General features: G+C 62.2%; 52 protein-coding genes and 1 riboswitch (2 of these 53 running past the window's edge). Of the genes, 25 read left to right on the top strand and 27 right to left on the bottom strand.

The genetic code is table 11. The features are described from left to right. Positions 1–771, top strand: partial view of a class I SAM-dependent methyltransferase gene (locus ACFWYE_RS18655; RefSeq protein WP_379065986.1) — the 3' portion only. 12 nt of this gene lie to the left of the window's left edge; the window shows 771 of its 783 coding nt (coding positions 13–783); its start codon lies off the left edge, out of view; its stop codon occupies positions 769–771. Then, positions 771–2,645: an ABC transporter ATP-binding protein/permease gene (locus ACFWYE_RS18650; protein WP_379113381.1), complete on the top strand. Its 1,875-nt coding sequence runs from the start codon at positions 771–773 to the stop codon at positions 2,643–2,645. Before ACFWYE_RS18655 ends, ACFWYE_RS18650 begins: the two co-directional genes overlap by 1 nt. A gap of 52 nt (positions 2,646–2,697) precedes the next feature. Here ACFWYE_RS18650 and ACFWYE_RS18645 read toward each other — a convergent pair whose 3' ends face one another. Continuing rightward, entirely contained in the window at positions 2,698–4,254 is a 1,557-nt protein-coding gene (locus tag ACFWYE_RS18645) for an MFS transporter (protein WP_379113379.1), read from the bottom strand. A 146-nt stretch (positions 4,255–4,400) separates the two neighbouring features. On the opposite strand from ACFWYE_RS18645, the gene ACFWYE_RS18640 reads away from it, so the two are divergent. Then, positions 4,401–5,258 (top strand): LysR family transcriptional regulator, encoded by an 858-nt coding sequence (locus ACFWYE_RS18640; RefSeq protein ID WP_379113377.1) that lies wholly within the window; start codon positions 4,401–4,403, stop codon positions 5,256–5,258. Positions 5,259–5,296: 38 nt separating this feature from the next. On the opposite strand, the gene metA is transcribed toward ACFWYE_RS18640, so the two are convergent. Further along, on the bottom strand, positions 5,297–6,220 hold the full coding sequence (gene metA, locus ACFWYE_RS18635) for a homoserine O-succinyltransferase (protein ID WP_379065994.1): 924 nt from the start codon (positions 6,218–6,220) through the stop codon (positions 5,297–5,299). 49 nt (positions 6,221–6,269) lie between these two features. Further along, a riboswitch (SAM riboswitch) is annotated at positions 6,270–6,347 on the bottom strand. Positions 6,348–6,599: 252 nt separating this feature from the next. Between metA and hisC the strand changes: the two genes are divergently transcribed. Together hisC and ACFWYE_RS18625 are read left to right on the top strand one after the other, a co-directional pair. Further along, on the top strand, positions 6,600–7,709 hold the full coding sequence (gene hisC / locus ACFWYE_RS18630) for a histidinol-phosphate transaminase (RefSeq protein ID WP_379065996.1): 1,110 nt from the start codon (positions 6,600–6,602) through the stop codon (positions 7,707–7,709). A gap of 4 nt (positions 7,710–7,713) precedes the next feature. Next, positions 7,714–8,646, top strand: a complete 933-nt coding sequence (locus ACFWYE_RS18625) for a prephenate/arogenate dehydrogenase family protein (protein WP_379113375.1) — start codon at positions 7,714–7,716, stop codon at positions 8,644–8,646. Between the two features lie 81 nt (positions 8,647–8,727). Here ACFWYE_RS18625 and ACFWYE_RS18620 read toward each other — a convergent pair whose 3' ends face one another. Continuing rightward, entirely contained in the window at positions 8,728–9,726 is a 999-nt protein-coding gene (locus tag ACFWYE_RS18620; protein WP_379113373.1) for a DUF2125 domain-containing protein, read from the bottom strand. Between the two features lie 195 nt (positions 9,727–9,921). Here ACFWYE_RS18620 and ACFWYE_RS18615 point away from each other — a divergent pair, with 195 nt between their 5' ends. Both ACFWYE_RS18615 and ACFWYE_RS18610 read left to right on the top strand, forming a co-directional pair. Then, on the top strand, positions 9,922–10,476 hold the full coding sequence (locus ACFWYE_RS18615) for a gamma-glutamylcyclotransferase (RefSeq protein ID WP_379113372.1): 555 nt from the start codon (positions 9,922–9,924) through the stop codon (positions 10,474–10,476). Between the two features lie 152 nt (positions 10,477–10,628). Then, positions 10,629–11,579, top strand: coding sequence for an aldo/keto reductase (locus ACFWYE_RS18610; protein ID WP_379113371.1), 951 nt, complete (start codon positions 10,629–10,631; stop codon positions 11,577–11,579). A gap of 136 nt (positions 11,580–11,715) precedes the next feature. On the opposite strand, the gene ACFWYE_RS18605 is transcribed toward ACFWYE_RS18610, so the two are convergent. The 3 genes from ACFWYE_RS18605 to ACFWYE_RS18595 all read right to left on the bottom strand — a co-directional run bounded on the left by ACFWYE_RS18605 (position 11,716) and on the right by ACFWYE_RS18595 (position 13,399). Continuing rightward, entirely contained in the window at positions 11,716–12,081 is a 366-nt protein-coding gene (locus ACFWYE_RS18605) for a response regulator (RefSeq protein ID WP_379066005.1), read from the bottom strand. 84 nt (positions 12,082–12,165) lie between these two features. Further along, complete coding sequence (hpt, locus tag ACFWYE_RS18600) at positions 12,166–12,708, bottom strand: hypoxanthine phosphoribosyltransferase (protein ID WP_129412831.1); 543 nt, start codon at positions 12,706–12,708, stop codon at positions 12,166–12,168. Positions 12,709–12,751: 43 nt separating this feature from the next. Next, positions 12,752–13,399 (bottom strand): hypothetical protein, encoded by a 648-nt coding sequence (locus ACFWYE_RS18595; RefSeq protein WP_379113370.1) that lies wholly within the window; start codon positions 13,397–13,399, stop codon positions 12,752–12,754. 190 nt (positions 13,400–13,589) lie between these two features. Here ACFWYE_RS18595 and ftsE point away from each other — a divergent pair, with 190 nt between their 5' ends. The 3 genes from ftsE to ACFWYE_RS18580 all read left to right on the top strand — a co-directional run bounded on the left by ftsE (position 13,590) and on the right by ACFWYE_RS18580 (position 16,023). Continuing rightward, positions 13,590–14,249 (top strand): cell division ATP-binding protein FtsE, encoded by a 660-nt coding sequence (ftsE, locus tag ACFWYE_RS18590; RefSeq protein ID WP_379066007.1) that lies wholly within the window; start codon positions 13,590–13,592, stop codon positions 14,247–14,249. Next, positions 14,242–15,234 (top strand): cell division protein FtsX, encoded by a 993-nt coding sequence (locus ACFWYE_RS18585; protein ID WP_379066008.1) that lies wholly within the window; start codon positions 14,242–14,244, stop codon positions 15,232–15,234. Before ftsE ends, ACFWYE_RS18585 begins: the two co-directional genes overlap by 8 nt. A 120-nt stretch (positions 15,235–15,354) precedes the next feature. Continuing rightward, on the top strand, positions 15,355–16,023 hold the full coding sequence (locus ACFWYE_RS18580; RefSeq protein ID WP_379073267.1) for a YdcF family protein: 669 nt from the start codon (positions 15,355–15,357) through the stop codon (positions 16,021–16,023). A gap of 22 nt (positions 16,024–16,045) precedes the next feature. Here ACFWYE_RS18580 and ACFWYE_RS18575 read toward each other — a convergent pair whose 3' ends face one another. Next, the gene (locus tag ACFWYE_RS18575) at positions 16,046–16,666 is read right to left on the bottom strand and encodes a pyridoxamine 5'-phosphate oxidase family protein (RefSeq protein WP_379113369.1); all 621 of its coding nucleotides are present in this window, start codon (positions 16,664–16,666) and stop codon (positions 16,046–16,048) included. Positions 16,667–16,817: 151 nt separating this feature from the next. Between ACFWYE_RS18575 and ACFWYE_RS18570 the strand changes: the two genes are divergently transcribed. Together ACFWYE_RS18570 and ACFWYE_RS18565 are read left to right on the top strand one after the other, a co-directional pair. Beyond that, positions 16,818–17,723: a LysR substrate-binding domain-containing protein gene (locus tag ACFWYE_RS18570; RefSeq protein ID WP_379113602.1), complete on the top strand. Its 906-nt coding sequence runs from the start codon at positions 16,818–16,820 to the stop codon at positions 17,721–17,723. 165 nt (positions 17,724–17,888) lie between these two features. Next, positions 17,889–18,683, top strand: coding sequence for a lysophospholipid acyltransferase family protein (locus tag ACFWYE_RS18565; RefSeq protein WP_379113368.1), 795 nt, complete (start codon positions 17,889–17,891; stop codon positions 18,681–18,683). 27 nt (positions 18,684–18,710) lie between these two features. On the opposite strand, the gene ACFWYE_RS18560 is transcribed toward ACFWYE_RS18565, so the two are convergent. Continuing rightward, the gene (locus ACFWYE_RS18560; RefSeq protein WP_379113367.1) at positions 18,711–21,287 is read right to left on the bottom strand and encodes a TIGR02302 family protein; all 2,577 of its coding nucleotides are present in this window, start codon (positions 21,285–21,287) and stop codon (positions 18,711–18,713) included. Positions 21,288–21,523: 236 nt separating this feature from the next. On the opposite strand from ACFWYE_RS18560, the gene ACFWYE_RS18555 reads away from it, so the two are divergent. Together ACFWYE_RS18555 and ACFWYE_RS18550 are read left to right on the top strand one after the other, a co-directional pair. Next, positions 21,524–23,638 (top strand): TonB-dependent siderophore receptor, encoded by a 2,115-nt coding sequence (locus ACFWYE_RS18555; RefSeq protein ID WP_379113366.1) that lies wholly within the window; start codon positions 21,524–21,526, stop codon positions 23,636–23,638. Further along, a complete protein-coding gene (locus ACFWYE_RS18550; protein WP_379113364.1) occupies positions 23,638–24,852 on the top strand; it encodes an MFS transporter in 1,215 nt (404 codons plus the stop codon). The genes ACFWYE_RS18555 and ACFWYE_RS18550 overlap by 1 nt, the downstream gene beginning before the upstream one ends. Positions 24,853–24,950: 98 nt before the next feature. Here the strand turns inward: ACFWYE_RS18550 and ACFWYE_RS18545 are convergent, their stop codons facing one another. Further along, complete coding sequence (locus tag ACFWYE_RS18545) at positions 24,951–26,033, bottom strand: siderophore-interacting protein (RefSeq protein ID WP_379113362.1); 1,083 nt, start codon at positions 26,031–26,033, stop codon at positions 24,951–24,953. 166 nt (positions 26,034–26,199) lie between these two features. Then, complete coding sequence (locus ACFWYE_RS18540; protein ID WP_379113360.1) at positions 26,200–27,141, bottom strand: threonine/serine dehydratase; 942 nt, start codon at positions 27,139–27,141, stop codon at positions 26,200–26,202. A 56-nt stretch (positions 27,142–27,197) separates the two neighbouring features. Here ACFWYE_RS18540 and ACFWYE_RS18535 point away from each other — a divergent pair, with 56 nt between their 5' ends. Continuing rightward, complete coding sequence (locus ACFWYE_RS18535) at positions 27,198–27,500, top strand: ArsR/SmtB family transcription factor (RefSeq protein ID WP_379113358.1); 303 nt, start codon at positions 27,198–27,200, stop codon at positions 27,498–27,500. A 150-nt stretch (positions 27,501–27,650) separates the two neighbouring features. On the opposite strand, the gene ACFWYE_RS18530 is transcribed toward ACFWYE_RS18535, so the two are convergent. The 4 genes from ACFWYE_RS18530 to argH all read right to left on the bottom strand — a co-directional run bounded on the left by ACFWYE_RS18530 (position 27,651) and on the right by argH (position 32,008). Continuing rightward, positions 27,651–28,802, bottom strand: a complete 1,152-nt coding sequence (locus tag ACFWYE_RS18530) for an epoxide hydrolase family protein (RefSeq protein WP_379113356.1) — start codon at positions 28,800–28,802, stop codon at positions 27,651–27,653. 239 nt (positions 28,803–29,041) lie between these two features. After that, positions 29,042–30,310 (bottom strand): diaminopimelate decarboxylase, encoded by a 1,269-nt coding sequence (gene lysA / locus ACFWYE_RS18525; protein ID WP_379113354.1) that lies wholly within the window; start codon positions 30,308–30,310, stop codon positions 29,042–29,044. 19 nt (positions 30,311–30,329) lie between these two features. Further along, entirely contained in the window at positions 30,330–30,539 is a 210-nt protein-coding gene (locus ACFWYE_RS18520; RefSeq protein ID WP_054313747.1) for a hypothetical protein, read from the bottom strand. Between the two features lie 68 nt (positions 30,540–30,607). After that, on the bottom strand, positions 30,608–32,008 hold the full coding sequence (gene argH / locus ACFWYE_RS18515) for an argininosuccinate lyase (protein WP_379113352.1): 1,401 nt from the start codon (positions 32,006–32,008) through the stop codon (positions 30,608–30,610). A 34-nt stretch (positions 32,009–32,042) separates the two neighbouring features. Here argH and ACFWYE_RS18510 point away from each other — a divergent pair, with 34 nt between their 5' ends. From ACFWYE_RS18510 to ugpC, 5 genes are all read left to right on the top strand, one after another. Beyond that, positions 32,043–32,726 carry a TlpA disulfide reductase family protein gene (locus ACFWYE_RS18510; protein WP_379113350.1) on the top strand — a complete coding sequence of 228 codons (684 nt, stop codon included), beginning with the start codon at positions 32,043–32,045 and terminating at the stop codon, positions 32,724–32,726. A gap of 166 nt (positions 32,727–32,892) precedes the next feature. Further along, positions 32,893–34,203, top strand: a complete 1,311-nt coding sequence (gene ugpB / locus ACFWYE_RS18505; protein WP_379113348.1) for a sn-glycerol-3-phosphate ABC transporter substrate-binding protein UgpB — start codon at positions 32,893–32,895, stop codon at positions 34,201–34,203. Positions 34,204–34,312: 109 nt separating this feature from the next. Next, entirely contained in the window at positions 34,313–35,197 is an 885-nt protein-coding gene (gene ugpA / locus ACFWYE_RS18500) for a sn-glycerol-3-phosphate ABC transporter permease UgpA (protein WP_379066035.1), read from the top strand. A gap of 34 nt (positions 35,198–35,231) precedes the next feature. Beyond that, the gene (ugpE, locus tag ACFWYE_RS18495; protein ID WP_379073269.1) at positions 35,232–36,080 is read left to right on the top strand and encodes a sn-glycerol-3-phosphate ABC transporter permease UgpE; all 849 of its coding nucleotides are present in this window, start codon (positions 35,232–35,234) and stop codon (positions 36,078–36,080) included. Between the two features lie 6 nt (positions 36,081–36,086). Next, positions 36,087–37,166 (top strand): sn-glycerol-3-phosphate ABC transporter ATP-binding protein UgpC, encoded by a 1,080-nt coding sequence (gene ugpC, locus ACFWYE_RS18490; protein WP_379113346.1) that lies wholly within the window; start codon positions 36,087–36,089, stop codon positions 37,164–37,166. 40 nt (positions 37,167–37,206) lie between these two features. On the opposite strand, the gene ACFWYE_RS18485 is transcribed toward ugpC, so the two are convergent. The 4 genes from ACFWYE_RS18485 to ACFWYE_RS18470 all read right to left on the bottom strand — a co-directional run bounded on the left by ACFWYE_RS18485 (position 37,207) and on the right by ACFWYE_RS18470 (position 41,553). After that, positions 37,207–38,292, bottom strand: coding sequence for an ABC transporter ATP-binding protein (locus ACFWYE_RS18485; protein ID WP_379066039.1), 1,086 nt, complete (start codon positions 38,290–38,292; stop codon positions 37,207–37,209). Continuing rightward, entirely contained in the window at positions 38,289–39,869 is a 1,581-nt protein-coding gene (locus ACFWYE_RS18480; RefSeq protein WP_379066041.1) for an ABC transporter permease, read from the bottom strand. The genes ACFWYE_RS18485 and ACFWYE_RS18480 overlap by 4 nt, the downstream gene beginning before the upstream one ends. Positions 39,870–40,024: 155 nt before the next feature. Further along, positions 40,025–41,035 carry an iron ABC transporter substrate-binding protein gene (locus ACFWYE_RS18475; RefSeq protein ID WP_379113345.1) on the bottom strand — a complete coding sequence of 337 codons (1,011 nt, stop codon included), beginning with the start codon at positions 41,033–41,035 and terminating at the stop codon, positions 40,025–40,027. 122 nt (positions 41,036–41,157) lie between these two features. Next, complete coding sequence (locus tag ACFWYE_RS18470; protein ID WP_379113343.1) at positions 41,158–41,553, bottom strand: hypothetical protein; 396 nt, start codon at positions 41,551–41,553, stop codon at positions 41,158–41,160. 245 nt (positions 41,554–41,798) lie between these two features. Between ACFWYE_RS18470 and ACFWYE_RS18465 the strand changes: the two genes are divergently transcribed. Both ACFWYE_RS18465 and ACFWYE_RS18460 read left to right on the top strand, forming a co-directional pair. Beyond that, positions 41,799–42,941 carry an efflux RND transporter periplasmic adaptor subunit gene (locus ACFWYE_RS18465; RefSeq protein ID WP_379066047.1) on the top strand — a complete coding sequence of 381 codons (1,143 nt, stop codon included), beginning with the start codon at positions 41,799–41,801 and terminating at the stop codon, positions 42,939–42,941. Positions 42,942–43,037: 96 nt separating this feature from the next. Then, positions 43,038–46,202 (top strand): efflux RND transporter permease subunit, encoded by a 3,165-nt coding sequence (locus ACFWYE_RS18460; protein WP_379113341.1) that lies wholly within the window; start codon positions 43,038–43,040, stop codon positions 46,200–46,202. Positions 46,203–46,272: 70 nt separating this feature from the next. Here ACFWYE_RS18460 and ACFWYE_RS18455 read toward each other — a convergent pair whose 3' ends face one another. After that, on the bottom strand, positions 46,273–47,238 hold the full coding sequence (locus ACFWYE_RS18455) for an NAD-dependent epimerase/dehydratase family protein (protein WP_379113339.1): 966 nt from the start codon (positions 47,236–47,238) through the stop codon (positions 46,273–46,275). Positions 47,239–47,334: 96 nt separating this feature from the next. Between ACFWYE_RS18455 and ACFWYE_RS18450 the strand changes: the two genes are divergently transcribed. Then, entirely contained in the window at positions 47,335–48,222 is an 888-nt protein-coding gene (locus ACFWYE_RS18450) for a LysR family transcriptional regulator (protein WP_379113338.1), read from the top strand. Here ACFWYE_RS18450 and ACFWYE_RS18445 read toward each other — a convergent pair. The 3 genes from ACFWYE_RS18445 to ACFWYE_RS18435 all read right to left on the bottom strand — a co-directional run bounded on the left by ACFWYE_RS18445 (position 48,207) and on the right by ACFWYE_RS18435 (position 50,652). Continuing rightward, a complete protein-coding gene (locus ACFWYE_RS18445) occupies positions 48,207–49,385 on the bottom strand; it encodes an MFS transporter (protein WP_379113336.1) in 1,179 nt (392 codons plus the stop codon). The two genes, ACFWYE_RS18450 and ACFWYE_RS18445, sit on opposite strands and share 16 nt — an antisense overlap. Before the next feature lie 137 nt (positions 49,386–49,522). Then, positions 49,523–49,831, bottom strand: a complete 309-nt coding sequence (locus ACFWYE_RS18440; RefSeq protein ID WP_379113334.1) for a DUF1244 domain-containing protein — start codon at positions 49,829–49,831, stop codon at positions 49,523–49,525. A 23-nt stretch (positions 49,832–49,854) separates the two neighbouring features. After that, positions 49,855–50,652: an N-formylglutamate amidohydrolase gene (locus ACFWYE_RS18435; protein WP_379113332.1), complete on the bottom strand. Its 798-nt coding sequence runs from the start codon at positions 50,650–50,652 to the stop codon at positions 49,855–49,857. Positions 50,653–50,898: 246 nt separating this feature from the next. On the opposite strand from ACFWYE_RS18435, the gene ACFWYE_RS18430 reads away from it, so the two are divergent. Continuing rightward, positions 50,899–51,396 carry a DUF1036 domain-containing protein gene (locus ACFWYE_RS18430; protein WP_129412860.1) on the top strand — a complete coding sequence of 166 codons (498 nt, stop codon included), beginning with the start codon at positions 50,899–50,901 and terminating at the stop codon, positions 51,394–51,396. Beyond that, positions 51,393–52,823 (top strand): pyruvate kinase, encoded by a 1,431-nt coding sequence (gene pyk, locus ACFWYE_RS18425; protein WP_379113330.1) that lies wholly within the window; start codon positions 51,393–51,395, stop codon positions 52,821–52,823. The genes ACFWYE_RS18430 and pyk overlap by 4 nt, the downstream gene beginning before the upstream one ends. A 77-nt stretch (positions 52,824–52,900) precedes the next feature. On the opposite strand, the gene ACFWYE_RS18420 is transcribed toward pyk, so the two are convergent. The 5 genes from ACFWYE_RS18420 to ACFWYE_RS18400 form a co-directional block, all read right to left on the bottom strand. Further along, a complete protein-coding gene (locus tag ACFWYE_RS18420) occupies positions 52,901–53,482 on the bottom strand; it encodes a tetratricopeptide repeat protein (RefSeq protein ID WP_379113328.1) in 582 nt (193 codons plus the stop codon). An 89-nt stretch (positions 53,483–53,571) separates the two neighbouring features. Continuing rightward, positions 53,572–53,697, bottom strand: a complete 126-nt coding sequence (gene ykgO, locus ACFWYE_RS18415; protein ID WP_040974291.1) for a type B 50S ribosomal protein L36 — start codon at positions 53,695–53,697, stop codon at positions 53,572–53,574. Positions 53,698–53,829: 132 nt separating this feature from the next. Beyond that, entirely contained in the window at positions 53,830–54,909 is a 1,080-nt protein-coding gene (locus tag ACFWYE_RS18410; protein ID WP_379113326.1) for a 5-(carboxyamino)imidazole ribonucleotide synthase, read from the bottom strand. After that, positions 54,906–55,370, bottom strand: a complete 465-nt coding sequence (gene purE / locus ACFWYE_RS18405) for a 5-(carboxyamino)imidazole ribonucleotide mutase (RefSeq protein ID WP_379113600.1) — start codon at positions 55,368–55,370, stop codon at positions 54,906–54,908. Before purE ends, ACFWYE_RS18410 begins: the two co-directional genes overlap by 4 nt. A gap of 112 nt (positions 55,371–55,482) precedes the next feature. Then, a protein-coding gene (locus ACFWYE_RS18400; protein ID WP_024922779.1) for a YdcH family protein crosses the window boundary here: on the bottom strand, positions 55,483–55,521 show its end. It continues 165 nt past the right edge of the window; only the last 39 of its 204 coding nucleotides appear in the window; its start codon lies beyond the right edge, outside the window — the gene reads right to left on this strand; it ends in the stop codon at positions 55,483–55,485.

The following is a 55,521-nucleotide window of genomic DNA, read 5'->3' as shown; positions in this document are numbered from 1 at the left end:
ATTGTCGACCTGCGCTCCTTCTATGCCTCGCCGCTCGGACAATTGGCCGAGCGTTCGATCACCATGGCACTCTCGTCGATCTGGGCCTCCGTTCCCAATGAAAGGCTGGTCGGATTGGGCTATGCGTTGCCCTGGCTGGAGCGTTTCGGCACCGATGCGGAGCGGGCGCTTGCCTTCATGCCGGCCACGCAAGGTGCGGTAATCTGGCCACCTGCCGGCCCGTCGGCAACCGCCCTGGTCTTCGACGAGGAACTGCCGCTGGTCGATTCTTCCATCGACCGCATGCTGCTGATCCATTCCCTGGAGCATACGGAAAATCCACGCGAGACACTGAATGAGGTCTGGCGCGTGCTGGCGCCGGCCGGTCACGTCGTCATTGTCGTGCCGAACCGGCGCGGTGTGTGGGCGCGTTTCGAACACACACCGTTCGGCACCGGAAGGCCCTATTCGCGTGGGCAGATCGCGGAGTTGCTGCGCGAGGCGAACTTCACTCCGGCCGCCTGGTCGGACGGACTTTATTTCCCCCCTTCGCAACGCCGTTTCATGATGCGCTTCCAGTCGCTTTTTGAAAGCGCCGGACGGCGGATGTGGCCGATCTTCTCCGGCGTCATCGCGGTGTCGGCGCAGAAGCGGCTCTACCAGGGCGTGCCGGTGGTGCAACGCGCATCGCGCCGCGTCTTCGTGCCGGTGTTCTCCCCGCAAGGTGCGACACGGCTCGGTCGACAGGTCAACGAGGCCGATGGGTTGGGAGCTCGCGGAGCGCAACGGTGATGAGCGAGATATCCGGCACCACCGTCCAGGCTGAAATGAGCAGCCTTCGCGATCAGCTGGCCACGGTCCGGCAGGGGTTGAGCCTGTCGCCAGGGCGCCGTGCGCTGCTGATCTTCGGCGCTGGCATTCTCGCGATCATCCTCGCCACGGCCTACGGCCAGATCCTGCTCAATCGCTGGAACCAGCCGTTCTACGATTCGCTGCAACGGCGCGACTTGACCGCCTTTCTCGATCAGCTTGGCGTTTTCGCGATGATTGCCGGTGGGCTGCTCGTGCTCAACATCGGCCAGCAATGGCTCAATCAGCGCTTCCGCCTGAAGCTGCGTGAAGCGCTGACCATCGACCTGATCGAGGAATGGCTGAAACCGAACCGTGCGTTCCGCGTCGCCAATGCGGGAGCCATCGGTGTCAACCCTGATCAGCGCATGCAACAGGATGCCGGACACCTGTCCGATCTTTCGACCGATCTCGGAGTCGGTCTGGTGCAATCCTTCATCCTGCTGGTGTCGTTCGTCGGCGTGCTCTGGGCACTGTCCTCGGGGTTTGTCTTCAACATAGGCGGACATGCCATCGCCATTCCAGGCTACATGGTCTGGGCCGCGTTCCTCTATGCCGGGATCGCGTCCTGGCTGAGCTGGCTGGTCGGGCGACCGTTGATCGGGCTGAACAGCGACCGCTATGCACGCGAGGCGGACCTGCGTTTTTCAATGGTTCGCGTGAACGAGAACATCGATGCCATCGCGCTTTCGCACGGTGAAACAAGCGAGAAACGGCGGCTGGCGACGGATCTCGGCGCGCTGATCGCTTCGATCATGCGGATCTTCCGCGCTCAGATCAATCTCGGCTGGGTAACGGACACCTATGGCTGGATCACCGTGGTTGCGCCGATCCTGGTGGCGGCGCCGGTCTATTTCGCCGGCGACATCACGTTCGGTGGGCTGATGATGGCGGTTGGCGCCTTCAACCAGGTCCATTCCTCCCTGCGCTGGTTCGTCAACAACATCGGTGCCATTGCCGACTGGCGTGCCACGCTGATGCGGGTCGCCGACTTCCGCATGGCGCTGAAGGAGACCGATCAGTTGCATGGCAACGAGCAGCATATCGAGGTGTTCGAAACCGAGGACGGCACCATGGTGTTCGAGGACCTGATCGTCGGGGCGACCTCGGGCTGCTCGAGACTGGCGCAGAAGTCGGTGACGATCAAACCGGGCGAGCATGTGCTGATCACCGGCGACCCGAGTGCCGGCAAGACGCTGTTCTTCCGGGCAGTGGCCGGGCTGTGGCCCTGGGGAGCAGGGCGCATCGGCATGCCGGCAGGTGCCAATCTCGCCTTTGTCCCGCGCACGCCGTATTTTGCGCCCGGCACGCTGCGCGAGGTGCTGGTCGACGGCGTCACGACTATCGACGATGCGAGCACCAGGCGTGTTCTGGCCGAGGCCGGTCTCGATCACCTCGCGCCGTCGCTTGACCGCCACGCCCGCTGGGACAGGGAACTCAGCGAGGAAGAACAGCGGCTGGTTGCTTTTGCCAGGCTCGCCCTGCAGAAGCCGGACTGGGTGGTGATCGACGAAGCGATGGACACGTTCAGCGGCACGATCGCCAAGCGCATCTTCGCCATGCTGGGCAAGCATCTGCCCAAGGCAGGCATCGTCAACATCGGCCGTGGCCAGCACAACTACAACTTCTTCCCGCGCGCGCTCGAGATCATCAAATGCGCCGACCTGCCGGCGCTGCGACCGCCGCGGATAAGAGCGGGCGCGCTGGAGCCGCCACCGGTGATCCGCGTGCGCAAGCGCAACGGAAATGGCGTCAAGCGCAATGGCAATGGAGCCAGGCATGATCGCGATGACGAGAAGGTCGAGCACGTGAACTAGACGTAAACCGTCCCGTTGTCGGCGGGACGGTTTACGAGCGGATCTTGCACGCTCAGAGGATATGCGATTCCGCGCGTGCTTCGGATGCCGAAATCGGCCCGGCCTTGCTGGAACCGAAGATGGCGAAGGACAGCGCGGCCAGGACCCATACGCCGAGGCCGCCATAAAGCATCACCCAGCCGAAACCTTCGACCAGAGCCGAGTGGACCACATCCGCCGGCACCGCCAGACCCGGCTGGCTGCCATCGTGCAATGCACTGGTGTTGCCGGCGGCAATCCTTTCGGCAATCGCACGCAGGTCAACCCCTTCGGTCGCGTTCGGCAGGCCCTTCTTCAGGCCGTGCAGGATGCCTTCGACAAGGACAAACCCCATTACCGCAATGTTGATGGCGAGCGCGATCAGGCGGGCGCTGGTGTCGATGCCCGAGGCCATGCCGGCACGGCTCGCCGGCACCGAACCGGTCGTCATGTTGGTGGCCGGCGTCGTGGTGAGGCCGAGGCCGATGCCCGCGACGAGCGCACCGGGCAGCACCGTGAGGCCGCTTGCCGCCTCGGAAGCGGAACCCAGCCACATCAGGATGAAGCCGAGGCCGATGGTGAACAGGCCGAGCGGGATGACGATGCGCGCGTTGAAGCGCGCCAGCAGATACTGGGCGATCGGCGGCATCACCAGGAAAGGCACCGTATAGGCCAGTACCGCGAGACCTGTCCTGGTGCTGTCATAACCCAGCCCGACCGAAAAATAGATCGGCAGGTAAATCATGAACGGCCAGTAGCTGAAGTTCATGCCGACGCAACCGACGATCGCGCCGGAGAAGTCACGGATCCTGAAGACCGAGAAGTCGAACATCGGGTGAGTGTGGTAGCGTTCCACCAGCACGAATGCGATGAAGCCGACGATCGTGGCCGCGGCAATACCGAGCGAGGCCGGGCTCAGGAAGCCACCGAAGTCTGGGGCCTGGGTGATGTAGTAGGCGAGGCCGAAGACGGCAGCGCTGAGGGTGACAATGCCAAAGACATCGAGCTTCTTGGCCTGCGGATCGCGCGATTCAGTGACGCCGGCATAGGTGAGGACCAGGCAAAGAACCGCCAGCGGTGCGTGTACGAGGAAAACCCATTGCCAGGTGGACAAGGCGACGATTCCGCCGCCGATGATCGGTCCGAAACCGAGACCGATGCCTGCAATCACGCCCCAGATGGCGAAGGCCTTGCCGCGTTCCCTGCCATCCTGGAACTGATGCGAGAGAATGGCGATGGAGCAGATGAACATGGCGCCGCCGGCCATACCCTGCAGGAAGCGCGCGACGATCAGCAGCGAAGTGTTGGGCGCCAGCCCGCACATCAGCGAGGTCAGGCCGAAGGCCGCGACCGTAATGGCGAAGACAAATTTCCTGCCGAAGCGATCGGCGAAAGTTCCGGTCGCCATCAACACGGTGGTGCAGGCGATGGTGTAGGCGTTCATGATCCATTGCATGGCCTTGAAATCGGCCTGCAGCACACGCTCCAGCGTCGGCAGGATGACCGGTACGCTCGAAATCTCCAGGCCGAACATCAAGGCGGACAGGCACACGGCCGCCAGCACGAGACCGTTTGTATTGGGGGTAGCCATCAAAAACCTCCGGCGCCGGCGGAGGCGATGTCCACGCCCACGCCGCTCAATTGCGTTGTGAAATCCGAATTCCAGATAGTTGCAGCTTGAACATAAGAAAATGCGATGTAAATCTATTTCAGAGATAACAAATTGGTATGCTGACAATGTTGTCACTAGACGTCGAGGCCGTGCAGGCCTTTGTCATGGTTGCCGACCTTCAGAGTTTCACCCGAGCCGCCGATGCGTTGGGTACGACCCAGGCGGCGATCAGCGTGAAACTCAAGCGCCTCGAGGAGAAGGTTGGCCGCAAGCTGATCGAGCGCACGCCGCGTCACGTGCGGCTTTCAGCGGAAGGAGCGGTGTTCATCCAGCCTGCGCGTGATTTTCTCGTTGCGCATGACCGTGCCGTTGCCGGGCTCTTCTCCTGTGCCCGCCGTTTCGCGCTGGGCATCGCAGCCCACGTCGCCGCCCCGGAGGTGACGACCCTGCTGGCGCGGCTCAACGAACATGATCCCGCGCTGACCATCGAGGTACAGGTCGACAATTCGCGCAATCTGCTCGATGCGTTCGATCGCGGCGAGCTGGATGCTGCCATCGTGCGGCGCGAGGACGATCGTCGCGACGGCGAGGTCCTTGGGCCTGAGCATTTCGGCTGGTTCGCCGCTCCCAGTTTCCGTTGCCGGCCGGACGAGCCGATACGGCTTGCCGCCCTGTCTCCGGCATGTGGCGTGCGCGACATCGGCACCCATGCACTAGACGATGCCGGCATCGCCTGGACGGAGGTGTTCCTGGGCGGCGGCTCGTCGGTGGTGATGGCAGCTGTGTCGGCGGGACTCGCCATGGCCGTATTCTCCGAGCGGCTTGCACCGGTCGGTACTGTCGAAGTCACCCGCAGGTTCAATCTGCCGCCGTTGCCGTCCTCGGAAATCGTGCTGCATTCGACGCTGACCGATCAGCGTTCGCGCGATGCGCTGCGCACCATCGCCTGCGCCTTCCGCGAGCATCGCGCCGCAGCGGCATAGGCGGAAGCGCGCCTGTCAGGCGCGCTCCAGGCTACCGGTCAGCGCTTCCTGCCGATATTTTCCAGGTCGTAGGCGGTGGTCTGATAGACGCTGTTGATCCAGTTGCCGAACAGGAGATGGGCGTGCGAGCGCCAGCGGTTGAGCGGCGGGCGCCTGGGGTCGTCGTCCGGGTAATATTCGTGCGGCACCGCGATCGATACGCCGGCATTGACGTCGCGGTCGTATTCTTCCTTGAGCGACGTCGAGTCGTATTCGATGTGGTTGAACATGTAGAGCCGGTTGCCAGCCTGCTCGGCAAGCAGGCTTGGACCTGTCTCTTCCGAATCCATCAGCAATTCCAGGCCGGAACCCGCTGGAATGTCGGCGGTCCGCACCTCGGTCCAGCGCGAGACCGGAATCGCGAAATCATCCGAGAAGCCGGAGAGATAGGGAGAGGCGGGCGCGTTGTTGCGATGGCGGAAGACGCCGAACGCCTTCTCCTCCAGCGTGTGTTTCGGGACTTGATGGAAATGCCAGGCAGCGGCCATTGCCCCCCAGCAGATGAAGAACGACGAATGCACGTTGGTCTTCGTCCAGTCGAGGATGCGCTGCAGTTCGTTCCAGTAGGTCACATCCTCGAAAGGCAGCAACTCCACCGGCGCGCCGGTGATGATGAAGCCGTCGAACCTGCGATCCTTAACTTCCTCCCAGGTCTGGTAGAAGGTGATGAGATGTTCCTCGGAGGTGTTCTTGGCCTTATGGTTGCCGACGCGGACCAGGGTCAGTTCGACCTGCAGCGGCGTGGCGCCGATCAGCCGGGCAAACTGCGTCTCCGTCCTGATCTTGTTGGGCATCAGGTTGAGCAGGCCGATCTGGAGGGGACGGATGTCCTGGCGCAGGGCGGTCTGCTCGTCCATGATGGACACGCCCTCCTTGACCAGAACTTCACGAGCGGGGAGCTGATCGGGGATCTTGATCGGCACTTTGCGAACTCCAAAAAACAAAACCGGCATTGCTGTCGCAAAGCCGGTTTACGGATCGCAAACGGCCCTTTAGCGACTTATTTAACGTGGCTGCAAGCCGACCGGCCAAATCACCACGGATCGATGTCCTGCTAATACGCCGACCAAGCGATGGCGTCAATCGATGGTGAGGCGGGTCGCTCAAACGCTGGGCCAGGCGGTTCGGTTTTCCTCGACAAGCGGCGGTGCGGGCGGTATTTCCGCCACTGGAGCATTTTTGTAGCCAGGTGGAATCACGTGGCGTCACAAAAATACCTCGAAAACAAAAACTTAAAGCGTTTCCGCGAAAACGGAAACGCTCTGGCCTCCGGCCGGAGGCATCAATCACGGACCTTTCGACATGACCAAGGCAACCGACCTGCTTCGCCCGCAACCCCGCGCCGGTATCATGGATATCGAGGCGTATGTGCCGGGCAAGGGCGTCGCGCATGGTGTCGCCAAAGTCCATAAACTCTCGGCCAATGAAAATCCGCTCGGACCCTCTCCGAAAGCAGTCGAGGCCGCGCAGGAGGCTGCAGCCGGATTGGAACGTTATCCGGACGGCCAGGCGACCAGACTGCGCCAGGCAATCGCCGATGCGCACGGGCTCAACATTGCCAACATCCAGTGTTTCAACGGTTCCGATGAGGCGCTCGGCCTGCTGGCGCGCATCTATCTCGGCGCGGGCGACGAGGCGATCTACACCGAGCACGGCTTCCTGGCCTACCGGATCTTTATCCTCGCAGCTGGTGCAACGCCGGTGGTGGCAAAGGAGGCCGACGAGCGCGTCGACGTCGACGCCATCCTTGCTGCCGTGACGCCGCGCACCAGGATGGTATTCCTGGCCAATCCGAACAATCCGACCGGCACCTATATTCCCTTCGGAGAGGTGCGACGCCTGCATGCCGGTCTGCCGAAGAACGTGCTTCTGGTGCTGGATGCGGCTTATGCCGAGTTCGTGCGCCGCAATGACTACGAAGCGGGCGTCGAACTGGTCGCGGGCAACGAGAATGTCGTGATGACACGCACCTTTTCCAAGGTGCATGGGCTCGGCGGCGCGCGTATCGGCTGGTCCTATGCACCAGCGCATGTGGTCGATGCGCTCGAGCGTGTCCGCGATCCCTTCAACGTCAGTGCCACCGCCATTGCGGCAGGCGAAGCCGCGATACGCGACCGCGGCCATGTCGAGCGCTCGGTGCACCATGTCGAGACGTGGGTGGCGTGGCTGACTGAAGAACTGACCCGGCTCGGCCTGCGGGTGACACCGAGCGTCGGCAACTTCATCCTGATCCATTTCCCGGATGACAGCAGACATTCCGCGCCGGAAGCGGACGGGTATCTGAGTGAGCGAGGCTATATCCTGCGGCGCGTTGCCGGCTACGGTTTTCCCAACGCGCTGCGGATGACGGTCGGAACCGAAGAAGCCAATCGCGGCGTGGTCGCCACACTCACCGAATTCCTGAAAAGCTGAAAAAATGTCCGAACCCATGTTTGAAAAGATCGCCCTCATCGGCATCGGCCTGATCGGTTCTTCGCTGGCGCGCGTGGTGCGCCGGGAAGGACTTGCCCGCCACATTGCCGTCTCCACCCGCCGTCCGGAGACGTTGAAACGTGCGGAGGAGCTGAAGCTCGGCGACAGCTACACGACCGACGCGAAGGTGGCGGTGCGCGACGCCGATCTTGTCATCGTCTCGGTACCGGTGGGCGCTTCCGGTGCCGTTGCCGAGGAGATCGCATCGGCGCTGAAGAAGGGCGCCATCCTGACCGATGTCGGCTCCACCAAGCAGTCGGTGGTCGCACAGATGTCGCCTTTCGTGCCGGAGGGCGTGCATTTCATTCCCGGCCATCCGCTGGCTGGTACCGAGAATTCCGGTCCTGACGCCGGTTTTCCGGACCTGTTCGACAACCGCTGGTGCATCTTCACGCCGCTGCCGGATACCGATCCAAAAGCGCTGGAGACATTGTCGGAATTCTGGCGTCGCTGTGGTTCGAACATCGACACGATGACGCCCGAGCATCACGACATGACGCTGGCCATCGTTTCGCATCTGCCGCATATCATCGCCTACAACATCGTCGGTACGGCCGACGATCTGGCCAATGTGACGAAGTCCGAGGTCATCAAGTATTCGGCCTCGGGTTTCCGCGACTTCACACGCCTCGCCGCCTCGGACCCGACCATGTGGCGGGACGTGTGCCTGCACAACAAGGATGCCATCCTGGAGATGCTTGCGCGCTTCTCGGAGGATCTTTCCTCGCTGCAAAGAGCGATCCGCTGGGGCGACGGCGACAAGCTGTTCGACCTGTTCACGCGCACCCGCGCCATCCGCCGCTCGATCATCCAGGCCGGCCAGGATATCGATGTTCCCGACTTCGGGCGCCAGGTGGTGGAGCATCCGGGCAAATGAGTAGGGGAATAGGACAATAAGGCAGCAGGGGGATAAGTTACGCTATTGCGTGGCCACTCCCTGGTGGCAGTACCTACTGCCCTATTCCACCGGCTTGATCATCCCGAGCGGGATGAAGCCGAGCGAAGCGCGGCCCTTCACCACCTTCAGCGGCATCGTCGGTTCGTTGCCGAGCATGGAAAGGGCCGCGAAACCCTGCCGGATCTGGTTTGCCTGTTCCGGGATCGCCGTGGCGAGGATGGCCGCCACCGCTTTCGGGTTCTGCAGCTTGATGTTGAGGGTGGCGTCGATCAGACCGTCGGCGTCGACCGCGATAGGGCCTGCAAGGACGATGCGGGCTTCGCCGGAAGACAATTCGAGGTTCCTGATCTCGGCGGATTGACCGCGCAGGCTTTTTGGCGGTGCGCCGAGCAGGGGAATGCCATTCTTGACCGTGGCGTCACCCTTGCCGCTGAAGGGCGGGAGCACCCGGCCGCCAATGGTGTGGGCGTCGATTTCCAGGTCGGTGAAATCATGAGTCAGCACAAGATCCTGGCCGTTGGGGCTGGCCGCCGCGGTGAGCTGGCCGACACTGAACAGCTGGACGGGATCGGTCTCATCGGTCGGGTCGGTCTGGCCGTTGAAGCCCTCCGCCGTCACCGAAATGCGGCTGGGCAGGGGCCACCACAGATGTCCGCTGATGTCCAGCTGGTCCCAGTCGATCCACAGCGGCGGCATGTCGGGCACCGAGGTGCGCAACGGTCCGTCGAGATTGACATTCGGCGCCAGCGGCTGGGCGAGGCTTGCCGTGGCGATCATGCCGCCGGCGGCCGCTGCAACGTTCCTGGCATCATCCTGATAGGCGAGCCCGTCGCAGGTGACCACGAAACGCATGGGGTAGCCGCTGACGGTCAGATTGGTGCAGTCGGCGTTGATCCCCTTGGCGGCAAGGGCGGCAACAGTGTTCGTCGCGTCGCTTCTGACGCGTCCGGCCAGCCAGTACCAGCCCGCACTGTAGAGACCGAACAGGACGAGCAAGGCCAGGATCAGCCGGGGCAGCCAGCGCCGACGTTTTGGCTTGGTCTGGTCACTTGACGTCATGCTGTGGCCCTCGATAACGCAGAAAGAACCGGAATGACCATCCCGGTCGAAGTGATTTGGTGCGGACGACTATGCCTGCTTAAGGCGGGAATGCGATGAAAATGAAACGGCATTCCGCCCTGTCTCTTTGCTTGTCGCATGATCTTTGTCCAAAAGGTCTGCGACCTTTTAGGATCACGCTTTAGGCTTGGCGATATGGGCGATTTTTGGGTTTTTGGCTACGGTTCGCTGATCTGGCGGCCCGGTTTCGCGCATGTCGAAACGCAAAGGGCGCGCCTGCATGGCTATCGACGCTCGCTCTGCGTCTATTCCTTCGTGCATCGCGGCACCCGCGAAAGGCCTGGGCTGGTGCTCGGGCTCGACCGTGGCGGTTCCTGCATCGGGCTGGCCTTCCGGGTGCCCGGCGAATTGCGTGACGAGGTTATCGCCTATCTGCGCGAGCGTGAACTGGTCACCAATGTCTACCTCGAACGCTGGGTGAAGGTGGCCCTGGAGGACGGCCGCATGGCGGATGCGGTGACCTATGTCGCCGACCGTGGCCATGAGCAATATGCCGGCGCACTCGAGGAAGCGGAGGCCGCTGCCGTCGTGCGCGGCGCCGTCGGCCAGTCGGGTGTCAACGAAGACTATGTTCTCAATACCATCCAGCATCTCGAGGCGCTCGGCATCCGCGACCGCTGGCTGGAAGAGGTGGCGCGGCTGATCGTCCCGCCTGAAAACGCTTCTGGCCCATTGAACCCTGCGCGCTAATCCCTAGCTTCCTGCGGGGACCGGCGCCCCCGCCGGCATTAGAGCGGTTCCGTTCTTACGGAAACGCGGAAACGCTCTAAGTTTGTTTTCGCCGCATTCTTGTAACGCCAGGTGATTTCACCTGGCTACAAAATGCCCTAGGGAGACCCATCTTGGATAGACGTCTGCTCGGTCGTACCGACCTCGAAATCGCGCCGCTCGTGCTGGGCGGCAACGTGTTTGGCTGGACCGTCGACGAAAAGACGTCCTTCAATCTGCTGGACCGTTTCGTCGACGGCGGGCTCAACACCATTGATACTGCGAATGTTTATTCGCGCTGGGTGCCCGGCAACAAGGGCGGCGAGTCGGAGACCATCATCGGCAAGTGGATGAAGGCGCGGGGCAATCGCGAGAAGGTGGTCGTCATCACCAAGGTCGGCGCGGATATGGGGCAGGGCAAGAGGGACCTTTCCGCTGGCCACATCGAACGGGCGGTGGAAGATTCGTTGAGGCGTCTGCAGACCGACGTCATCGACCTCTATCTTTCGCACTGGCCGGATCCGAGTGTGCCTTACGAGGAGACGCTCGGCGCCTATCAGACCCTTCTCGCCAAGGGCAAGGTTCGCCATATCGGCTGCTCGAACCTCGACGCAGGCCAGTTGCGGGCGGCGCTGGATGTCGCCAAGCTGCGCAATCTGCCGCGCTACGAGGTGCTGCAGCCGGAATACAATCTCTATGATCGTGCGTCCTATGACGGTCCTCTGCGTGACCTTTGCATGGCGGAGGGACTCGGCGTGATCACCTATTTCAGCCTCGCCAAAGGGTTCCTGTCGGGCAAATATCGCAGCAAGGCCGATCTGGGCAAAAGCGCCGCGCGCGGCGAGGATGTGGAGGCTTATCTCAACAGGCGCGGCATGCGCATTCTGGCAGCGCTTGATGCTGTCGCCGGGCGACACGCGGCCAAGCCAGCAGAAGTCGCGCTCGCCTGGGTGATCGCACGGCCGGGCGTGACGGCGCCGATCGCCAGCGCGACCACGTCGGAACAGATGGCAAGCCTGGTACGCGCCGCCTCGCTTCGGCTCACGCACGCGGATATCGAAGAACTGGACAAGGCGAGCGCTTAGCTCGCCTTGAGATGGCTGGGGCAATTCCAGGAAAAGTGCGTAGCGGTTTTCCGTCCGGAATTGCGTGAAAACAAAAAGTTGGAGCGTTTCCGCGTTTCCGTAAAAAACGGAAACGCTCTAGTGGCAGCGGGCGCCGTCAGGCCGCCAGCGCACGGCCGACGCGGTCGCGGATTTCAGCCAGGGTGAAGGGCTTCTGCACGACGTCCAGGATGATGCCGTTCAACTCGTCCGCTCGCTCGCGCTGGTCGGCATAGCCGGTCACCAGCATGATCTTGAGCGCAGGGAAAGCGGCGGCTGCCGCCTTGGCCATTTCGATGCCGTCCATCTCCGGCATGCGGATATCCGAGACGATGAGGTCGTAATTGCCATTGGCGGCATGGATGCTTTCCAGCCCCTGCGCGCCATCGGCGGCGACGTCGATATTGTAGCCTGCGCGTTCAAGCGCGCGGGCAGCCAGGGTGCGGACGGATTCATCGTCCTCGACGATCAGGAGCTTTGTCATGCGCAGAGATTTGCCCTGCAAACGTTGACGTTTTCTGAAAGTCGAAGGCGCTTCCGATTTCTTTTCAAAGCGTCGAGGCGAGACTCAGACGTCGCCTTTCACGACCCCGACGAAGGGCAGTTCACGGAATGCGTGGCCGACATCCATGCCGTAACCGACGACAAAATAGTCCGGGCAGTCGAAGCCGACATAGTCTGCATTGAGATCCGTCTGGCGCCGCATGCGCTTGTCGAGCAGCACTGCGACGGAACAGCTCCTGGCGCCGCGCGACAGCATCAGTTCGCGGGTGAACTTCAGCGTCTTGCCGGATTCCAGGATGTCGTCGATCAAAAGCACGTCGCGGCCGGCGACCTCATTGTCGATGTCGCGCAGCACGCGCACCTGACCGCTTTCGGTTCCGGCGCCATAGCTGGAAATGAAGATGAACTCGACCTCCGGCGACAGGCCGGCGTCGTGCATGGCACGAATCAGGTCGGCCGCGAAAATGAAGGAGCCCTTCAGCACCGAGATGACCAGAAGGTCGTGATAATCGTGGGCTGCGATTTCCTTGGCTAGCTCCAGATTGCGACGCGCGATTGCCGACGCCGAAAACAGAACCTCGATATCCTTGCCGCGCACAACTGGCATGAAGATCCTTTCTGGGAATGCGCGGGACAGCCGCAGCCGTCGCTTATCGCGCGAAGGTGACCGAGACGGCCGTTACGCCGTTTCTAGGCACGTCGAGGCGGCTGGAAAAGGCAAATCTTTCGCCAGGCGGCAAGGTGCGGCCGGATGTCCCCAGGCCATAGCGGGTAATACGGCCATCATTGCCGGTCACGCGGATCTCCAGCGGCGGCAGTTCGGCCGCTTCCATGCCATCGTTTCCGGCTTCGCCATCGACCAGAAGCACGGGCCTGTGTCCGCTGCTGTCGACGCGCGAACTCACGCCGGAAATGCTGAGCGCGGTGGTCGCCTTGTCGTCGGGGCCGAAGAACGCATTTTCGTGGAACAAGGCGTGGCCCCCGGAGACCCAGAAGGCCAACATGGCAATTGCAAGACCGCCGCTCCAGAACAACGGACCGCCTGGTGACACATCGCGCATGTCAGGCACAGTTTCGCCTTTGCGCAGCATGCCCATGCCGTCAAGCAAGGGCGCCTGCTCAACCGCTTCCACAGGGGCTTGCGGTGGCGATCTGTCGAACTGGGTGGGAGAATCAGGGCTGAGCACGATGAAATCGGCGTCGACCACATCCGCGGCCACGGCGCTGCCGTTGCGAGCCGATGAGGCCGCCGTCATGATTTCGCCGGAAACCGGGCGTGCCGTACCGTGATCGGCCATGCCTTGATATGGTTGCCTCTGTTCGCCCTCTGTTTCCATTCCGTAGACAAAAATGGTTAATGCTTCCCGACCGAAATCGATTTACAGCGACAGCCGATGCCGAAATTAACCGGCGGTTAACCATGCCGGTCAATGGTCGTTTCGTAGATACGGGCGGACTGCCGCCAAACACAGTTCCAGGTCGCCGCACGTGATCCGCTTCGAAAATGTCGGCCTCCGCTACGGCATGGGTCCGGAGATTCTCCGTGACATCACCTTGCATGTTCCGGAGCGCTCCTTCCAATTCCTCAGCGGGCCCTCCGGTGCCGGCAAGACGACCTTGCTGCGCCTTCTGTTCCTGTCGCTGAAGCCGACACGCGGATTGATCACGGTGTTCGGCAAGGATCGCGCGCGCATCACGCGCGAAGAGCTGCCGCATCTGCGCCGCCGTATCGGCGTGGTGTTTCAGGATTTCCGCCTGCTGGACCACATGACGACCTATGAGAACGTGGCGTTGCCCCTGCGCGTGCGTGGCCGCGAGGAATCGAGCTACCGCACCGACGTCGTCGAACTTCTGAAGTGGGTCGGTCTTGGCGACCGCATGCACGTGCTGCCGCCAGTCCTCTCCGGCGGTGAGAAGCAGCGTGCGGCGATCGCGCGCGCGCTGATCGAGCAGCCGCAGATCCTGCTTGCCGATGAACCGACGGGCAATGTCGATCCGCAACTGGCGCGTCGGCTGCTCCGGCTGTTCATAGAACTGAATCGCCTCGGCACAGCCGTCGTGATCGCCACCCACGATCTTGCTCTGATGGATCAGGTCGATGCCCGGCGACTGATCCTGTCGGGAGGAAGGCTGGACATCTATGACTGAGATGACGGCCGATCACGAAGAGGAAGAGGGCGAGATCCATCGCGCCGAGGCGCCCCAGCGCGCGCAGCGCAAGATGGCGCCCATCGTGCCGGCGCAGAACATCGCTGGACGCGCGCTGGTGTTCGTCATCGCCATCATGACCTTCCTGTCCTGCCTCACCTTTGGTGGCGTCACCCTGGTGCGGAGCACGGCTGCGGTGTGGGAGAATCAGATTTCGCGCGAGGCGACGATCCAGATCAAGCCGGTCGACGGTCTCGACATGGAAGCGACGCTCGCCAGCGCCGCGGAGATCGCCGCCAAGTTCCCGGGTGTCGAAGGGACCAGCATCATCGATCGTGACGCCACAGCGCGATTGCTGGCGCCCTGGCTGGGCAGCGGGCTCAACATCGACGAACTGCCGGTGCCGCGCCTTGTCGTCGTCACCATCGACGAGAACAATCCGCCCAATTTCACAGCCATGCGCGAGGCGTTGACCAATACGATCGCCAGCGCCTCGCTGGACGATCACCGCACCTGGGTCGACCGCCTGGTCGCCATGGCGCGCACGACGGTGACCATAGGCATGCTGGTCCTGGTCCTGATGTTGTCGGCAACCGTGCTGACGGTGGTGTTCGCCACGCGCGGCGCCATGGCTGGCAACGGCCACATCATCGAGGTTTTGCATTTCGTCGGTGCGGAAGCGCGGTTCATTGCCCGCCAGTTTCGGCAGCAGTTCCTTGTCACCGGCATGAAAGGTGCGGCGGCGGGTGGTGTGGCGGCGATCGTCGTGTTCCTGGTTTTCTCCTTCTGGGCCTCGCGCAACATGGCGACGCCGCAGGCCGACCAGGCTGTCGCGCTGTTCGGCAGCTTTGCCATCGGCTGGGCCGGATATCTCGGTGTCATCCTGATGGTGCTGGTGATCGGCGCGCTGACTGCGGCCACATCCCATGCCACGGTGATCGCCTATCTCAGCGATCTCGATACACGCCAGACCGACGGTGGCTGACGGAGGGCGGCGATGACGCAGTGCGGCCCTGAAATCAGTTCGCGGGAGGGTGCTTTCTCCTACCAAAGGCCGCAATTCCGCACTAATCATGGAGCCATGAAAAGTCGCGATTCTGCCGATATGGCCGAAGCCGCGCCGGACACGTTTCGCGTGTCGCGCGGCGCATCCCGGCTGCGGCGTGTCGTGCGCAATATCGGCCTGCTCGCGCTGGTCGCAATCGCCTTCTATCTCCTGGGCTTCGGCTGGTTCGCCAGCCATGTCAGCCGGTTGACCACACCGGCTGATCCCGAGCCGGCTGACGCCATCATCGTGCTGACCGGTGGCCAATCGCGGCTCGATGCCGCCATCGGCCTGCTGGAATCCGGCAAGGGCGCGCGTCTCCTGATCAGCGGCGTGCATCCGACCGCCAGCCGCAAGCAGCTGCAGAGAGCAACCAAGGGCGACACGCAGCTGTTTTCCTGCTGCATCGACATTGACCGTGCGGCGCTCGACACGATCGGTAATGCCGAAGAAAGCGCCAAATGGGTCCAGACCCATGGCTACAACCGCATCATCCTAGTCACCAACAACTACCACATGCCGCGCAGCCTTCTGGAAATGGGCCGGTTGCTGCAGGGTGCCAGGCTGGTGCCCTATCCGGTGGTCAACAGCAACCTCGACAACGGCGGCTGGTTGATCAAGCCGGGCGCCTTCCGGGTGCTCTTCACCGAATACAACAAATATCTGCTGGCGCTCGGCCGTGTCGTCCTGCCGATCCGGCCGGCTTTCGCCAGCCATGCGGGTGATTGACGCCTGAACTCTCCCGGTGACGCTATTTCGGGGTTTCCGCGCGCAATCTGGCGATTTCGGCTTCCAGAACAGCGATGCGTTTGTCGCGTTCACCCAGGATAGCGGCCACGTCGGTCGCGTCGAAACGCTGGGGAATATGCTGCGGGCAATTCGCATCCCATGTCGACACGGTGAACAAGATGATCTGTTCGGGACGTGCCTTGTAGTCGGGAGGCATGAGCCGGGTCAGGAGTTCGGGATCGTTCTCGACGACACGGGCCTCGCCCCAGATCTTGATGCGCTGCCGCATCATGTAATCGATCAGGAAGAGAAAGGCCTTGCCGTTATCGGCCAGGTTGCCCTGTGAAATGAACTGCCGGTTGCCCGAAAAGTCGGCGAAGCCGATGGTGCGATGGTCCAGCACATGCAGGAAGCCCGCCGGCCCACCGCGATGCTGGATGTAGGGCTGGCCTTCTCCATTGACCGTAGCAAGGAAGATGCTGGTCTGGGCCGCGATGAAGGCGGCGAGGTCGGGCGTGATATCCTGGTTCCAGCCGCGTTCCTCCGACCGGGCATAAGCCTGTCGTGACCCCTTGCGGCGCTGGATTGCCTTTACCGTGGGGGTGAAGGCGACATCGCTTGCATAGATGTGTGAACCGGCCATTGCGGTCTCCTTCCTGATGCTCTTGGCAAAAGCGCGCAAAACGCCCCGGCATTAGGAATGCCGACGGCAAATCCTCTGGAAGGTGGTATCTTTCGCATTCCAGAAGTAGACACCGTTGTTGGAAGGCATTGTTCCGGATATTGGAAGAATGATGGATCGACTGGGTTCGATGGCATTGTTCATGACTGTGGCTGAAGCCGGCAGCCTGTCGGCAGCTGGCCGCGTTCTTGGCATGCCTCTGGCGACCGTCAGCCGCAGGCTTTCCGATCTCGAAAAGTACCTTGGAACACGGTTGCTCAATCGCTCCACCCGCCGGCTAGAGCTTACCGAAGCGGGGCGCACCTATCTCGCTGCCTGCCGCCGCATCCTCGAAGAGATCGAGGAGGCCGAACAGTCCGCCGCCGGAGAGTACAGCCAGGCGCGCGGCGAACTGGTGGTGACCGCGCCCATCGTTTTCGGCCGCCTTCATGTGCTGCCGGTGGTGGTGGATTTCCTTGCCACTTATCCGGAGGTCGACATCAGGTTGACGCAGTCCGACACGTTGCGGCGGCTTGTCGAGGAGCATATCGACCTTGCGGTGCGTATCGGACACTTGCCGGATTCCAGTATGGTCGCGGTCAGGGTGGGGGCGATCCGCCGCGTCGCCTGCGCCAGCTCGACCTATCTCCAGGCTCATGGCGAACCCCGGACGTTGCAGGAGCTGAGCAGCCATCACTGCGTGACCGTGGAGCGTCTGGCGCTGCCGGCGGCGTGGACATTCATGGAGGGTCAAAAGGAGATCGCCGTGCCGGTGCGGTCGCGGCTGACGATCAACACGGCCGAAGCCGCCATCGACGCGGCGACCGCCGGCGTGGGCATCGCCAGGGTGCTCTCCTATCAGGTGGCGGACGCGGTGCGCACAGGGGCGTTGAAGCTGATCCTGGAGGATTTCGAACCCGAACCCCGGCCGGTCAGCCTTGTCCATGCCGGACGTGGCTTGCTGCCGCTCAAACTGCGCGCTTTCCTGGATTTCGCGGCGCCACGGCTGAAGGCCCGCCTGGCAGGGCTCGGCATCTGAAGACCGACAAGCTTCGTTTCATCTGCATGATCGTTGTTCGCAAGAGCCCGCAGCTTCCAGCTTCGCTGACCTTTGGTTTGCGCCCACGCCTGGCAAACCGTGCTGTCATTCCTTTTTGCGCATTCATGGTGTAACGAACACGCGCTTCCTCATCAGGCTTCCCGAATGCTCTATATCCGCTCGCTGGCGTTCAACTTCGTCTTCTACCTCAGCCTCATCGTTCAGATGATCCTGTGGACACCTTATTATTTCCTGTCGCCGCGCGCTCGCGCCTGGTTCGTGCCGAAGTTCTGGTCGCGCACCAGCATGTGGCTCCACAAGGTCATTGGCGGGACCGACAGCGAGATCACGGGCCCGGAAAACCTGCCTGAAGGTTCCTTCATCCTGGCGCCCAAGCACCAGTCTTTCTGGGACACCATAGCGTTCTTCCCCTATCTCAACGATCCGCTCTACATCCTGAAGCGTGAGCTGACCTGGATACCCTTCTTCGGCTGGTACATCATGAAGATGCGTATGATCCCGGTCGATCGTGGCAGCCGCTCGAAAGCACTGAAGGCCGTTATTGCCGCCACCAAGGCGGAACTGGCTCGCAATCCGCGCCAGTTGATCATCTATCCCGAAGGCACGCGCCGCGCGCCGGGTGACGAGCCCGCCTACAAATACGGTATCGTCGAACTTTATTCGCAGCTCGGCGTGCCTGTCGTGCCTGTCGCCCATGTCGCCGGTCTTTACTGGCCTCGCCGCAAATTCCTGCGCTTTCCAGGCACGATCAAGGCACGCTTCCTGCCGCCAATCCCGCCGGGCCTGGACAGGGAAGAATTCATGCGCCGGCTGATCGACGAGACGGAAACAGCCTGCGACGAATTCCTGGTCGAAGCAGCGAGGTCGGACAACCCGCCGCAACTGCCGCCAACCGCCATCAAGCGTCTGGCCGAACTGGGCGTCGCCGCCAAAGGCTGATCGCTCGGCCGTTGGCGGCGATTGCGCCTATTTGAGGTTGAGCAACCGCTCCAGATAACTGCGCTCGATGTCCGGGCTCAGCGCATTGCCGAGGCGTTTGCGGATCGCATCCAATATCTCGCGGGCGCGTTGCATATCGATCTGGTCGGGAACCTTCACCGAGCTGTTTTCGTCCGGGCCATCGGACCTCGTCGGCCTGTCGAGCGGATCGCGGCTGCTGCCGCGATCACGACGACTTTGGGCGTTGCCGTCGTCGCCCTGCATCGCCTGCAATTGCTGCATCATGTCCTTGGCGCCGCGTCGCAGCGCCTCCAGGGCACGACCTTGCTGTCCGACGGCCGCACCGCTCTCGCCGCCGCCCAGGGATTGTTCCGCATCGCCCATGGACCGGCCGGCTTCGCCGAAGCCTTCGTTCGGCTCCATGCCCATGCCTTCCAGATCCTTCTTCAGCTTGTCCAGATCGTTCTTGAGCTTGCCTTGGCCTTCCTGCAATTGTTTCAGCGCATCGGCGAATTCTTCCGGTGTCATCGGCTTGTCGCCACCGGCACCGTTCTGCTGGCCTTCGTTGCTGTCAGGCCGCCGCTGGCCCTGCTGGCCGGGCATCTCCTGGTCGGTCCCTTCCTCACCATCCTGCCTGCGCTGCTGGCGGTCGGTACGATAGGTCTCGTTCATCATCTCCTGCTGGCGACGCATGATCTCGCCAAGCTTGTCCATCTGCTGGCGCATTTCGCTGTTCTGCTGGCCCTGGTTCTGGCGGCGGGCCGTGCGCAGATTGTTCATCATGTCCTGCAACTCGGACAGCAGTTGCTGTGCCTTGTCGCGATCGCCGGATTTCGCCAGATCCTCGATCTGGTCCATCATGCGCTTGAGGTCGTTTTCACTGAGGACGCGTGCATCGTCGGGCAGCGGCTGCTCCTTGCCCTGCGGATTGCGTTGCGCCAGTTCGCGCATGAAATCGGCCATTGCCTGGCGCAGCTCCTTCATGAGCTTGTCGATTTCCTCGTCGCTGGCGCCGTTCTGCAGCGCGTCCTGCAGGGCCTGCTGCGCCTGACGCAGCCGCTTCTCGGCGTTGGACAGGCTGCCATTCTCAATGCCGAGCGCCAGATCCCACAGATAGGAGACGACACCACGCAACTCGTCATCGGTGCCGGCAAGTTTCAGCCGGCTGCGGGCGCTCATCAATCCAAGGTAGTTCGACATGGAATCGAACGTGTCCTCAGGACGGAGCGTGATTGCATCCATCAGGTCGAGGACCCGCGGCCTGGCGTTGGCGTCGAGCGCAAGCAGCCGGCGCTGCTCGATGACGGCCCGCGCGAGCGGATTGGCGAAGGGTCTTTCCGGTAGTGTCCAGGTCTTGGTCTCGCTGCGGGCGGTCTGGCCGGCGCCGTCCGTCGCCTCCAGCGTCACCTTCACGCTGGCACCCGCCCAGACATGCTCGGTCAGGTCCTTGGTGGTGCGTGCCGCGTTGTTCTGGGCGCCGCGCCGCGGCAGTGCCAGCGGCATCTCGGGTGCGCCGTAGAGCGGGCGCGCATCTGGCGCCTGCTGTTCGGCCAGCTTGAACTCCGCAAGTGCTTTTGCCGGACCATAGTCGTCGTCGATCTGGTAGTTGATTTCCGCGGTGCCGTTGGTAGCGCGGCGCGGTTCGCCGGCGAAGCGGATCTGTGGCGCAACATCCGGAGTTACGGCGAATGCCCAACGCCCCAGCTCGTCATTGCCGGATTTCAGCACAAGCGCACCGTCCGTGATGAGCTTGCCGTTGAACTGGTGCACCGCATTCGCCGGCGCGGGATTGTTGGCGGCGGCGTCCGTCTTGGCCGGGGCATCGGCCTTGATCTCGCGGCTGCTGCCGCTTGCCTCGTAGACAACCGTTTCGTCATTCGCGCCGCCGGTGATGCGCACGGTCACGTCACTGCCTTGCGGTACCGTGAAAGTCCCGTCCTTGCGGGTGGCGTCGGTACTCAGGAAGATCGGCGGCTTGCCCGTGTAGCCGGGCGGTGTCACCCAGGCGTCGATGCGCGGCGGCACTGCATCACGCGTGCCTGCGGCGCTGAATGCATCGCTGATGCGGCCGCCCCGCGGGCCATAAGAAAATGCCAGGGAAACCACCAGCAGCAGGGCGACAATCGCGCGAACAGCCCAGGGGTCACGTCGGGCTACACCCGTGGAAGGGAGGTCGGTGCCCAGCGAACCAAGCCTGGCAGCCATGCGCTTCTGATGCTCGCGCCACAGCGCCTGCGCAAATTCACCGGCTTCGCCGCCAGGCCTATCCGTCTGGACGCGCAACGGGCTGTGAAGCAGCGCATTGGCAGCCTCGATACGGGTGTCGATCTCGGATGCCGTCGGCAGGCCGAAGAAACGCAACGGATAAAGTGCGGCAAGCGCTGCGCCACCGAACACGGCGACAACGGCAAAACGGGCCATATCCGGCAGCCGCGCGAACAGGCCGAGCCAGGTCACGGACAGGAACAGTGCGACAACGAGCAGGAAAGGCAGGAGCAGCGGCCAGCCGCGTTCCACCACCATGACGGCACGCGTCGCCAGCCTGCTGGCAGCCAGCCGCGCCGCCAGGTTGCGCTCGGTGCCGGATGTGGGTCGCTCTGTCATCGGCTCTCCGGAGAGCCGGCCAGAATGGCGCGGCCTCACGATTCAAAATCATAGCAGCAAACACGGCAAAGGCGAGGCGGCATCGCGAAAAGCCCGTTCACGTTGTCGTCCGCTTCAGCATGGGCCGTGGCACTATCGCCACACGATAAAAATGCGATCGCAAAATTCACAGACTATACTTGACTCAAATAGTCATATTTGTGAGGCGGGACTGCACTCGAAAAAAGGAGACAAGCATGGGGTCGCAGTCACTGGTTCGCCGGCTCGAGATTTTAGCGCTCGGAAGCGCGCTCTGGCTCTTGCCGTTGTCAGCTGCGGAAGCCCAGGACGGAAATGGTACCCTGCTTGAGAAAATCACCCTCGAATCGGAGAGTGGCGACACGCTGAAACAGAATGGCTACGTCGCCAAACAGGACCGCGACGGCACGAAGGTCGATACGCCGATCGTGCAGATCCCGCAGGCGATCACCGTCATCACGCAAGACCAGATCGAAGACCAGAAGCCGCGGTCACTCAATGAGGCGCTCAACTACACGGCGAGCGCCAACCCCAACGCCTATGGTTCCGACAGCCGCTACGATGCCTTTTTCCTGCGTGGCTTCCAAGCCTACTACAACGGCATGTTCCGCGATGGACTGCGCCAGTACAACGGCCCATCGGCCTGGTTCAAGACCGAGCCGTATGGCATCGAAGGTGTCACCATCCTGAAGGGGCCTGCGTCTTCACTCTATGGCGTCAGCGGCCCAGGTGGCATCGTCAACGTCATCACCAAGCGCCCCAAGGACGAGAATTTCCGCGAGATCGAAGTGCTCGGAGGCGAATACAATCGCTACCAGGGCGCGTTTGACATCACCGGCCCGGCGAACGAAGACAAGACCCTGCTTTATCGCTTCACCGGTCTTGCCCGCAAAAGCGGGACGGAATTGCCGGGCTATCCCGACGACAAGGCCTATTTTGCGCCGGCCTTTACCTTCAAGCCCGATGAAGACACCAAACTCACCATCCTCGGCGAGCTGTCGCGCTCCGTCACCGGCGGCACGGCGTCCTTCTACAATCCTTCCTATGGCGTGCGTTCCGATCTCTATGAAGGCGACCCCGCCTGGAACGATTTCCGTCAGAACCAGGGCCGTGTCGGCTACGAGTTCGAACACCGTTTCAACGATCTGCTCACGGTGCGGCAGAACCTTCGCTATAACGCCGTCGACACCGACATGGAATACAGCCTTCATTATGCGCCGGCACCAAACCAGCCGCTGAAGAGGTATTGGGGGCATTATCGCGAAGACATGAAGAACTTCGTCGTCGACAACATGGCGCAGTTCACCTTCGACACCGGGCCAGTCAAACACACCGCCGTTGCCGGTCTTGACTACAGCTGGGCGCAATATGGCTCCCACAGTGCGGTCTCATATGTCTCGGCCGCGGACATCGCCAAACAGCCGGTGCCCTTCACGCGGGGACAGGAACTGAACCAGACCGGCGCCTATCTGCATGACCAGATGGAATGGAACAACTTCACCCTGTTCGCCTCGGGCCGCTATGACTGGGTTGATACCGCTTCCACGGATGCCGAGTACAACAGGACAAAACAGCGCGACCGCGATTTCTCCTGGCGGCTCGGCCTGTCCTACCGCACGGACTGGGGCATCATTCCCTATGCGAATTACTCGACCTCGTTCTCGCCCAATATCGGCTACGTCTACGACCCTGTGAGCAACATCCGCCGCGTGGCGCGAGCGACCACGGCCGAGCAGATGGAAGTCGGCGTCAAATATGAGATTCCCGACACCAACGCGGTGCTCAGTGCCGCCTATTTCGATATCAGCCAGAAGGACGGCCTCGTCTATGACGGCACCTTTGACGACCAGGGCAACCAGCGCCAGCGCCAGCTCGATCTCAATTCGCGCGGCATCGAGCTGGAAGCAAATGCGTCCTTCGACAATGGTTTCGGTCTGATCGCCTCCTACACGCATCTGCGCATGAAGATCGAAAAGGGCGCCGCCGGCACGATCGGCAAGGAGTTGTCGGCGACGCCGAACGACGTGCTGGCGCTTTGGGGCAACTACAAGTTCGAGGCGGATGCCCTGGCCGGGCTCGGTCTCGGCGCCGGTATCCGCTATTCCAGCGAAAGCTACGGCGACGATACCAACAGCTTCAGGAACGCCGCACGCACCTATGTCGATGCCGCGCTGTCCTACGACTTCGGCTATCGCAACCCGGATATGCAGGGCCTGACGCTGCAGGTGAACGCCAAGAACCTGTTCAACAAGCAGGGCACCGTCTGCCAGGCCGGCAACTGCTATCGCGACGAAGGTCGCTCCGTGTTCGGCAGCATGAGGTATCGGTTCTGATGCACGGCGGCGTTTCGAGGAAAGCGGCATCACCGTTCGCCGTGCTGACGGCGGTTGGCGGGCTTTACATTGCCCAGAGCGTGATCGGCGGCGTTACCTGGATCGGTCTTCCTGCCATCATGCGCAGCGAAGGCGTGCCGCTCGATCGCATTGGGCTGGTTTCGCTGATCGTGCTGCCCTGGGCGTTGAAGTTCCTGTGGTCGCCGGCGGTGGAGCGTTATCGCCTGCCGGCGAACGGCCGCAATCGTACAGCCACGATCGTGCTGGTCGGCGGCCTTATTTCAGCAATCGGCCTGTTCGCAGTCGGCGCGATCGGCCCGGCGGCCGTCCTGCCGGTGCTTGCCTTACTGACCATCGTCGCGTTTGCAGCTTCCACGGTCGACATCGCCTGCGACGGCTATGCGGTGCAGAGCCTTGCCAAGGAGTATCACGGCTGGGGCAATGCCGCGCAGGTCGGCGGCGCCTATCTGGGGTCGGCGCTTGGCGGCGGGCTGTTTTTGATGCTCGTCGATGTGTCTGGCTGGCAGATCGGCATCTGGGCTATGGCCGCGCTGCTGCTGTTGCTCGGCCTGCCGTTCCTGTTCGCGCCGACGCCGATCTTGCCGGAGGAAGCGCGCGGGCACGTGCCGTCACTGCTCACCGCGCTCAAGCGGCCGGAAATCCGGCGCGGCCTCGCGGCGGCGGCGATCTATGTGATCGCCCAGAAGGTGGCTCTCGGCATGTTGGGGCCGTTCCTGATCGACGCAGGGCTCGACCTGACCGCCGTGGGATTGATCAATGGCACCGGCTCGATGTTTGTCGGTGTCGCGGCTGCCCTTCTTGGCGGGGCCCTGGTGAAATCCTGGGGCATGCGCAACGTACTCGTTCTGGCGCTGGCGCTGCAGGCGGCGGGCCTGTTCTTCTTCGCCTGCTACAATCTGATCGGCGGCATCCCGCAACCCGTGCTGATTGTCGTGGCAATCTTCGCTTCGTCGGGTGTCATGGCGCTCGGCTTCGTGGCGCTTTATGCGCAGTTCATGCGCTGGTCGGATCCGAAGCAGGCCGGCGTGGACTTCACCCTGTTCCAATGTATGGACGCACTGGTCGGCATGGCCGGCGGCGTGATTGCCGGCTACGCCGCGCAACATTTCGGCTACGGCATCTTCTTTGCCGCCGCCGGCGTCATTGCGCTGGCGGCAATTCCGGCGATTTCCCTGGTTTCCGACCGGCATTGAGGCGAGGCCAGGGCAACTACAGCAAACGCGCGTTGCGGTTTTGCGTCCGGGATTGCGTCAAAAAGGATTGGGGCGTTTTGGTGAAAAACGGAAACGCCCTAGTCCTCGCCTCTCACGCCTTCCTCGCCCGAGGTTCCACGCCGCCAGTAGGCGACGATCAGCTGGCGGTCCTTCTTCAGGCCCCATTCCTTGCGCACGATCCGGCGCAGTTCACGGAAATCGCCGAATTCGCAGCCAGCCCAGACAAAGACGTCATCGGCTAAAGAAGCCTGGTCGATGTCCTTCAGCATCTGCGACAGCAGATTGGCGGTGCCGGGTTCGCGGCCGTGCCGATAGAGCCAGGTGATGTTGATATTGTCGCCTTCAGCCAGCGGCAAGGTGTCGGCTGGGCTGTCGACCTCGATGAAGACGTCCGCCCGGCTTTCCGGAGCGAGACCGTCCAGCATGCGCCCGATCGCCGGCAGCGCGGTGTCATCGCCGAAGAGCAGGAGGTTGCGCTGGTCGGATGCGTCTCCGCCGCCGGGGCCGATCAAACCGATCACTTCGCCGGGCCTTGCATTGGCAGCGAAAGTCGCGGCCGGCGTGTTCTCGCCTTCATGCAGGACAAAGTCGACGTCGAACCACCCGGCAATAGGGTCGATGGCGCGGATTGTGTAGACGCGAACGGTCAGCGCATCGTCACCCGATGGCCAGACCATCAGGCCGTCGGTACCCAGCGTTGGCCAGACCGGCTTGCGGCCTCTGGGCGGCAGGAGCAGGCGCATGTGCAACCCGCCGCTGGCGAAGCGGGCGAGATTGTCACCGGTGAAACGCACCCTCTGCATATGCGTTGATATGCGAGTTGAGGACTGCACTGTGATTTCGCGGAAGAACACCGGCGTGCCGGTCTCGGCGCCGTCGCCGTTCCAGCGCAAGCCGCGGGTGCTGCCGAGATATTCGGCGATGTGACCGGCAACGACCATCTTCATGTAGGACAGACATGTCTCGTCCTCGGCGGAGACGCGGATCGATACACTGCGGTCCGCCAGGACGGCGCTCAGCGCGCCGTAGTGCGTCTGGAATTCCCATTGATGTTCGACACCGGTCTCGACCGCATATTCCTCATGCTCGGCATGGAATTTTTCCATCGCCATGCGGATGTTGTCGTCTTCGACGAGAGTTTCTGCAGTGAGTTGGCTCATGGGGCTGTCCATTCGAATGCGGCATGGATGTCGGGTTTGCAGGCCTGTTCCTCAGTCCGACAGGTTCCCCATGCCACAGTCGATGACAGGTTTCCAGTAAACTTGATGTTTTAAATCATGTTTATGATGATCTTGTCGCTGCGAATGTTGCTGACTTCTGGTCCGACTAGAACTGCACCGCGGTGGTGTTGGCACCGCAGACCAGTACCGCCACCCGCTCACCGGGGGCCGGTTGGTACTTACCCGAGAGCAGGGCGCCGAAGGCTGCAGCTCCGCCGGGTTCGGTCGCAACACGCACCGCATCCCACAAGGCCTTCTGTGCCGCCACGATGTCGTCGTCACTGACCAGGATCGAACGCTCGATGTAATTCTGGGCGATCGGGAACATAAGGGAACCGACGCGCTTCGGTGCCAGCGAGTCCGCTGCTATGCCCTCTGTCGGTGCATCGACGGGCTCTCCCGCGGCAAAAGCGTCGTGCAGCGTCGGTGATCCTTCAGGTTCGACGGCAACGACCTGCACGCGTCCGTCAAGCCAGGCAGCAATTCCACCAATCAGCCCGCCACCACCGACCGCAACCAACAGCGTGTCGATATCCGGCAGATCCTGTTCGATCTCGAGGCCGAGTGTGCCCTGGCCAAGCAGTGTCTCGATCTGCTCGAAGGCATGCACCGACATGGCACCGGTCCTGGCGACATGGGCTTCGCTGGCGGCGAGCGCATCGGCGTAGCGATCGCCGGCGATCACCAGCTCGGCACCATAACCGCGAATACGATCTGTCTTGGCTTTCGGCGACACGCTCGGCACGAAGATCGTCGCGGGAATGCCGAGACGCATGGCGGCATAGGCAACGGCAGCGCCGTGATTGCCGCCCGAAGCAGCGACCACGCCGGCTTTTGGAACATCGCGCTGCAGCAGGTTGGAGAAGGCGCCACGCGCCTTGAAGGAGCCGGAGTGCTGCAGGCATTCCAGCTTCAGCCGCACCGGAAAGGCGGTGCGGCCGAAATCGATCATGTCGACGGACAACACCGGCGTGCGCCTGATATGCGGCCTGATCAGCGCCTCGGTCCGGCTGATGCGTTCGGGCGTGATCTGCGTTGCGACTGACATGAGAAACTCCGACATCCGGCTGTTGACATCAATTAGTAACTTGGCAAAATGCCTAAATGCAAGAGGCTGAAATCTTCAAGGCGATCGCCAATCCGCGCCGGCTGCAAATCCTCGATTGGCTGAAGGATCCGGTGGCGCATTTCCCGCCGCAGGTGGACGGCGATCTGGTCGCGGATGGCGTCTGTGCTTTGCTGATCGCCGACAAGCTCGGCATCACGCCGGCCACGCTCAGCGAGCATATGCGCGTGCTTTCGCAATCAGGGCTGGTGCGCTCCAAGCGCATCAAGCAATGGATTTTCTACCAGCGCGACGAAGACAGAATCGGCGCGGTCAAGGCCATGCTGCTGGAGAGCTTGTGAGGCTGGCAGCACCAGCCAATCCGGGCCGTATTCCGGCCGATCAGATCTTCTTAGGCCCGGCGCGCGCACCCGATGTGGTTCGATCCGCGTCCGAGTTTTCATCCGCATCTCCACCGGGAGAGTTCTCAGTCGGAAATCGACAGCGCACGGTCATGTGGTCGACTTCCGTGGGAATGAATCTTGAATATCGCGGACTAAAAGTTCGGGCTGTTCAAGCGCGGCGAAATGCCCACCCTTCGGCATATCTGTCCATCGACGCACATTAAATACACGCTCGACCCATGAACGCGGTGGAGTCGGCAGTTCCTTCGGGAAATGTGCGAACGACATCGGCACATCTACGCGTGAGACGCCCGGAAACGAAAAAGGCTGCAGCCGATTTTCCTTGTACATTCGAAGGGACGAGTCGATGGTGTTTCCAAACCAGTAGATTGATACATTCGTCAGCAGCGCATCTGCAGATATCACCGTCTCGAGATCGCCGTCACAGTCGGACCAACTCGCAAATTTTTCGGCTATCCAGCCCAGCAAGCCGACGGGACTATCGGACAAGGCGAACGAAAGCGTCTGCGGTTTGGTCGCCTGCAGCAGTGAATAGCCGCCCTCCACGCTTGCGAACATTGCGGCCCGATCCAGGAACTGCTGTTCCTCACTTGTGATGGCGGGGTAATCCGGCCCCAATGGCGGTCGAAAACTTCCGGGAATGTAATTCAGGTGAATCCCTTCGACGGAGCCCGGATAGAGAGCACCGAGCCAAGCTGATACTCCCGCCCCGATGTCGCCACCCTGCGCAAAATATCGCTCATAGCCAAGTTGAAGCATTAGCTTCTGCCAAAGTCCGGCAACCCGTCGGGCACTAAATCCAGTTTGCCTTGGTGCATCTGAGAAGCCGAAGCCAGGAAGCGAGGGCAACACAACGTCAAATGCATTGCACGGATCGCCTCCGTGTGAGCCCGGGTCCGTCAACAGTGGTATCACTCTCTCGAACTCTACGAAGGAGCCCGGCCAGCCGTGCGTCAATATAAGGGGCCGTGCATTCGGTCCCACGCCCTTTTTATGAATGAAATGAATGTCTTGGCCATCGATATCGACGGTGAACTGGGGCAGGTCGTTCAATTGCGCTTCCCTGGCGCGCCAATCAAACTCGTCCGACCAACGTGTTGCGAGCTTTTGAAGGAGTGCGAGGCCCACCCCATCCTCGTCCCCGCTCTGAAATATCGAGCCAGGCCAGCGCGCTTGGCGAACTCGTTTTTTTAAGTCCTCGATCTGTTCATCGGCGATACTGATCCGGAAGGGCTTCATGCAGCAATTCCTTCAATAGCGTGCCCGGTACATCCAATTCACCTTGTCCCAGGCTCCCTGTGCAGATCTTTCGAGCCATGCTCAGCGAACATATGCGGGTGCTTTCGCAGTCAGGCCAATGCGCTCCAAGCGCATCAAGCAATGGATCTTCTACCAGCGCAACGAAGACAGGATCGGCGCGGTGAAGGCGAGCCTGTGAAGTTGGTTGGCGTGAAGACCCGATCCGATTTCCAGGCTGTTCAGGCCAGCCAATCCGGGATCGTATCCAGGCCGATCAGATCTTCATAAGTCCGGCGCGGACGCACGACGGCGAAACGATCGCCGTCGACCAGCACTTCCGGCACCAGCAGGCGCGTGTTGTAGGTGCTGGACTGGGTCGCGCCATAGGCGCCAGCCGTGCCGATCGCAATCAGGTCGCCGCTTTCCGGCTTCGGCAGGTCGCGGTCATGACCCAGATAGTCGCCGGTTTCGCAGACCGGACCCACCACGTCGGCGCGGATGCGCGGCCCGTCGGCCGGACCCAGACGAACCGGGCGAATATCATGGTAGGCGTCATAAAGTGTCGGGCGGATCAGGTCATTCATCGCCGCGTCGATGATGACGAAATTCTTGGCTTCGCCCTCCTTGAGGTAGATCACCTCGGCCACCAGGATGCCGGCGTTGCCGACGATCAGCCGGCCCGGCTCGAAGATCACCTTCAGCCCCAGTCCGCCGACATGCTTCTTCACGATGCCTGCATAGGCATCCGGCAATGGCGGTGGGTTGTTGTCGGTCTTGTAAGGGATGCCCAGGCCGCCGCCGAGATCGATGTGCTCGATGGCATGACCATCGGCGCGCAGCGTCATGGCGAGTTCGGCGAGCAGCCGATAGGCATCGTCGAAGGGTTGCAGTTCGGTGATCTGGCTGCCGATATGGGTATCGATGCCGATTGCCTTGATGCCCGGCAACTCGGCCATGCGCTTATAGACCTCGCGGGCCCGCTGCCATGGCACGCCGAACTTGTTTTCGGCCTTGCCGGTGGAGATCTTCTTGTGTGTCCTGGCGTCGACGTCGGGATTGACGCGCAGCGACACCGGCGCTGTCTTTCCCGCCGCCACGGCGCGCGCCGACAGCAGTTCGAGCTCCGGCTCGGATTCGACATTGAAGCAGTGAATGCCGGCGGCGAGCGCGAAATCCATCTCGCGCGCCGTCTTGCCGACGCCGGAAAAGACTATCCTGTCGGCTGCGATGCCCGCCGCGAGCGCGCGGCGCAATTCCCCTTCCGAAACCACGTCGGCGCCGGCACCGAGCTTTGCCAGCGTGCGCAGCACCGCCTGGTTGGAATTCGCTTTCGGCGAATAGCAGATCAGTGCATCGAGTTCGGCGAAGGCTTCCGAGAAGACGCGGAAATGGCGTGTCAGCGTCGCCGTTGAATAGCAATAGAACGGCGTGCCCACAGCTGCCGCGATTGCAGGTATTGCCACGTCCTCGGCATGCAGGATGCCGTCGCGATATTCGAAATGGTTCACGGGAGGATCGTCCGGAAGGCTACTGGATCAGCTTGTCGAGAATGAACGGTTTGTCCGTTTCCGGTTTCGTCGGCTCCGGCGGCAAGGGCTGCTTGGCCTTGGCGGCGTCCTTGCGCGCCTGCACGGCGGCTTCGTAAGGCGTATCGAGCCCGGCGCGACGTCCGCAGGCCGTCACTGCCGTCACCGCTGCCAGAACCGTCAGCGTCACCAGTATCCTGCCTGCCGTCATCGTTGCTTCCGTTCATGCGTTTCGAGCTGTCGCTTGTAGCCGAGTTTCTCGGGCATTGCACCCCGGCATCAGGCCTTGGCGAGGCGCTTTTTCCAGTAACGAATCTGTTTGCGCACTTCCGATGGCGCGGTGCCACCGAACGAGGTGCGGCTCTTGACCGAATTCTGCACCGACAGCACCGAAAAGATGTCCTGGGTGATGCCGCCGTGGATCGACTGCAACTCTTCAAGCGTCAGTTTTTCCAGGCCGACCTTCCTGGCTTCGGCAAGCGCCACCGCACGGCCGGTGACATGATGCGCTTCACGGAACGGCAGGCCGAGCGTACGCACCAGCCAGTCGGCGAGGTCGGTGGCGGTTGAATAGCCGGAACCGGCAGCCTTCTTCATCGCGGCCACGTTGATGGTCATGTCGCCGACCATGCCGGTCATGGCGGCCAGCATCAGGTCGAGGGTTTCGGCGGCGTCGAAGACGGCTTCCTTGTCTTCCTGCATGTCCTTGGAATAGGTCAGCGGCAGGCCTTTCATGACGGTGAGCAGGCCGATGAGATGGCCGTTGACGCGGCCGGTCTTGGCGCGCACCAGCTCGGCCGCATCGGGGTTCTTCTTCTGTGGCATGATCGAAGAGCCGGTCGAGAAGGAATCCGACAGGCGCACGAAGCCGAATTGCGGCGTTGACCAGATGACGATCTCCTCGGCCAGACGCGACAGATGGGTCGCCGAGATCGCCGCCACGGACAGGAATTCCAGCGCGTAGTCGCGGTCGGAAACGCTGTCGAGCGAATTGCGGGTCGGTTCACGGAAACCGAGCGCCCTGGCTGTCTTGTGGCGGTCGATCGGGAAGCCGGTACCGGCAAGGGCCGCCGCACCCAGCGGGCTCTCGTCCATGCGCTCGATGGCGTCGCGCACGCGCGACAGGTCGCGGGCAAACATTTCGACATAGGCCAGGCAGTGATGGCCGAAGGTCACCGGTTGTGCGGTTTGCAGGTGGGTGAAGCCCGGCATCACGGTGGCGGCATGTTCCTCGGCACGCACCAGGAAAGCGGTGATCAGTCCCTTCAAGGCTTCCGCCACACGATGGAATTCATCCTTGACCCAGAGCCGGAAATCGAGGGCGACCTGGTCGTTGCGGGAACGCGCAGTGTGCAGCCGACCGGCCGCAGGTCCGATCAGCTCGGCAAGACGCGCTTCGACATTCATGTGGATGTCTTCCAGCCGGGTCGAGAACTCGAACTGGCCGGTTTCGATCTCTTTCAAAATCGTGTTCAGCCCGTGAGCGATCTTGTGTTGATCGTCCGTCGAAATAATGCCTGTTTCGGCCAGCATCTCGCTGTGGGCGAGCGAGCCGCGGATATCCTGTCCGTAAAGTTTGCGATCGAACGAGATGGATGCGTTGATCGCTTCCATGATCGCGGCCGGGCCCGAGGCAAATCGTCCGCCCCACATCTGGTTGCTGGCCTTCTTGTCGCTCATCGCTATAACCCGTTTTCCGGAGACATCTTTAGACATGGCAGACGGCAAGAAATTCTTTCCCGCCCCACGGCTGATCCTGGCAGCAATCGTCGCAGGCGTGCTGGCAGGTGCGGTCGCGGTATATGTCAGGCAGAGCGGGTCTGGCAACAATGAGCCGGGTTCCGTTGCAATCGCTTCGGCGGGCAAGGATGACACGGTCTGCACCGCCAAGGCCGAGCGCGCCAAGAAGGTGGCTGCAGCGGCGACGGGCCAGGTTGCGGCCCTCCTGCCGGCCGATCCGCCGCAGTCCCTGAAGACGCTCGCCTTCAACGGCCCTGACGGCAAGCCGATGACGCTGGCCGACCGGGCCGGCAAGACCGTTCTGGTCAACCTCTGGGCAACCTGGTGCGCGCCGTGCCGTGCCGAAATGCCGGCGCTCGATGCGCTGCAGAAGGAGAAGGGCTCGGACAAGTTCGAAGTGATGACGGTCAATGTCGACACCGGCGACGATGCCAAGCCGAAGGCCTTCCTCGACGAGATCGGCGTGAAGTCGCTGGCGCATTATCGCGACGCGTCGATGGGCGTGTTCAACGACCTGAAGAAACGCGGGCTGGCGCTTGGCCTGCCGGTCACGCTTCTGGTCGACGGCGAGGGATGCCTGATCGGCCACATGAACGGTCCGGCCGAATGGGCGGGCGACGATGCCAAGCGACTGGTGGATGCGGCACTGGCCAACTAGGAAGCCAGCTGCCGGCTAACGGTTCTCGCGCAATTCGAAAGCCAGTCGCAAGCGAAACGCTGCTACGATAGTCGCACTCGAAACAAAAACGTTGTCGGCTCAACGTATTCGCCCCATACTCCTGTCGTGGACGTTCACGTTCGCCAATGGATAACGGGAGAGAGACATGACGTTTCGCGGTCTTGCGGCCGGGGTCGCCGCTACATTCGTCCTTGGTGCCACAAGCTCGGCCTTTGCCGTCACGCAGATCAGCTGGTGGCATGCGATGACCGGCGCCAACGCCGAAGTCGTCGACAAGATCGCCAAGGACTTCAACGCCAGCCAGAAGGACTACGAGATCGTCCCGGTGTTCAAGGGCACCTATCCGGAAGCGCTGAATGCCGGCATTGCCGCGTTCCGTGCCAAGCAGGCTCCCGATATCCTGCAGGTGTTCGATGTCGGTACCGGTGTGATGATGGCTGCGGAAGGCGCGGTAAAGCCGGTGGCGGATGTTTTGACCGAATCCGGCGCGCAATTCGACAAGGCCCAGTATCTGCCGGGGATCGTCGCCTACTATTCGAAGCCGGACGGCACGATGCTGTCCTTCCCCTACAATTCCTCCTCGCCGATCCTTTATTACAACAAGGATATTTTCCAGAAGGCGGGACTGGACGTGAGCAAGCCGCCGAAAACCTGGAACGAGGTCTGGGAGGCTGCCAAGAAGATCAAGTCGAGCGGTGCCGCTGCCTGCGGCTACACCTCGACCTGGCTGACCTGGATCCATACCGAGAATTTCGCGGCCTGGAACAATGTCTCATGGGCGACGCAGCAGAACGGTCTTGCCGGCGGTGACGTCGAACTGAAAATCAATGCGCCGATCTACGTCAACCATTTCCAGGCGCTGGCCGATCTCGCCAAGGACGGCACCTTCAAATATGGCGGCCGCACCTCGGAAGCCAAGCAGCTCTTCCTTGCCGGCGAATGCGGAATTCTCACGGAATCCTCCGGTGGTCTCGGCGACATCGTCAAATCGGGCATGAACTATGGCATCGGCCAGTTGCCCTATGACAGCGATGCGCCCGGCGCACCGCAGAACACCACGCCGGGCGGCGCCAGCCTGTGGGTTTTCGGCGGTAAGTCCGAGGAGCAGTACAAGGGTGTGGCCGCCTTCTTCACCTATCTGTCGAAGACCGAAGTGCAGGAGTTCCTGCACCAGAAGTCCGGTTATCTGCCGGTGACACTGGCTGCCTACGAGGCGACCAAGAAGTCGGATTTCTACGAAAAGAATCCCGGTCGCGAGACGCCGATCCTGCAGATGATGGGCAAGGCGCCGACCGACAATTCCAAGGGTGTCCGCTTGCCCAACCTGCCGCAGGTGCGCGATATCCAGAACGAGGAATATGAGAAGATGCTGGCCGGTCAGCAGACCGCGCAGCAGGCGCTCGACAATGCCGTCTCGCGCGGCAACGCCGCCATCAAGGAAGCGCTCGGGAACTGACACGCTTGAAGCGCTCAGACCTCCGTTCGCTCAATTCCGTTGGCCTGCTTCTTCACCTGTCTTCCTGGCCGGTGGAGAAACAGGGCGCGTTTGACATGAGGGGTGGCGCATGACCCCCCGCGTCGTCTTTCCCAACAGGGTGCTGCCTTATCTTCTGGTGGCACCGCAGCTGGCGATCACGCTGATCTTCTTCTATTGGCCGGCGGCGCAGGCGCTGTACCAGTCGATGCTGAAGGAGGATCCTTTCGGCCTGAAATCGAAATTCGTCTGGTTTGACAATTTCAAGAAGGTGCTGGCCGACCCGAACTATCTGCACTCGATCAAGGTCACCGTGGTCTTTTCCGTGGCCACGGCTGCGGTCGCCATGGTCGTGGCTCTCCTGCTGGCGGTCATGGCTGAGAAGGTGGTGCGCAGCAAAGGTTTCTATCGTACGCTTCTGATCTGGCCCTACGCAGTAGCTCCGGCGATTGCCGGCATGTTGTTTCTCTTCCTGTTCAATCCGTCGATCGGTTCGCTGGCGATCCTGCTGCGCAAGATGGGTATTGCCTGGGATCCCGTGCTCAACGGCACCGACGCGATGATCCTGCTGGTCGCAGCCGCTGCCTGGAAACAGATCAGCTACAATTTCCTGTTCTTCGTCGCGGGGCTGCAGGCGATCCCCAAAACGTTGATCGAGGCCGCCGCGATCGACGGCGCCAGGGAGACGAAACGTTTCTGGACGATCGTCTTCCCGCTGCTCGCGCCGACCACCTTCTTCCTGCTGGTCATCAACACCACCTATGCCTTCTTCGACACGTTCGGCATCGTGCACGCCGTCACCGGCGGCGGGCCCGGCAAGGCGACGGAGACACTGGTCTACAAGGTCTACAATGACGGCTTCGTCAACCTGATCCTTGGCTCCTCCGCCGCACAGTCGGTCATACTGATGATCCTCGTCATTGCACTTACCGCCATCCAGTTCCGCTATGTGGAGAGGAAGGTGCATTATGGCTGAGCCGAAAGCGCCCGTGAGCGGGCACGACAAGCTGATGATCGGCCAGTCGGCGCGCGGCATCTATCTCGCCCATGCCATCCTGATCCTCGGCCTGGTGATCGTCGCCTTTCCGATCTACTACACCTTCGTCGCGTCCACGCAGACATTGCAGACGATCCTCAGGCCGCCGCTGCCACTCGTTCCCGGCGGCGAGTTCTGGAACAACTACAGTGAAGCGCTGTTCGGCGGCGCGGGGCGTATCGGGGGTGTCGGCGCGGGCACACTGCTGTGGAACACGACGGTGATGGCGCTGGGCATCGCGATCGGCAAGATCGTGATCTCTATCCTGTCGGCCTATGCCATCGTGTTCTTCCGGTTTCCATTCCGGATGGCGATCTTCTGGCTGATCTTCATCACGCTCATGCTGCCGGTCGAAGTCCGCATTCTGCCGACCTATAAGGTCATGGTCGACCTCGGCCTGATCGACACCTATGCCGGCCTGATCATTCCTCTGATTGCCTCTGCGACGGCAACGCTGCTGTTCCGGCAGTTCTTCATGACCATTCCGGGTGAGCTGGTCGAGGCGGCGCGAGTCGACGGTGCGGGTCCGTGGCGCTTCTTCTTCGATATCCTCCTGCCGCTATCGCGCACCAACATAGCGGCGCTGTTCGTCATCCTCTTCATCTATGGCTGGACGCAGTATCTGTGGCCGCTGCTGGTCACCAACCGCAACGACATGACCACCATCGTCATCGCGCTGAAGAAGATGGTGTCGTTTGCGGATGCAGATACGCAATGGCATCTGGTGATGGTGACGGCGATCCTTGCCATCGTGCCGCCGATCCTGGTTGTCGTGCTGATGCAGCGCTGGTTCGTGCGCGGTCTCGTCGATACGGAGAAATGAGAATAGATGGCGACAGTTGACCTGAAGGATGTGCGCAAGGTCTACCCCGGCGGGGTGGAGGCGGTGAAGGGCGTGTCGATCGCCATACCCGACAAGGAGCTTTGCGTGCTGGTCGGTCCGTCCGGCTGCGGCAAGTCCACGCTGCTGCGCATGATCGCCGGCCTGGAGACGATCTCGTCAGGCACCTGCGCCATCGACGGCAAGGTGGTCAATGCGGTCGGGCCTACCGAGCGCGACATCGCCATGGTGTTCCAGAACTATGCGCTCTATCCGCACATGAAGGTCTACGACAACATGGCCTACGGCCTGCGCAATCGCGGCACGCCGAAGGACGAGATCGATTCGCGGGTGCGCTCGACCGCCAAGGTGCTGGAATTGTCGCATCTGCTCGACAGGCGGCCGCGGGAGCTTTCCGGCGGCCAGCGCCAGCGCGTTGCCATGGGGCGCGCCATTGTGCGCAATCCGAAAGTATTCCTGTTCGACGAACCGCTTTCCAATCTGGACGCCAAGCTGCGCGGACAGATGCGCGTCGAGATCAAGAACCTGCAGCGATCGCTGGGCGTCACCTCGGTCTATGTCACACATGACCAGCTTGAAGCGATGACGCTGGCCGATATCCTTGTGGTCATGAATGCCGGGCTTGTCGAACAGATGGGCGCGCCGCTCGACATCTACGAGAAACCGGCCTCGACTTTCGTTGCGTCCTTCATCGGCGCACCGCCGATGAACCTGCTCGCCATCGCCGCCAAACCGGACAGCCCTGCCGACACGGCGGAAAGGGTTTTTGCCAATGGCACGGGCCTGGGTATAGCGGCGCCGGCGCACGCAGCAACTCTGGGTTTCCGGCCGGAAGATGCCGATGTCCTCGGGGAAGGAGCGAAGCCGTCCGGTTCCCTCAAACTGTCGGCCATCGTCGAAGCGGTCGAGCCGGTGGGTGCCGAAAGCTTCCTTTATTGCGCCGCCGCTGGTGGCCGAATCGTCGTCAGGGTAGCGGGTCGTGCCGCTGCCAGGCCGGGTGATGGCCTCGAAGTCCTGGTACCGGCCACCAGGCTGCACTGGTTCGATGGCGCAGGAAAGCGAGTCTAAACCTGCGCTACCCGGTCGAGCAGAAGCTTCCCCGGCTGTTCTAGCTGAAGACGTGCGCCTTGCCGACGATGCTGATGCGGACGATGTCGCCTACCGATGGTGCATCGACGCCGGGTTTCTTCAAGATCAGCGGCGTCGAACCGATGGCGGCGGCTTCGGGCGGATCGGGAGTGTTGAGCAGCTTGATGGCGACGGCGCATGCGGCACCGCCGAATTCGGATTCGGTCACTTCACCGAAGAGGACACCCGGCTTGGCGGCAGCCAGTTCCGCGCGCGTCGCAGCGGCAAGCAGAACCTGCTCGGGCCGCAGCATGATGCGGGCGACCTCGCGTCTTTCCCTGCCGTCCACTGCAATGCGGCCAAGCGTGGATTCGGCATAGCCGTTGGCGATCTTCGCCGATAGCACGATGGCGTCGCCGAGGAATTCGGCGATCATGCGGTCCTTGGGCCTGAGATAGAGGTCCCGCGGCGTACCGATCTGCGAGAAGCGGCCCTCGCGCATGACGGCAACCTGGTCGGCGAAGGAGAGGGCTTCGGCCTGGTCATGCGTGACCAGGATGGTGGTGATGCCGGCGCTTTCCAGCATCTCGGCCACTGCCTTGCGCATGGAGGCGCGCAGGCCGGTGTCCAGCGCCGAGAAAGGTTCATCGAGCAGCATCAGCCGCGGCTTCATCGCCATCGCGCGAGCCAGTGCAACGCGCTGCTGCTGGCCACCCGAAAGCTGGTGCGGCCGACGCGTCAGAACGCTTTTGTCCAGCCCGACGATGTAAGACAGTTCAGCGATGCGCTCGTCGCGCCGGGGTTCCTTGCGGTCGAGGCCGAAGCCGATATTGCCGGCGATGGTAAGATGCGGGAACAGGGCACCATCCTGCGCCACCAGGCCGATCCCGCGCAGATGCGCCGGCACGCTGGTACCACCATTGGCGAGCAGCTTGCCGTCGAGCGTGATGCGGCCGCCATCCGGCGCCTCAAAGCCGGCGATGAGGCGCAGCAATGTGGTCTTGCCGCAGCCGGAAGGACCGACGATAGCGGTGCGGCTGCCGGCTGCGACGGCAAGATCGATGCCGGCAACGGCGGCGACCGGGCCGTAGTTCTTCGACAGTGAGGCGATTTCCAGGAAACTCATTGGCCGGCCATTCGCTTCGACTGCACATACAGCAGCCAGGTAAGGGGCAGCGACATCAACACCATGATCGCCGCATAGGGTGCGGCTGCCGCATAGTCGATCTCACCGCTGTAGTTCCAGAAGGCCATCGCCAGCGTGCGCGTGCCATTGGGGGCTAGCATCTGGGTGGCGGTCAACTCGTTCATGATGCCAAGCGCCACCAGCGCCATGCCGGCGGCGGCACCCGGCGCCGACAGACGGATGGTCGTCGCCCAGAGCGCCTTCAACGGTGAGCGGCCCAGGCTGCCCGCAGCACGTTCCAATTCCACCGGCGCCTGCGCGATCGAGGCGCGCAGCGATACCAGCGCGCGCGGCAGGAACATCAGCACATAAGCGAACAGGATGGTGGCAAGCGTCTGGTAGAGCGGCTGGACGACGCGCACCGCGATGGTGACCAGCGCCAGTGCAACCACAACGCCGGGCAGTGCTCCGACCACATAGTTGCAGCCCTCCAGGATGCGCTGCACGCGGCCTGGAGCGCGGATGGACAGCCAGGCCATTGGCGTCGCGGCGATGGTCGCCAGCACACCCCCCGCAACGGCGAGGAACAAGGTCTGGCCGAGTGCCAGGCCGATCTCATCCATGCGCCAGACGGCGCTGCCGCCGGCGATGAGCCAGCGGCCAATGGTCAGGAAAGGCACACCGATGGCCAGCAGCGTGATGACGATCGGCAAGGCCAGGCAAGGCAATGTAGCGCGGCCGAGGGCCATGCGCGGCTTCAGGCGAGCGGCACCGGAACCGACGCGGGCATAGCGCTCCTCACCCCGTACCAGCACCTCGAGCGTCAGCAGCACGAGGCAGCAGGCGACGAGGACGCCGGCCAGCATGTTGGCGGCGGGGCCGTTGAAGGTCGACTGGAACTGGTCGACGATCGCGGTTGTGAATGTGTCGAAACGGACAAAGACGTAGAGGCCGTATTCGGCAAGCAGATGCAGCCCCACCAGCAGCGCGCCGCCGCAGAGTGCCAGGCGCAGTTGCGGCAGCACCACCCGGAGGAACACACGCCAGGGGCTGAGGCCCAAAGAAGCGGCGGCATCTTCCAAAGCAGGGTCGAGACGGCGGAAGGCGGCCGAAACCGGCAAGTAGAGGAAGGGGAAATAGGCGATCACCGAAACCCAGACCCCGGCGAAGAGGCCATTGAGATCCGGCCAGAAGGTGATCCAGGCGTAGGAATGCACAAAGGCCGGTACCGCCAGCGGTGCGACGGCAAGCCACGACCACAGGCGGGCGCCGGGTAGATCGCTGCGCTCCGTCAACCAGGCAAGCGCCACTGAAAGCACCGCGCAAATCGGCACGGCCAGCACGACGAGGAGGACGGTGTTGACCAGCAGTTCGCCGACGCGAGGCCTGAACACCAGCTGTACGACTGTCGTCCAGCCAGTCTGGATGGCGATGAAGATCACAAAGGCAAGCGGCAGCAAAGCCAGAATGGAGATGATGATCGCAGTCAGCGTGATCAACGGAAAGGAGCGGGCAGGGGCTCGCCGTCCAGACGAGCGGGCCGGCGCGTCGGTCTGCGCGAGTTCGCCCGACGCCATCAAATCACCCGTGCTGTCCCGCCATGCGGCGGGCCTGGATGAGGGGAAGGGCTACGGGCTGCTTGGCCATCGGGGGAGTTGGTCTCTGAAACGAAATGCTCCCGCGGAAACCGCGGGAGCGTTGTCTATGCGGTCCTTATTAGGATGAATGCCGGCTAAAGCAAGCCAGCAGCCGTCATCAAATCGGTCACCTTCTTGGAGTTGAGTTTCTGCGGGTCGATCTTTGGCGCCTGCAGGTCGGCCAGCGGTACGAGCTTGGTGTTCGATTCCGCACCATTGCCGACGGCATATTCGAAAGAGGTACCGGTTTTCAGGATGTCCTGGCCACCCTTGCCGGCGAGCCACTTCACGAAAGCCTGGGCTTCCTTGGCATGCTTGGACGAGGCGAGTACGCCGGCACCTGAAATCGAGACGAAAGCGCCCGGATCCTGGTTCTTGAAGTAATACTGGACGACGTTCTTGCTGTTCTCGCCGGTCTTATTCTGATCGCCGAAATAGTAATAGTGATAGATGACGCCACCATCGACCTGGCCGGCATTCACCGCCTTGAGCACCGTGCTGTTGCCCTTGAACGGCTTGAAGTTCTCCTTCATGGCCTTGAGCCAGGTGGCGGTTGCTTCTTCGCCCTTGAGTTCGAGCAGCGCCGAAACGATTGCCTGGAAGTCGGCCCCGGATGGCGAAGCACCCCAGCGGCCTTTCCAATCGGCGCCAGCGAGGTCGAGCAGCGACTTCGGCAGCTGGTCTTCCTTCAGTTTGTCCTTGTTGTAGACAAAGACAGTGCTGCGTGCCGCGATGCCGACCCACTTGCCGTCGGATGGGCGATACTGTTCCGGCACCAGCGCCAGCGTATCGGCTTCAATCGGAGCAAACAGGCCGGCTGCATCGACCAGCGCCATGGCCGGCGAATTCTCGGTGAGGAATACGTCGGCGGGCGAAGCCTTGCCTTCCGCCACGATCTGGTTGGAGAACTCGCTGTCGCCGCCATTGCGCAGCGTCACCTTGATGCCGGTCTCCTTGGTGAAGGCTTCAGCCCATTCCTTGGCCAGGCTTTCATGCTGGGCGTTGTAGACGACGATGCCGTCGCCGTCCGCGGCCATGGCCGGGAACACGGCAACGCTGATCGACAGTGCGGCAGCACCCGCCAGCATCGAAAGAATGGACTTCATCAAGGTCTCCTCGGTTGGGTGATCCAGTGTCAGGAGCAGCTATCGATACATGATCAACCGAGTCAAGATTTTATCAAATGAAACGGCTGCGGCATGTCGCCCGGCACGGCTGCCACCTAAAATTACATGGGTGGGTGCATCATCCTGACACTTGCTGCCAGACTTTTGGGGCACCTGGTTCCGGCAAGCGGCGGAGCGCATCGGATTTCGGTTGCGCAATTGCTTGCTGACAGAAGCCGTCGCTGCCCGATGCTATCCGACGCGTTGTTTTTGCGGACAGATTGCCAAAACGGCGTTTGTGGGAACGCCGGGGAAGCGGCGATATTCAGGCCGGTATAGAATTCTGCATAGATTTCAAATGATTGCGAGGGCAGCAAGGAATCTGAAAATCGATCCGGCAGGGTCATCGCAGACGACTGATTCTTGCTAGGGCGCTTTGTCCGCCAGGCAAGGGTCCAGTGGGTCTCGACTGTCTGACGATGGTTGCTGCCCATGGTCGGCAATGTGGTGATGGGCATCGAAATTTCTTTTCGCGTCGCAGTGAAAGCCCAGCCGATTTTTGCGAAAACCACGATTTGATCGTGTCGAAACGACCCCAAACCGTCGATCGTCCCTATTTTTACCACTGTCTAATAAGAGCGATTCATGTAGAAAGCGCGCTCCGCCGATCACGGTAAATTGAAGATCGCACCACGCATTCCCATATCGAGTTCGCGCCGACCGGAGACGCGGCGGGGGTTCACGTTTTGCCGGATGGATGACGATGCCGAAGATGAGGTTTCACAAGGTCGCAGCGATTGTGGTGCTTGTTGGCTTTGCGGCGTGGATGGGTACTGGACATTTCTCGTCTGTGGGTAGCGCTGCCGCGGAACAGCCCAAGACCGCGGCCAAGCCGGAACCTGCAGAGCAGAAAGCCTCGCTGCGTATCGTCAAGGTGGTGACACCGCCGCGCAGCGAACATGCCCGGGCCATCCGCATTTCGGGTGTCACCGAAGCCGACAAGCGTGCCGTGCTAGCGACACGTGTGGCCGGCATCATCAGCGAACTGCCGGTCAAGCAGGGCGATCACGTCAAGCTCGGCGATACCGTGCTGATGCTCGATGCCGAAGAGAAGATCTCGGCGGTCGAGAATGCCCGCCAGTTGAAGGGTCAGCGCCAGGCGGAGCTCGATGCCGCCGAACGGTTGGCCAAGACTGGAAATCTTGCCAAGCTGCAGCTCGACAGCGCCCGCTCTGCACTGGCACTGGCGACGTCGCAGCTTTCTGCTGCCGAGTCTGAACTCACCCGCAAGGAGGTGAAGGCACCGTTCGATGGTGTCATCGACCGCGTACCGGTGGAACTCGGCAGCGCCGTGCCCCTGGGCGGCGAGGTGGCCACCATCCTCAGCCTTGATCCGGTGATCGCGCGCGGCGAAGTCAGCGAACGTGACCTCGGCTATCTCAAGATCGGCGACAAGGCCAATGTGCGGCTGGTGAGCGGCCAGGTCGCCGAAGGCACCGTCCGCTACATCAGCCGTGACGCTTCCGCTGCCACCCGCACCTTCCGTGTCGAGATCGCCATTCCGAATGCGGACGGTGCCATCCCGGCCGGCATGACCGCCGAAATCACGCTGTCGGCCAAACCGACCGATGCGGTCATGCTGCCGCGCTCGGTCGTGACACTCGGCAAGAAGGGCGACCTGGGCATTCGCGCTGTCGACAAGGAAAACAAGGTCATGTTCTTTCCGATCGACCTCGTTGACGACATGCCAGGTGGTCTCGTGCTTGGCGGTATTCCAACGGATGCGCGCATCATCGTCGCCGGCCAGGAGCTGGTGACGGAAGGCGATATCGTGCAGCCGGTCGCGGCTGATCCACAGGAAATCAAGAAACTGGTTGGCGACAATGCCGCTGGCGGGACGCTCTAACTCTTTGTTTTTACGCAATTCCGAGTGGGAAACCGTTACATATTTTTCCGGGAATTGCTCTAGCCGTCATATCGAATCCAAATTCGGGATCTGCCCATGGATATCGTCAAGCTTGCCATCCAGAATGCGCGGCTGACCATTTCGGTGCTGCTGTTCCTGCTCCTTGCAGGCGCCGTCGCGTATATGTCCGTGCCCAAGGAAGCCGAGCCGGACGTTCCGATCCCGATGATGTACGTCTCCCTGGTCTATCAGGGCATTTCGCCCGAAGACTCGGAGCGGCTGCTGCTGAGGCCGGTCGAGACCAAGCTCAAGAGCCTCAAGGGGCTGAAGGAAATGCGCTCGGCCGCCTATCAGGGTGGTGGCTACGTGCTGGTCGAATTCGACCCGTCGACCAATCTTGCACAGGCGTTGCAGGACACGCGATCCAAGGTGCAGGACGCCAAGGCGGACTTACCCCAGGCGGCCGAAGAGCCGACCGTCAACGAAGTCAATATTTCCGAATTCCCGGTTCTGGTCGTCACCTTGTCCGGCAATGTGCCGGAGCGGGTGCTGGCCAAGGCCGCGCGCGAATTGCGCGACCGCATCGAGGAAGTTCCCGGCGTGCTGGAAGGCACGCTGCAGGGCTCGCGCGACGATCTCGTCGAAGTTGTCGTCGATCCGGTCAAGCTTTCTTCCTACGGACTGCAGCTCGACCAGCTGATGCAGGGCGTCGGCCAGTCCAACAGCCTGGTTGCCGCGGGCAACATTGAAGGTTCGGAAGGCAAATACGCGGTCAAGGTGCCGTCGCTCATCGAAACGCCGGAGGATGTCGCCAACCTGCCCGTTGTGGCGCGGCCGAACGCAGTGGTGCAGGCCAAGGATGTCGCCTCCATCCGCTCGACCTTCAAGGACGCCGAGACCATTACCCGCCTGGACGGCAAGCCGGCCATCGCCATCGAAGTGAAGAAGCGCATCGGCGCCAACATCGTCGAGACGATCGAGGGCGCCAAGAGGGTCGCCAACGAGTTCGTCAAGATCGCGCCGGCTGGCATGGAAGTCACCTATACGCAGGACAAATCCGTCTTCGTGAAGCAGTTGCTGAACGATCTGCAGAACCATGTGCTGATCGCGGTCATCCTGGTCTTCATCGTCATCCTCTACGCACTTTCCGGTCGCGCCTCGTTGCTCATCGGCCTGGCGATTCCCTCATCCTTCCTGATCGGCATCCTGCTGCTGGCGCTGATGGGCTACACGATCAACATGATCGTGCTGTTCAGCCTGATCCTGGCGGTCGGTATGCTGGTGGACGATGCCATCATCGTCACCGAATTCGCCGAAAGGCGCATGACCGAAGGCATGCCGAAGGAAGAGGCCTTCGCTCTGGCCGCCAAGCGCATGGCCGGCCCGGTCATCGCTGCTACCATGACGCGTATCGCCGCCTTCTCGCCACTGCTGTTCTGGCCAGGGATCATCGGCGACTTCATGAAGTACCTGCCGATCACGCTGATCGTCACGCTGGCTGCGTCCATGCTCTATGCCCTCGTGTTCACGCCAACGCTTGGTGCGATCTTCGCCAAGGCTGAGGTCCACAGTGAGGAGGAGCGCAAGGACGGCGCCTACATGGCGGTCGTGCGCAAGGCGGTGCAGTATCCGAAGACGGTTCTGGTGATGACCGTCGTGCTGCTGGTCGGTATTCAGGTCGGCTATTCCAAATATGGTGCCGGTGTCGAGTTCTTCCCAAATGTCGAACCGGATTATGGCCTGCTGTATGTGCACGCTCGTGGCAACCTCTCGCTTGCCGAAATGGACGCCGCGACACGCACCGCGGAGGAAAAGCTTCTTGGCTGGCCGGGCGTGAAGTCCGTCTATACGCGGGTAGGCAAGACACGAGGTGGTGGCGCAGACGTTCCCGAGGATGTCGTCGGCGTCATCCAGTATGAATTTGTCGACTGGCGCGAGCGCAAGGCAGCGAACCAGATCCTCGACGATCTGCGCAAGGCAACCGCTGGCATTCCGGGCGTCGATGTCGAAGTGCGCGTGCCCGAGGCTGGCCCGCCAACCGGCAAGCCGATCCAGGTGCGTATTTCGGCTGTCGATCCGGCCGGCATCGATAAGGTGGCACGCGATGTCGCCGCGCATATCGCCAAGGTCCCCAATGTCATCGACGTCACGGATGGCCTGCCGCCGCCCGGCATCGACTGGGCCCTTGAGGTCGACCGCAGCAAGGCCGCGCAATACGGCGTCAACCCGACCTCGGTCGGCACTGTCGTGCAACTCGTCACCAACGGGCTGAAGCTCAGCGAATACCGCCCGGCCGGTGCCGACAAGGCGGTCGATATACGTCTGCGTCTGCCTGAGGATCGGCGGACACTGTCGACGCTGGACGAACTGCGCGTGCAGACCAGCCAGGGCTCGGTGCCGATCGCCAATTTCGTCATCCGCAAGCCGGAACCAAGTGTCGGCACGCTGAACCGTATCGATGGCGCACGCACCGTGGTGGTTCAGGCAAACGTCGCGGCGGGAGCGCAGGTCGCGGTCGTGCAGGCGGAGGTGACCAAGACGATCGCCGACATGGGCCTTCCCGACAACTTCCGCTGGAAACTTGCCGGCTCCAATGAGGACAGTGCGGAAGCGAGCGCGTTCCTGTCCAAGGCATTCGGCGCCGCCATCTTCCTGATCTTCCTGGTGCTGCTGGCGCAGTTCAACAAGTTCACATCGGTCTTGCTGGTGCTGTCTTGCGTGGTCATGGCGACGATCGGCGTGTTCCTCGGACTGATGATGACCGGCCAGCCGTTCGGCATCGTCATGTCGGGCATCGGCGTGATCGCTCTGGCCGGCGTGGTGGTGAACAACAACATCGTGCTGATCGACACCTACGACCGGTTGCGTGAAGAAGGCTGGGACAAGACGGAAGCGGTGCTGCAGACCTGCCGCGAACGCGCCCGTCCGGTGGTGCTGACCGCCGTGTCGGCGATCCTCGGCGTGCTGCCGATCGCGTTTGGTCTCGGCCTTGAGATCTTCCACCACGAGACGACGATCAATGCACCGTCGACGCAATGGTGGATTTCGCTGTCGTCGGCGATCGTGTTCGGTCTGTCCTTCGCAACGCTGCTGACGCTGGTGGTGACGCCGGCCATGCTGATGGTGTTCACCCGTGCCAAGCGCAAGCCTGGCCAGCGCAGCTGGCTTGGGTGGCTGTTCCGCCGGGGCAAGGTCGCCGCTTCCAACGACGACGCGCCGGATCTCGGTGCAGCGGGGGCGTTGCCCAAGGCTGCAGAGTAGAATCATCGTTATGATGTGAAGAAGGCCGCCGGGTCGACCCGGCGGCCTTTTGTTTGTCGTTGCAGGGCCGTTATGCAGCTTCCTTCTGTGCCGCGAGACTTGCGACAGGGATGCCCAGATCGGTCAGCGCCTCGGCAACGGCGCGGTCGAGCGGCGTGTGCGGGATTGGCCCGATGACATCCTCCAGGCGGTTTGACGCCAGCCGGTGTGGCTCGAAGCGCAGGTATGACATCTGCAGCATCGCCTTCCACATCGGCATGAACGGTGCGCCGATCTTGAACACCCACCAGGGCAGCGATGACATCGCAAGCTTGTGGCCCACGGCTCGCTCGAGAGCAGCCTTCATCTGCAGGTCGGTGATGGCGTGACCCGGGAAATGGAAGGTCTCATAGTAGCCCAGTTGATCCTGTCGGTCCGCCAGTTCGACAAAGGCGGCGGCGAGATCGGGCAGATATGCCCATTCATGCACGATATCGGTCGGGCCGGCGGCGGTGTAGACGCCCTTCTGGATCTTTGAGGCCATGCCCAGGTCAAACCATGAGCCGGTGCCTGTGCCGCCGAAGAAATCGCCGGCCCGCAACAGGATGGTGCGCAGGCGTCCGGCGTCCGCTTCGGTGCGCAGCAGGGTTTCCAGTGCCACGCGAATACGACCCTTTTCAGTCGTCGGATTGAACGGCGTATCCTCGGTGATGATTTCCGGAAGCGGCGAACCGTAGTTGTAGATGGTGCCGGGGAAGAGCAGGAGGGCGCCATTGGCCTCGCAGGCGGCAACCACATTCTCGGCCATCGGCAGAACACTGCTCCAGTCGGAATAGACCGGGCTCAGGCCGTGGAAGATGATATCGACGCCGGCCGTGGCGCGCACCAGAGCCTCGCGGTCGAGCGCATTGGCGGCGATGCCGCTGGCGCCAGCGAGATCGGCCGGCAGCCTGCCGCTGCGGGTGATGCCGCGAACGTCATAGCCGGCCTGGATGAATGCCTTGCCGATAGCGCGGCCGAGCCGTCCGTTGGCGCCGAGGATTGCGATACTGGTCATGTCGGATCTCCTTGTCGGTGTTGCGATGTCCCTATTTTTCCCTTTCACTGGCGAATGGAAATTGACTGTTTTCGGCTTTATGATATTCATTTTTGAATGAAAGACATCGACTGGAATTTGATCAAAAGTTTTGTTGCGGTGGCTGAAACCGGCAGTCTGTCGGCTGCGGCGAGAAAGCTCTCCTCGAGCCAGCCGACGCTTGGACGCCACATCTCGGAGCTTGAACAGGCGCTGGATGTGACGCTGTTCCGGCGTGGCCGGCAGGGGCACGAACTCACCGAGGCAGGCGCGATTCTTTACGAGAGAGGCCAGGCGGTCGCCGAACAGGCAACGGCTTTTTCCCTGTTGGCATTGGGCTCTGTCGAGGCGGTCGAGGGAACTGTGCGGATCTCAGCCAGCGAGGTGGTGGCGGCGTTCGTCCTGCCTGAAATCATCGCTGGGCTCGGTCTCGAGGAACCGGGCATCGAGATCGAGGTAGCGGCTTCCAACCAGGTCGAGAACCTGCTGCGCCGCGACGCCGATATCGCCATTCGCATGGTTCGGCCCATGCAGAACGAGCTGGTGGCGCGCAAGGTTACCGACATTGCGCTGTGCGCCTGTGCCGCCACCACCTATATCGAACGGCGCGGCCGACCCGAATCCGTCGCTGATATCGTCAACCACGACATTGTCGGTTTCGACCGTGACGACGGCATCATCCGCGGTTTCGCTGCCGCAGGCATCCCACTGGACCGCAGTGCCTTCCGCTTCCGCTGCGACAACCAGATCGTGCATTGGCAAGCGGTGCGCGCCGGCAACGGTATCGGTTTCACGCAGCGGCCCCTGGTCGATCGGGACCCAAATGTGGAACCCTTGCTGCCTGATCTCGCGCTGCCGGCTCTACCGGTTTGGCTCGCCATGCACCGCGATGTGCGCGGCTCGCTGCGCATCCGCCGCGTCGTGGATTTCCTGCACGAAGCGCTGAAGCGCTATTCCGCCGGCTGAGCGACGAAATCAGCGGCGTGGGCGAGGTTGGACATCAAGAACACCGCTGCCAGGAACCCCGACAGCACCACAAAGACCGCTGTAAAGCCGACATGCTCGGCAACGAAGCCGATCAGCGACGGCGCCAGCAAAATGCCCGAATAACCCATGGTCGTGACCACGCTCATGCCCGTGCCGGATGCCATGCCGGGCTGATTGCCACCGGCTGAAAAGGCGATCGGAACCATATTGGCGATGCCCAGCCCGGCAAAGGCGAAGGCGGCGATTGCCAGCCATGGCCAAGGCGACAGGGCTGCCACCAATATGCCGGAAGCAGCGATCAGCGAGCAGACGCGTAGCGTCGTTACCGCACCGAACCGGTTGCGCACACCATCGCCAGCGAAGCGCATTGTGGCCATGGCACCCGAGAACAATGCGTAGGCGAGGCCGGCGGTAGCGAGATCGGCGCCAAGCTCCTGATTCAGATAGAGAGCGGCCCAGTCCAGCACAGCGCCTTCCGGCACCATGGTGATCAAGGCCATCAGGCCGATCAGATAGATGCCGGGGCTCTTAGGGAATGTGAACTTGTGATGTTCCTCATGGGCCAGTTTCTTGGGATCGCTGACCAGATAGCCGGCGGTCAAGGCAAGCAGCACGATGGCAATGATGGTGACGCCGACGGCATGTGTCAGATGGCCATAGTTCTGGATGACAAGTCCGCCGATGCCGCCACCGGCGAAGCCGCCGAGGCTCCAGAAACCGTGCGAGGAGGACATGACCGCGCGCGAAAGGCGGCGCTCAACCGAGACGGCGTTTGCGTTCATGGCCACATCCATGCCGCCGACCAGTCCTCCGAACAGGAACAGGGCAGCAGCCGCCAATGGCAGGCTGGGGGCCAGCGCCACCAGAAGCAGGCCAAACACGGCCACGCTGGCAAAACCGCGAACGACGGCGCGCGAGCCATGTTTCGACATGAGGTAGCCGGACAGTGGCATGAAGACCAGCGCGCCGAGGCCAAACAGCAGGATCAGAACGCCGAGCGTGAACTTGCTGATGTCCAGGCGGGTCAGGAAAACCGGGATCTGCGGAGCCCAACTGCCGGTCAGGAAGCCGTTGATGAAGAACATCGCTGCCACAGCCCAGCGACCGCGCGCGGCATCTTGCAGGGAGGAAACTGCGGTCATGGCGATGGCTCGAACAAGAATTGGAACGATTCAATCGTTAGATCGATTCAAAGTCATCGTCAAGCAATTAAGGCGATCGAACCATCCGAGAAGGAGGCCGCGAGCTGCAGGAAGGGCGTGTCTGCCGCCCGCGTGCCTCAGTGATCTTTCGGGCGATTGACCGCGAAGGCAGCCTTCTGGGCATCCGATGCCTCGGTCTGATGGCGCGCCTGCCACTCGCCATAGGGCATGCCGTAGACGATCTCGCGGGACTGGTCCTTGGAGAGCGCGACGCCTTCCGCCTCCGCTGCCTCGCGGTACCAGTTGGACAGGCAGTTGCGGCAGAAGCCGGCGAGATTCATCAGGTCGATGTTCTGGACGTCGCTGCGTTCGCGCAGATGCTCGACCAGCCGACGGAAGGCCGCCGCCTCGAAATCGCGCTGCTGTTCGTCGCTCAGATCGGTCATGGTGGTGCCCTCGTGTTGGCGCTTCACAGTGGTCCGGTGCGCGAACCGAATATCTTCACAGCGTGTATATCGGAACGGCGGTTGATCGCGTCAACGATGGGAGCCAGCCTTTCCGCCCATGCGAGCGCACCTTTGGTGTCGGCAATCAGATCCTGCCGTATCTCAATCAAGGCATGTGCGAAGCCATTGACGATGGCATGGCGAAACATGGTGTCGCCGCGCAGGGCGCCGTCATACGGTTCATTGTCGCCGACCACGAGATCCTTGTCTGCAGCGAGCGCTTCGATGAGTGCGCGCGGCGCACGATCATCGAGATCCCACAAGACGCCGACGTGCCAAGGCCTGGCGCGGCCCTGCATGACCGGAGTGAAGGAATGAACAGAGAAGATGAACGGCGCGCGCCCGGACTTCTGGACCACCGAGGCGACAACGGCAGCGACAGCGTCATGATAAGGGCGGTAGAACCGCTCCAGCCGCCTTTCGCGCTCTTCGGCCGGCATCGGATAATTGCCCGGAACGATGGTGCCGTCATAAAGCTGGCGGATCAGCGTCGGGTCGTCTTCGCCGCGATTGGGGTCGATCAGCAGGCGTGAAAAATTGGCGAGCACTGCCGGCACACCAAGCAATGAGGCCAATTCGCGCGTTACGGCTTCAACGCCGATATCATAGGCGATGTGGCGCTCGAATTCGGCGGCCGGCAGGCCGAGCGCTCCATACTCCTCCGGCAGTTCGCGTCGCGCATGGTCTGCCACCAGCACGATGCCACGACTGCGATCGCCCTCGATCAGATCAAATGGCGCAAAAACTGTGGATCGGGTCATGGCACGGGGAAAATCAAGCGGTGGCGTCTCGGAGCGGGATGGTAACGTGATCCCATGAAGCGGAAGTCCGCGCAATGCCGTTGTTTGGTCAAGGTTTTTGCGAAAAACTTTCATCCTCCGGCATAGCATGCGCCGGCTTGCCAATTAAATCGATTGGATTCACAGTGGGGCGCGCGTTGACATGCGCCCGGACATCTTCGAAAAGGGCGCCTGATCATGCAAGTTTCACTCAGCGAGGGGTCTCGAATGGCATCCGCCAGCCGGCAGCGTACGCGAAAGGGCCTCGCCCTCTTGCTGCCGCTGTTTGCCCTGTTCGCGGCGCCTCTGGTGATGGCTTCTCCGGCCAGGGCCGATTTCCGTGTCTGTAATGCCACGCAGAATCTGGTCGGCGTGGGCATCGGCTATCGTGCCAAGACCGGCTGGATCACCGAAGGTTGGTGGCACATCGAAGGTTCGACCTGCAAGACGCTGATCGAAGGGCCGCTGTCATCGAGGTTTTACTATCTCTATGCAGAAGATGCCGAGCGCGGCGGTCGTTGGGATGGTCCGATCTCGATGTGTGTTGCCGAGAAGGAATTCAAGATTGCCGGCGTAACCGATTGCGTCGCCCGGGGCTTCCAGCGCGCCGGATTCCAGGAATACGACACAGGCGAGCAGGCGAGTTGGATGGTCCAGCTGACCGAGCAGCCCACTGCGGATGGCACCCCGGCCGCTCCGCCAAGCAACGGTCAGAACAATCAATGAGACGTAGCCGCAAGGTCAAGATCCTAGCCACCATCGGTCCTGCTTCCTCCGATGAAGCGATGCTGAAGAAGCTCTTCGAAGCAGGTGCGGATGTGTTCCGCATCAACATGAGCCATTCCGATCATGACCTGATGCGCACACTTGTTGGTCGCATCCGCTCGGTAGAGGCCGCAGTCGGTCGTCCGATCGGCATCCTGGCCGATCTGCAGGGGCCGAAGCTGCGCGTCGGCAAATTCGCCAACGGCAAGGAAGAACTGAAAGTTGGCCAGACCTTCACCCTGGACGACAATCCGGAGCTCGGTGATTCCAAGCGTGTCCATCTGCCGCATCCCGAAATCCTGCGCTCGGTCGCCGTTGGCGACCGGCTGCTGATCGATGACGGCAAGGTCGAACTGAAGGCCGTGAAGGTTGATGGCCATTCGATCGTCGCCACCGTGGTGGTCGGTACCAAGATTTCCGACAAGAAGGGCGTGTCGCTGCCGGACACCGAGCTGCCGGTCGGTGCGCTCACCGAGAAGGATCGTGCCGATCTCGACGCGGTCCTGGCCGCCGGCGTCGACTGGGTAGCGCTTTCTTTCATCCAGCGTCCGGAGGACCTCGCCGAGGCACGCAAGATCGCGCGTGGCCGGGCGCTGCTGCTTTCCAAGATCGAGAAACCGCAGGCCGTGGCGCGGCTGGCCGAGATCATCGAGCTGTCGGATGCGCTGATGGTGGCGCGCGGCGACCTCGGCGTCGAATTGCCGCTGGAGGCTGTGCCGGGCATCCAGAAGCAGATCACCCGCGCGGCGCGCCGCGCCGGCAAGCCGGTGGTGGTGGCGACGCAGATGCTGGAATCGATGATCTCCGCGCCGGTGCCGACCCGCGCCGAAGTGTCGGACGTCGCGACCGCCGTGTTCGAGGGCGCCGATGCGATCATGCTGTCGGCTGAATCCGCAGCAGGGTCCTATCCGGTCGAAGCTGTGGCGACCATGAACCGCATCGCCGAACGTGTCGAACGCGACCCGACCTATGCCGGCATCATCAATGCCCAGCGCTCCGAGCCGGAGGCGACAGGTGCCGATGCCATCTCGCTGGCGGCACGCGAGATTGCCGAGACGCTGAAACTGTCGGCGATCGTGACCTACACGGCTTCCGGCACGACGGGCCTGCGAGCTGCCCGCGAACGGCCGCAGGTGCCGATCATCGCGCTGTCGCCGATCCTTGCCACGGCCCGGCGCCTCTCCTTGCTATGGGGCACGCATTGCGTGGTTTCGGAAGATGCAACCGATCTCGACGACATGGTCGATCGTGCCTGCCGCATCGCTTCGGAGCAGGGCTTCGGCAAGGCGGGCGACCGCATCATCATCACCGCGGGCGTACCGCTGAGGACGCCGGGCTCCACCAACATGCTGCGGATCGCCTATCTCGGGGCAGATGGGAAGCAGTAAGATCAGGGGGAATGAGGGAATAGGGCAGTAAACACTTTGCCGTGTATGGCGCCAGGCTAACTCACTGCCCTACTGCCCTAGATCGCCTCTCCCGCCAGTTCCTCCGACAGCTTCGACACCTGGTCCTGCGCATTGCGCAGCATGGGGTAGAGGTCGAGCACCTTCTGCCAGGCATCGAGCGCGGCCTGCTTGCGTCCGGTCTCGGTCAGGATCTGCGCCATCCCCGACAGGGCGCCGAAATGACGGGGTTCCAGTTCCAGCGTCTGCTCGATATCGACCATCGACTTGGCATAGTTCTTCATCAGGAAATGCGCGGTGGCGCGGCGGTTCCAGCCCTCGGCATATTTGGGCTGCAGCGTCACCACCTGGTCGAGGAAGTCGAGCGCGACGTCGAACTTCTTGTCTTCGATCGCTTTCTGCGACCATTGCATCATCAGGTCGACCGAGGCGCTGCCGGACCGGTTCCATTCGTTCCAGATGCGGCCGGCAACGAGTTCGGCCGATTTCGGACTGCGCGCATGCTTGAGGTCGGTGAAAAGCTGGTCGATGCGCTGTTCGCGCGTCTGTGCTACCGCAGGTTTGACACCGTCGTCGGCAGCAATGGCTGGCAGCGAAAAAGAGAGGGAAAGAGCCGTACAAACGGCGAATAACGTCCGCATTCCCGGATTCTATCTCCGGGATGCCGGACGTTCAAACTGAATCTGAATTCAGCATCATCATGCAGCGCTCAATACGCGCCACAGCAGGATCAGCCCTGGCGCGCCTTGTAGCGCGGAGCGGTCTTGTTGATGATGTAGATGCGGCCCTTGCGGCGAACCAGGCGGTTGTCACGGTGACGCGCCTTGAGCGCCTTGAGCGAATTCTTGATCTTCATGGTCTTGCCCGTCGGTATGAGCCCGGTTTCGGGCTGAACTTTAAAGGCGCGCCCGAAGACGCGCCCTGTTGCGATCGGCTCATACCGAGGTGCCCGGTACATGTCAACCTTGCAGGCGGCTTGATCACGCTTTCAGCCGGCAAATGGGCGGATGCGGGTGAAGTGCCCCATCTTGCGTCCGGGCCGGGCCTCGGCCTTGCCGTAGAGATGCAGCATCAGGTCCGGCTCAGCCAGCAATGCCGGCACTTGGTCGACATCGTGGCCGATCAGGTTCTGCATGACGCAATCCGAGTGCCGGCCGGCATCGCCGAGCGGCAGACCGGCGACGGCGCGGATATGCTGTTCGAACTGCGAAACCGTGCAGGCCGCCTCGGTCCAGTGACCTGAATTGTGCACGCGGGGCGCAATCTCGTTGGCGAGCAGGCTGCCGTCGGGGAGCACGAAGAATTCGATGCCGATGACGCCGACATAGTCGAGCGCGGTGATGATCGCCATTGCCGCCTGCTTGGCCGCATCCGCCGTGGCGATCGAAATGCCGGAAGGCACCGTCGAGCTGTGGAGAATGCCGTCGCGATGGACGTTGCGGGCCGGATCATAGACGGCGAGGGCGCCATCGGTGCCGCGCGCCGCGATGATGGAGATTTCGTAGTCGAAGCCGATCAACGCTTCCAGGATCAAGGGGACATCGCCCATCGCCTTGTGGGTGCCCTCGACGTCCGTGACGCCGCGCAGCACGCGCTGCCCCTTGCCGTCGTAACCGAGGCGCCGCGTCTTGAGCACGCCGCTGTTGCCGAAGGCGTCGAGCGCGGCGGCAAGATCGGCATCATTGCCGACGGCGCGGAAGGCGGCGGTGGCGACGCCGATATCATTGAGGAATTGCTTTTCGACCACGCGATCCTGAGCCACCCGTAGGGCTCGTGCCGAGGGCCGTACGGGTCGCGTCGCTGAAAGCCTCTCGGCAGCCGCAACCGGAACGTTCTCGAACTCGTAGGTCACGACCGTGCAGGCTGCTGCAAGTTCGGCAAGGGCCGCCGGGTCGTCGTAGGCGGCAACGATCTGCCGGTTCGCGACCTGGGCGGCCGGGCAGTCCGGCTGCGGTTCGAGAATGATGGTCCCGTAGCCGAGTTTTGCAGCGGCCATGGCCAGCATGCGGCCAAGCTGGCCACCGCCGATGATGCCGATGATGGAGCCTGCGGGAAGAGCTGCGGTCACGGCTGGTCTACCGGCTCCAAGGCGACCCTGGCGGTCTGGCCGGCGCGCCAGCCATCAAGCCGTTCGGCCAGGGCCTTGTCGTAGAGGGCGAGCACGGCAGCGGCCAGCAGCGCGGCGTTTGCCGCGCCGGCCTTGCCGATGGCCAGTGTGCCGACAGGGATGCCCGCAGGCATCTGTACGATGGAAAGCAGCGAATCCTGCCCCGACAGCGCTTTCGATTCCACCGGTACACCGAATACTGGCAGCGAAGTCATCGCAGCGGTCATACCGGGCAGGTGCGCCGCCCCACCGGCTCCGGCGATGATCACTTTGTAGCCTGCCGCCTTGGCGCCGTTGGCGAACTGGTATAGCCGGTCCGGGGTGCGATGGGCCGAGACGATCAGCGCCTTGTGCGGGATCTCCAGCACCTCCAGCAATTCCGCGGCGTGACGCATGGTCGCCCAGTCGGACTGGCTACCCATGATGATGGCGACATCGGCTTTATGCTCGGCCAAGCTGCTCTCCCCGGAGGCAAAGTGGCGAGGTAGCGGAATTTGCCTTGTGGAGCAAGGATTGCGGTGGCGCCGGATACGCTCAGGCGATGATATCGGGAATGATGCGGTCTTCGAGCGC

It is taken from the genome of Mesorhizobium sp. NPDC059025 (assembly GCF_042739655.1).
Lineage (GTDB): Bacteria > Pseudomonadota > Alphaproteobacteria > Rhizobiales > Rhizobiaceae > Mesorhizobium.
This window is presented reverse-complemented; position numbering and strand designations above follow the sequence as displayed.

Excerpts from the sequence above, each read along its gene's own strand:
- ACFWYE_RS18650 (WP_379113381.1), top strand. The coding sequence starts at position 771 with ATGAGCGAGATATCCGGCACCACCGTCCAGGCTGAAATGAGCAGCCTT.
- ACFWYE_RS18645 (WP_379113379.1), bottom strand. The coding sequence starts at position 4,254 with ATGGCTACCCCCAATACAAACGGTCTCGTGCTGGCGGCCGTGTGCCTG.
- ACFWYE_RS18640 (WP_379113377.1), top strand. The coding sequence starts at position 4,401 with ATGTTGTCACTAGACGTCGAGGCCGTGCAGGCCTTTGTCATGGTTGCC.
- hisC (WP_379065996.1), top strand. The coding sequence starts at position 6,600 with ATGACCAAGGCAACCGACCTGCTTCGCCCGCAACCCCGCGCCGGTATC.
- ACFWYE_RS18625 (WP_379113375.1), top strand. The coding sequence starts at position 7,714 with ATGTCCGAACCCATGTTTGAAAAGATCGCCCTCATCGGCATCGGCCTG.
- ACFWYE_RS18620 (WP_379113373.1), bottom strand. The coding sequence starts at position 9,726 with ATGACGTCAAGTGACCAGACCAAGCCAAAACGTCGGCGCTGGCTGCCC.
- ACFWYE_RS18615 (WP_379113372.1), top strand. The coding sequence starts at position 9,922 with ATGGGCGATTTTTGGGTTTTTGGCTACGGTTCGCTGATCTGGCGGCCC.
- ACFWYE_RS18605 (WP_379066005.1), bottom strand. The coding sequence starts at position 12,081 with ATGACAAAGCTCCTGATCGTCGAGGACGATGAATCCGTCCGCACCCTG.
- hpt (WP_129412831.1), bottom strand. The coding sequence starts at position 12,708 with ATGCCAGTTGTGCGCGGCAAGGATATCGAGGTTCTGTTTTCGGCGTCG.
- ACFWYE_RS18595 (WP_379113370.1), bottom strand. The coding sequence starts at position 13,399 with ATGGCCGATCACGGTACGGCACGCCCGGTTTCCGGCGAAATCATGACG.
- ACFWYE_RS18585 (WP_379066008.1), top strand. The coding sequence starts at position 14,242 with ATGACTGAGATGACGGCCGATCACGAAGAGGAAGAGGGCGAGATCCAT.
- ACFWYE_RS18580 (WP_379073267.1), top strand. The coding sequence starts at position 15,355 with ATGGCCGAAGCCGCGCCGGACACGTTTCGCGTGTCGCGCGGCGCATCC.
- ACFWYE_RS18575 (WP_379113369.1), bottom strand. The coding sequence starts at position 16,666 with ATGGCCGGTTCACACATCTATGCAAGCGATGTCGCCTTCACCCCCACG.
- ACFWYE_RS18570 (WP_379113602.1), top strand. The coding sequence starts at position 16,818 with ATGGATCGACTGGGTTCGATGGCATTGTTCATGACTGTGGCTGAAGCC.
- ACFWYE_RS18565 (WP_379113368.1), top strand. The coding sequence starts at position 17,889 with ATGCTCTATATCCGCTCGCTGGCGTTCAACTTCGTCTTCTACCTCAGC.
- ACFWYE_RS18560 (WP_379113367.1), bottom strand. The coding sequence starts at position 21,287 with ATGACAGAGCGACCCACATCCGGCACCGAGCGCAACCTGGCGGCGCGG.
- ACFWYE_RS18555 (WP_379113366.1), top strand. The coding sequence starts at position 21,524 with ATGGGGTCGCAGTCACTGGTTCGCCGGCTCGAGATTTTAGCGCTCGGA.
- ACFWYE_RS18550 (WP_379113364.1), top strand. The coding sequence starts at position 23,638 with ATGCACGGCGGCGTTTCGAGGAAAGCGGCATCACCGTTCGCCGTGCTG.
- ACFWYE_RS18545 (WP_379113362.1), bottom strand. The coding sequence starts at position 26,033 with ATGAGCCAACTCACTGCAGAAACTCTCGTCGAAGACGACAACATCCGC.
- ACFWYE_RS18540 (WP_379113360.1), bottom strand. The coding sequence starts at position 27,141 with ATGTCAGTCGCAACGCAGATCACGCCCGAACGCATCAGCCGGACCGAG.
- ACFWYE_RS18535 (WP_379113358.1), top strand. The coding sequence starts at position 27,198 with ATGCAAGAGGCTGAAATCTTCAAGGCGATCGCCAATCCGCGCCGGCTG.
- ACFWYE_RS18530 (WP_379113356.1), bottom strand. The coding sequence starts at position 28,802 with ATGAAGCCCTTCCGGATCAGTATCGCCGATGAACAGATCGAGGACTTA.
- ACFWYE_RS18520 (WP_054313747.1), bottom strand. The coding sequence starts at position 30,539 with ATGACGGCAGGCAGGATACTGGTGACGCTGACGGTTCTGGCAGCGGTG.
- argH (WP_379113352.1), bottom strand. The coding sequence starts at position 32,008 with ATGAGCGACAAGAAGGCCAGCAACCAGATGTGGGGCGGACGATTTGCC.
- ACFWYE_RS18510 (WP_379113350.1), top strand. The coding sequence starts at position 32,043 with ATGGCAGACGGCAAGAAATTCTTTCCCGCCCCACGGCTGATCCTGGCA.
- ugpB (WP_379113348.1), top strand. The coding sequence starts at position 32,893 with ATGACGTTTCGCGGTCTTGCGGCCGGGGTCGCCGCTACATTCGTCCTT.
- ugpA (WP_379066035.1), top strand. The coding sequence starts at position 34,313 with ATGACCCCCCGCGTCGTCTTTCCCAACAGGGTGCTGCCTTATCTTCTG.
- ugpE (WP_379073269.1), top strand. The coding sequence starts at position 35,232 with ATGATCGGCCAGTCGGCGCGCGGCATCTATCTCGCCCATGCCATCCTG.
- ugpC (WP_379113346.1), top strand. The coding sequence starts at position 36,087 with ATGGCGACAGTTGACCTGAAGGATGTGCGCAAGGTCTACCCCGGCGGG.
- ACFWYE_RS18485 (WP_379066039.1), bottom strand. The coding sequence starts at position 38,292 with ATGAGTTTCCTGGAAATCGCCTCACTGTCGAAGAACTACGGCCCGGTC.
- ACFWYE_RS18480 (WP_379066041.1), bottom strand. The coding sequence starts at position 39,869 with ATGGCGTCGGGCGAACTCGCGCAGACCGACGCGCCGGCCCGCTCGTCT.
- ACFWYE_RS18475 (WP_379113345.1), bottom strand. The coding sequence starts at position 41,035 with ATGAAGTCCATTCTTTCGATGCTGGCGGGTGCTGCCGCACTGTCGATC.
- ACFWYE_RS18470 (WP_379113343.1), bottom strand. The coding sequence starts at position 41,553 with ATGCCCATCACCACATTGCCGACCATGGGCAGCAACCATCGTCAGACA.
- ACFWYE_RS18465 (WP_379066047.1), top strand. The coding sequence starts at position 41,799 with ATGCCGAAGATGAGGTTTCACAAGGTCGCAGCGATTGTGGTGCTTGTT.
- ACFWYE_RS18460 (WP_379113341.1), top strand. The coding sequence starts at position 43,038 with ATGGATATCGTCAAGCTTGCCATCCAGAATGCGCGGCTGACCATTTCG.
- ACFWYE_RS18455 (WP_379113339.1), bottom strand. The coding sequence starts at position 47,238 with ATGACCAGTATCGCAATCCTCGGCGCCAACGGACGGCTCGGCCGCGCT.
- ACFWYE_RS18450 (WP_379113338.1), top strand. The coding sequence starts at position 47,335 with ATGAAAGACATCGACTGGAATTTGATCAAAAGTTTTGTTGCGGTGGCT.
- ACFWYE_RS18445 (WP_379113336.1), bottom strand. The coding sequence starts at position 49,385 with ATGACCGCAGTTTCCTCCCTGCAAGATGCCGCGCGCGGTCGCTGGGCT.
- ACFWYE_RS18440 (WP_379113334.1), bottom strand. The coding sequence starts at position 49,831 with ATGACCGATCTGAGCGACGAACAGCAGCGCGATTTCGAGGCGGCGGCC.
- ACFWYE_RS18435 (WP_379113332.1), bottom strand. The coding sequence starts at position 50,652 with ATGACCCGATCCACAGTTTTTGCGCCATTTGATCTGATCGAGGGCGAT.
- ACFWYE_RS18430 (WP_129412860.1), top strand. The coding sequence starts at position 50,899 with ATGGCATCCGCCAGCCGGCAGCGTACGCGAAAGGGCCTCGCCCTCTTG.
- pyk (WP_379113330.1), top strand. The coding sequence starts at position 51,393 with ATGAGACGTAGCCGCAAGGTCAAGATCCTAGCCACCATCGGTCCTGCT.
- ACFWYE_RS18420 (WP_379113328.1), bottom strand. The coding sequence starts at position 53,482 with ATGCGGACGTTATTCGCCGTTTGTACGGCTCTTTCCCTCTCTTTTTCG.
- ykgO (WP_040974291.1), bottom strand. The coding sequence starts at position 53,697 with ATGAAGATCAAGAATTCGCTCAAGGCGCTCAAGGCGCGTCACCGTGAC.
- purE (WP_379113600.1), bottom strand. The coding sequence starts at position 55,370 with ATGGGTAGCCAGTCCGACTGGGCGACCATGCGTCACGCCGCGGAATTG.